55 protein-coding genes (2 of these 55 cut by a window edge) are annotated in these 56,285 nt (G+C 67.6%); 16 read left to right on the plus strand and 39 right to left on the minus strand.

The window, feature by feature from the left end; genetic code table 11:
• The 10 genes from LSI54_RS06075 to LSI54_RS06125 all read right to left on the minus strand — a co-directional run.
• Positions 1-217: the 5' end (the start) of an alpha-hydroxy acid oxidase gene (locus LSI54_RS06075; RefSeq protein ID WP_241477955.1), read on the minus strand. The gene continues 1,019 nt to the left of window position 1, outside the view; the window shows 217 of its 1,236 coding nt (coding positions 1-217); it begins with the start codon at positions 215-217; its stop codon lies beyond the left edge, outside the window.
• A 542-nt stretch (positions 218-759) separates the two neighbouring features.
• Positions 760-1,263 (minus strand): DUF421 domain-containing protein, encoded by a 504-nt coding sequence (locus LSI54_RS06080; RefSeq protein ID WP_241477956.1) that lies wholly within the window; start codon positions 1,261-1,263, stop codon positions 760-762.
• A gap of 64 nt (positions 1,264-1,327) precedes the next feature.
• Complete coding sequence (locus tag LSI54_RS13160; protein WP_342357801.1) at positions 1,328-3,553, minus strand: SMP-30/gluconolactonase/LRE family protein; 2,226 nt, start codon at positions 3,551-3,553, stop codon at positions 1,328-1,330.
• A gap of 249 nt (positions 3,554-3,802) precedes the next feature.
• Entirely contained in the window at positions 3,803-4,984 is a 1,182-nt protein-coding gene (gene mmsB, locus LSI54_RS06095; RefSeq protein WP_241470774.1) for a multiple monosaccharide ABC transporter permease, read from the minus strand.
• A gap of 3 nt (positions 4,985-4,987) precedes the next feature.
• Complete coding sequence (mmsA, locus tag LSI54_RS06100) at positions 4,988-6,529, minus strand: multiple monosaccharide ABC transporter ATP-binding protein (protein WP_241465722.1); 1,542 nt, start codon at positions 6,527-6,529, stop codon at positions 4,988-4,990.
• Between the two features lie 120 nt (positions 6,530-6,649).
• A complete protein-coding gene (chvE, locus tag LSI54_RS06105; RefSeq protein WP_241465721.1) occupies positions 6,650-7,810 on the minus strand; it encodes a multiple monosaccharide ABC transporter substrate-binding protein in 1,161 nt (386 codons plus the stop codon).
• Positions 7,811-7,888: 78 nt separating this feature from the next.
• On the minus strand, positions 7,889-9,415 hold the full coding sequence (gene araA, locus LSI54_RS06110) for an L-arabinose isomerase (RefSeq protein ID WP_241477957.1): 1,527 nt from the start codon (positions 9,413-9,415) through the stop codon (positions 7,889-7,891).
• A complete protein-coding gene (locus LSI54_RS06115; RefSeq protein WP_241465719.1) occupies positions 9,412-10,185 on the minus strand; it encodes an L-ribulose-5-phosphate 4-epimerase in 774 nt (257 codons plus the stop codon). The genes araA and LSI54_RS06115 overlap by 4 nt, the downstream gene beginning before the upstream one ends.
• Positions 10,182-11,861 (minus strand): ribulokinase, encoded by a 1,680-nt coding sequence (araB, locus tag LSI54_RS06120; RefSeq protein ID WP_241477958.1) that lies wholly within the window; start codon positions 11,859-11,861, stop codon positions 10,182-10,184. The genes LSI54_RS06115 and araB overlap by 4 nt, the downstream gene beginning before the upstream one ends.
• Positions 11,862-12,012: 151 nt before the next feature.
• Positions 12,013-13,041 carry a LacI family DNA-binding transcriptional regulator gene (locus LSI54_RS06125; protein ID WP_241465717.1) on the minus strand — a complete coding sequence of 343 codons (1,029 nt, stop codon included), beginning with the start codon at positions 13,039-13,041 and terminating at the stop codon, positions 12,013-12,015.
• 151 nt (positions 13,042-13,192) lie between these two features.
• Here LSI54_RS06125 and LSI54_RS06130 point away from each other — a divergent pair, with 151 nt between their 5' ends.
• Both LSI54_RS06130 and LSI54_RS06135 read left to right on the plus strand, forming a co-directional pair.
• Positions 13,193-13,621: a universal stress protein gene (locus tag LSI54_RS06130; protein ID WP_241465716.1), complete on the plus strand. Its 429-nt coding sequence runs from the start codon at positions 13,193-13,195 to the stop codon at positions 13,619-13,621.
• Between the two features lie 30 nt (positions 13,622-13,651).
• On the plus strand, positions 13,652-14,821 hold the full coding sequence (locus LSI54_RS06135) for a glycerate kinase (protein WP_241477959.1): 1,170 nt from the start codon (positions 13,652-13,654) through the stop codon (positions 14,819-14,821).
• Between the two features lie 53 nt (positions 14,822-14,874).
• Here the strand turns inward: LSI54_RS06135 and LSI54_RS06140 are convergent, their stop codons facing one another.
• The 6 genes from LSI54_RS06140 to LSI54_RS06165 form a co-directional block, all read right to left on the minus strand.
• Positions 14,875-15,681, minus strand: coding sequence for a SurA N-terminal domain-containing protein (locus LSI54_RS06140; protein WP_241470911.1), 807 nt, complete (start codon positions 15,679-15,681; stop codon positions 14,875-14,877).
• A gap of 127 nt (positions 15,682-15,808) precedes the next feature.
• Entirely contained in the window at positions 15,809-16,135 is a 327-nt protein-coding gene (locus tag LSI54_RS06145) for a DUF202 domain-containing protein (RefSeq protein ID WP_241465713.1), read from the minus strand.
• On the minus strand, positions 16,135-16,527 hold the full coding sequence (locus LSI54_RS06150; protein ID WP_241470780.1) for a YidH family protein: 393 nt from the start codon (positions 16,525-16,527) through the stop codon (positions 16,135-16,137). Before LSI54_RS06150 ends, LSI54_RS06145 begins: the two co-directional genes overlap by 1 nt.
• Positions 16,528-16,585: 58 nt before the next feature.
• Positions 16,586-16,801 carry a hypothetical protein gene (locus LSI54_RS06155; RefSeq protein ID WP_241477960.1) on the minus strand — a complete coding sequence of 72 codons (216 nt, stop codon included), beginning with the start codon at positions 16,799-16,801 and terminating at the stop codon, positions 16,586-16,588.
• A gap of 214 nt (positions 16,802-17,015) precedes the next feature.
• Positions 17,016-18,266: a pirin family protein gene (locus LSI54_RS06160; RefSeq protein ID WP_241477961.1), complete on the minus strand. Its 1,251-nt coding sequence runs from the start codon at positions 18,264-18,266 to the stop codon at positions 17,016-17,018.
• A 91-nt stretch (positions 18,267-18,357) separates the two neighbouring features.
• Positions 18,358-18,492: a hypothetical protein gene (locus LSI54_RS06165; protein ID WP_304653871.1), complete on the minus strand. Its 135-nt coding sequence runs from the start codon at positions 18,490-18,492 to the stop codon at positions 18,358-18,360.
• Positions 18,493-18,530: 38 nt separating this feature from the next.
• On the opposite strand from LSI54_RS06165, the gene LSI54_RS06170 reads away from it, so the two are divergent.
• The 3 genes from LSI54_RS06170 to LSI54_RS06180 all read left to right on the plus strand — a co-directional run bounded on the left by LSI54_RS06170 (position 18,531) and on the right by LSI54_RS06180 (position 20,905).
• Positions 18,531-19,877: a galactokinase gene (locus LSI54_RS06170; protein WP_241476401.1), complete on the plus strand. Its 1,347-nt coding sequence runs from the start codon at positions 18,531-18,533 to the stop codon at positions 19,875-19,877.
• 61 nt (positions 19,878-19,938) lie between these two features.
• Positions 19,939-20,598 (plus strand): pyroglutamyl-peptidase I family protein, encoded by a 660-nt coding sequence (locus tag LSI54_RS06175; protein WP_241477962.1) that lies wholly within the window; start codon positions 19,939-19,941, stop codon positions 20,596-20,598.
• Between the two features lie 124 nt (positions 20,599-20,722).
• The gene (locus LSI54_RS06180) at positions 20,723-20,905 is read left to right on the plus strand and encodes a hypothetical protein (RefSeq protein WP_241465708.1); all 183 of its coding nucleotides are present in this window, start codon (positions 20,723-20,725) and stop codon (positions 20,903-20,905) included.
• A gap of 75 nt (positions 20,906-20,980) precedes the next feature.
• Here LSI54_RS06180 and LSI54_RS06185 read toward each other — a convergent pair whose 3' ends face one another.
• Entirely contained in the window at positions 20,981-21,400 is a 420-nt protein-coding gene (locus LSI54_RS06185) for a hypothetical protein (protein ID WP_241477963.1), read from the minus strand.
• On the opposite strand from LSI54_RS06185, the gene LSI54_RS06190 reads away from it, so the two are divergent.
• Positions 21,393-21,650 carry a hypothetical protein gene (locus LSI54_RS06190; protein WP_241476399.1) on the plus strand — a complete coding sequence of 86 codons (258 nt, stop codon included), beginning with the start codon at positions 21,393-21,395 and terminating at the stop codon, positions 21,648-21,650. The two genes, LSI54_RS06185 and LSI54_RS06190, sit on opposite strands and share 8 nt — an antisense overlap.
• Positions 21,651-21,743: 93 nt before the next feature.
• Positions 21,744-22,718, plus strand: coding sequence for an SDR family oxidoreductase (locus tag LSI54_RS06195; protein WP_241465705.1), 975 nt, complete (start codon positions 21,744-21,746; stop codon positions 22,716-22,718).
• Here the strand turns inward: LSI54_RS06195 and dnaB are convergent.
• Together dnaB and LSI54_RS06205 are read right to left on the minus strand one after the other, a co-directional pair.
• Positions 22,715-24,076 carry a replicative DNA helicase gene (gene dnaB / locus LSI54_RS06200; protein ID WP_342357750.1) on the minus strand — a complete coding sequence of 454 codons (1,362 nt, stop codon included), beginning with the start codon at positions 24,074-24,076 and terminating at the stop codon, positions 22,715-22,717. The genes LSI54_RS06195 and dnaB overlap by 4 nt on opposite strands.
• Positions 24,073-25,638 carry a peptide synthetase gene (locus tag LSI54_RS06205; RefSeq protein WP_241477964.1) on the minus strand — a complete coding sequence of 522 codons (1,566 nt, stop codon included), beginning with the start codon at positions 25,636-25,638 and terminating at the stop codon, positions 24,073-24,075. The genes dnaB and LSI54_RS06205 overlap by 4 nt, the downstream gene beginning before the upstream one ends.
• Before the next feature lie 84 nt (positions 25,639-25,722).
• Here LSI54_RS06205 and LSI54_RS06210 point away from each other — a divergent pair, with 84 nt between their 5' ends.
• Together LSI54_RS06210 and glsA are read left to right on the plus strand one after the other, a co-directional pair.
• The gene (locus tag LSI54_RS06210) at positions 25,723-26,505 is read left to right on the plus strand and encodes an alpha/beta fold hydrolase (RefSeq protein ID WP_241476398.1); all 783 of its coding nucleotides are present in this window, start codon (positions 25,723-25,725) and stop codon (positions 26,503-26,505) included.
• 679 nt (positions 26,506-27,184) lie between these two features.
• Positions 27,185-28,195, plus strand: coding sequence for a glutaminase A (glsA, locus tag LSI54_RS06215; RefSeq protein ID WP_241465702.1), 1,011 nt, complete (start codon positions 27,185-27,187; stop codon positions 28,193-28,195).
• Between the two features lie 59 nt (positions 28,196-28,254).
• On the opposite strand, the gene LSI54_RS06220 is transcribed toward glsA, so the two are convergent.
• From LSI54_RS06220 to LSI54_RS06270, 11 genes are all read right to left on the minus strand, one after another.
• Positions 28,255-29,376, minus strand: a complete 1,122-nt coding sequence (locus LSI54_RS06220; protein ID WP_241477965.1) for an LLM class flavin-dependent oxidoreductase — start codon at positions 29,374-29,376, stop codon at positions 28,255-28,257.
• A gap of 222 nt (positions 29,377-29,598) precedes the next feature.
• Positions 29,599-30,051, minus strand: a complete 453-nt coding sequence (gene rplI / locus LSI54_RS06225) for a 50S ribosomal protein L9 (protein ID WP_241465700.1) — start codon at positions 30,049-30,051, stop codon at positions 29,599-29,601.
• Positions 30,052-30,084: 33 nt separating this feature from the next.
• A complete protein-coding gene (gene rpsR / locus LSI54_RS06230) occupies positions 30,085-30,324 on the minus strand; it encodes a 30S ribosomal protein S18 (protein ID WP_036475751.1) in 240 nt (79 codons plus the stop codon).
• A 114-nt stretch (positions 30,325-30,438) separates the two neighbouring features.
• Positions 30,439-31,035, minus strand: coding sequence for a single-stranded DNA-binding protein (locus LSI54_RS06235; RefSeq protein WP_241465699.1), 597 nt, complete (start codon positions 31,033-31,035; stop codon positions 30,439-30,441).
• Positions 31,036-31,091: 56 nt separating this feature from the next.
• Positions 31,092-31,391: a 30S ribosomal protein S6 gene (gene rpsF / locus LSI54_RS06240; protein ID WP_241465698.1), complete on the minus strand. Its 300-nt coding sequence runs from the start codon at positions 31,389-31,391 to the stop codon at positions 31,092-31,094.
• Between the two features lie 212 nt (positions 31,392-31,603).
• Positions 31,604-32,923 (minus strand): M18 family aminopeptidase, encoded by a 1,320-nt coding sequence (locus LSI54_RS06245; protein ID WP_241465697.1) that lies wholly within the window; start codon positions 32,921-32,923, stop codon positions 31,604-31,606.
• A gap of 48 nt (positions 32,924-32,971) precedes the next feature.
• The gene (locus LSI54_RS06250) at positions 32,972-33,778 is read right to left on the minus strand and encodes a response regulator transcription factor (RefSeq protein ID WP_241478042.1); all 807 of its coding nucleotides are present in this window, start codon (positions 33,776-33,778) and stop codon (positions 32,972-32,974) included.
• 121 nt (positions 33,779-33,899) lie between these two features.
• Positions 33,900-35,321: a sensor histidine kinase gene (locus tag LSI54_RS06255; protein ID WP_241465696.1), complete on the minus strand. Its 1,422-nt coding sequence runs from the start codon at positions 35,319-35,321 to the stop codon at positions 33,900-33,902.
• Positions 35,314-36,216, minus strand: coding sequence for an ABC transporter permease (locus LSI54_RS06260; RefSeq protein WP_241477966.1), 903 nt, complete (start codon positions 36,214-36,216; stop codon positions 35,314-35,316). The genes LSI54_RS06255 and LSI54_RS06260 overlap by 8 nt, the downstream gene beginning before the upstream one ends.
• Positions 36,213-37,124: an ABC transporter ATP-binding protein gene (locus tag LSI54_RS06265; protein WP_241477967.1), complete on the minus strand. Its 912-nt coding sequence runs from the start codon at positions 37,122-37,124 to the stop codon at positions 36,213-36,215. The genes LSI54_RS06260 and LSI54_RS06265 overlap by 4 nt, the downstream gene beginning before the upstream one ends.
• A gap of 34 nt (positions 37,125-37,158) precedes the next feature.
• Positions 37,159-38,451 carry a DUF418 domain-containing protein gene (locus LSI54_RS06270; RefSeq protein ID WP_241477968.1) on the minus strand — a complete coding sequence of 431 codons (1,293 nt, stop codon included), beginning with the start codon at positions 38,449-38,451 and terminating at the stop codon, positions 37,159-37,161.
• Between the two features lie 137 nt (positions 38,452-38,588).
• On the opposite strand from LSI54_RS06270, the gene LSI54_RS06275 reads away from it, so the two are divergent.
• Positions 38,589-39,455 (plus strand): potassium channel family protein, encoded by an 867-nt coding sequence (locus LSI54_RS06275; RefSeq protein WP_241470792.1) that lies wholly within the window; start codon positions 38,589-38,591, stop codon positions 39,453-39,455.
• 40 nt (positions 39,456-39,495) lie between these two features.
• Here the strand turns inward: LSI54_RS06275 and LSI54_RS06280 are convergent, their stop codons facing one another.
• Complete coding sequence (locus LSI54_RS06280) at positions 39,496-40,581, minus strand: inositol-3-phosphate synthase (RefSeq protein WP_241465691.1); 1,086 nt, start codon at positions 40,579-40,581, stop codon at positions 39,496-39,498.
• Between the two features lie 132 nt (positions 40,582-40,713).
• Between LSI54_RS06280 and LSI54_RS06285 the strand changes: the two genes are divergently transcribed.
• Positions 40,714-42,156, plus strand: a complete 1,443-nt coding sequence (locus LSI54_RS06285; RefSeq protein ID WP_241477969.1) for a glycosyltransferase family 87 protein — start codon at positions 40,714-40,716, stop codon at positions 42,154-42,156.
• Here LSI54_RS06285 and LSI54_RS06290 read toward each other — a convergent pair.
• Complete coding sequence (locus LSI54_RS06290) at positions 42,142-43,566, minus strand: CCA tRNA nucleotidyltransferase (protein ID WP_241477970.1); 1,425 nt, start codon at positions 43,564-43,566, stop codon at positions 42,142-42,144. The two genes, LSI54_RS06285 and LSI54_RS06290, sit on opposite strands and share 15 nt — an antisense overlap.
• 123 nt (positions 43,567-43,689) lie before the next feature.
• Between LSI54_RS06290 and LSI54_RS06295 the strand changes: the two genes are divergently transcribed.
• The 5 genes from LSI54_RS06295 (at position 43,690) to trxA (ending at position 49,462) form a co-directional block, all read left to right on the plus strand.
• Positions 43,690-44,244 carry an NUDIX hydrolase gene (locus LSI54_RS06295; RefSeq protein ID WP_370642739.1) on the plus strand — a complete coding sequence of 185 codons (555 nt, stop codon included), beginning with the start codon at positions 43,690-43,692 and terminating at the stop codon, positions 44,242-44,244.
• A gap of 21 nt (positions 44,245-44,265) precedes the next feature.
• Entirely contained in the window at positions 44,266-46,035 is a 1,770-nt protein-coding gene (gene murJ, locus LSI54_RS06300) for a murein biosynthesis integral membrane protein MurJ (RefSeq protein WP_241465688.1), read from the plus strand.
• Between the two features lie 69 nt (positions 46,036-46,104).
• On the plus strand, positions 46,105-47,994 hold the full coding sequence (locus tag LSI54_RS06305) for a hypothetical protein (protein ID WP_241477971.1): 1,890 nt from the start codon (positions 46,105-46,107) through the stop codon (positions 47,992-47,994).
• Positions 47,995-48,110: 116 nt separating this feature from the next.
• Positions 48,111-49,121, plus strand: a complete 1,011-nt coding sequence (gene trxB, locus LSI54_RS06310; protein WP_370642740.1) for a thioredoxin-disulfide reductase — start codon at positions 48,111-48,113, stop codon at positions 49,119-49,121.
• 14 nt (positions 49,122-49,135) lie between these two features.
• Complete coding sequence (gene trxA, locus LSI54_RS06315; RefSeq protein ID WP_241465685.1) at positions 49,136-49,462, plus strand: thioredoxin; 327 nt, start codon at positions 49,136-49,138, stop codon at positions 49,460-49,462.
• Between the two features lie 108 nt (positions 49,463-49,570).
• Here the strand turns inward: trxA and LSI54_RS06320 are convergent, their stop codons facing one another.
• From LSI54_RS06320 to rnpA, 7 genes are all read right to left on the minus strand, one after another.
• Positions 49,571-50,959, minus strand: coding sequence for a ParB/RepB/Spo0J family partition protein (locus LSI54_RS06320; RefSeq protein ID WP_241477972.1), 1,389 nt, complete (start codon positions 50,957-50,959; stop codon positions 49,571-49,573).
• A gap of 1,090 nt (positions 50,960-52,049) precedes the next feature.
• Positions 52,050-52,937, minus strand: coding sequence for a ParA family protein (locus LSI54_RS06325; RefSeq protein WP_274616131.1), 888 nt, complete (start codon positions 52,935-52,937; stop codon positions 52,050-52,052).
• 250 nt (positions 52,938-53,187) lie between these two features.
• The gene (rsmG, locus tag LSI54_RS06330; RefSeq protein ID WP_241470797.1) at positions 53,188-53,937 is read right to left on the minus strand and encodes a 16S rRNA (guanine(527)-N(7))-methyltransferase RsmG; all 750 of its coding nucleotides are present in this window, start codon (positions 53,935-53,937) and stop codon (positions 53,188-53,190) included.
• A gap of 81 nt (positions 53,938-54,018) precedes the next feature.
• On the minus strand, positions 54,019-54,684 hold the full coding sequence (locus LSI54_RS06335; RefSeq protein ID WP_241477973.1) for a Jag family protein: 666 nt from the start codon (positions 54,682-54,684) through the stop codon (positions 54,019-54,021).
• A gap of 5 nt (positions 54,685-54,689) precedes the next feature.
• Entirely contained in the window at positions 54,690-55,652 is a 963-nt protein-coding gene (yidC, locus tag LSI54_RS06340) for a membrane protein insertase YidC (protein WP_241465680.1), read from the minus strand.
• A 68-nt stretch (positions 55,653-55,720) separates the two neighbouring features.
• Positions 55,721-56,239, minus strand: coding sequence for a membrane protein insertion efficiency factor YidD (gene yidD, locus LSI54_RS13165; protein ID WP_342357802.1), 519 nt, complete (start codon positions 56,237-56,239; stop codon positions 55,721-55,723).
• Positions 56,236-56,285, minus strand: partial view of a ribonuclease P protein component gene (gene rnpA / locus LSI54_RS06350; protein WP_241477974.1) — the 3' portion only. It continues 346 nt past the right edge of the window; 50 of the gene's 396 nt are visible here — the last part of the coding sequence; the start codon falls outside the window, past its right edge; its stop codon occupies positions 56,236-56,238. Before rnpA ends, yidD begins: the two co-directional genes overlap by 4 nt.

The following is a 56,285-nucleotide window of genomic DNA, read 5'->3' on the forward strand; positions in this document are numbered from 1 at the left end:
GGAACGCCTCCCGCGCCCGGGTCAGCGAGAACTCGCCTTCGGCGGCGCCGTCGGTGTAGTCGAATGCGGCCTTCGGGGTGCGCCGCTTGGCGATCTTGTGCAGATCCTCGATGGTCAGCGCTGCGGCGAGCCGTCGGCGGGAGGCGTTGAAGTCGAACTTCTTGAACTTCATCAGCGGCGCGATGTCGCGCGGCTTGGGCAGTTGACGCTGAACCATTGAATGCTCCTAGACCGGTCTCAGGACTGTGGGCGGTACGTGATGACGCGCATCTGATGTCGTACTTGGCTCTCACGATGCCACCGAACCGGCCAGAAGCCCACCACCTGGTCATCTACAGGTGGCCCCACTCAATACGACACCCGCTCGTCGAGGATCCAGCGGGACCGCACTCGGGCGATCCGCCCGGGAGGCCATGCTCACCGATGCTTCGGTCTCGGCGACGGCGAGCACCCCGGCCATCACTTCGAGCACATGCAGACCCAGGGCGCGGCCGAGCGTGGGACCGCGATCGAGCCTTCGGTGCCGTGGACCTCGATCGGGGCGGCCGGCAGGCCGCAAGCTGGGCTGGTGAACTTCGGTCGAATCGGTCAACCGGGCTCCTCGGCGGCACCTGCATGTGATCCCTCCGTCTTCAGGCGCGCGCTGCGTCACCGCGCAACGAATGCCATTTGAACCTTCCGGGGGCCCGGCTCGGCCCGGGTGCTTCGACCCGGAGGTGCCGCGCGGGTGCTCAGTCAAGGTCGCTCAAGCGAGGGTGCTCAGTCGAGGTCGCTCAGGGCTGAGCTGTCACCGATGTTCTGCGTCGAGATCACACTGAGCGTGCCGTTGGTCTCGAGCACGACGGCGGCGATGCTGCTCAGGTCTCCCGAGCCGCTGCTGCGAATGGCCTGGTGCACCTCCGAGGCCGAGAGCCGGTTCCGGCGCAGCTGTTCCTGCTGCATCTGCCCCTCGTGGAACACCACGGCGGGACGGGCCGTGATGAGCGTCCGGAACTTCGGGGCTCGGGCAGAGATCCAGGCAAGGACGAACTGCAGACTCGCGAGCAGAACCAGCGCCAGCGCACCTTCGGACCAGGAGACGTCGCTGCTGAGCAGGATGGTCGCCAGCACGGAGCCGAGAGCCACCGTGACGATGAAGTCGAAGGCATTGAGCTGGCTCAGCGTCCGCTTCCCCGACAGGCGGATCACCAGGACCAGCACCGCGTAGGCGGCCATGCCGATCAGCAGCACCCGGCCCAGGTCTGACCACGTATCGAACCACATGTGCGTCTCACTCTCCGGCGTCGGCGACGCCCTGGTTGGCTGGTGCCCTGCGGTCGGGGATGTCCTAGCTGCGCGGCTCCGAGCCGAAGAACAGCTCGTTCAGGAACGCATTGCGGAACGTGCCCTGCGGGTCGAGCCTCTCAGCCAGGCGCGTGAAGTCCCCGACCCGCGGGTAGAAGCTGGCGATGTCGGTGGTGGCGAAGCGTTTGCCCCAGTGCGGCCGGGCTCCGAGCGGCAGCAGCTGCTCCTCCAGGCGTGGCAGCAGCGCGGCCACCTCCGCTTCACGCTGCAGCCAGGTGAAGTGGAACCCGACGGTCTCCCGGCCTGAGGCGCCGCTCATCCACTGCTCATCGGCTGCCATCGTGCGGATCTCGCTGATCAGCAGCAGCGGCTCGATCTCCGCGGCGAGGGCGCGCATCCTGCGCAGCCCCTCCACGGCGTGCTCGCGTGGAAGCAGGTACTCGCTCTGCAGCTCATCGCCGTTGCTGGGGGTGAAGTCCAGCCGGAAGTGCGGCAGGCGCTGGTCCCAGCTGCCCCACCGCCCACCCTGCTCGGTGGCGAACTCCGGGGGCCCTCCGGCCAGCCCGATGTCCTCGCGCCGGGCGGCGACGCCGAGCACCTCCGCCGGAGGCTCTTCGGTGGACTTCATCCAGACCAGTCCGAAGTCCTCTCCGGCCCAGCGGGTGAACAGGCTCACGCTGTAGGCCGCCTTGGTGAGCTCCTCGAAGTTCTCCAGCACGCCCTCCCAGCTGACCCCGTCATAGATGTCCTGGCGCACCTCAAAGCTGGGGACGACGTCGAGGGTCAGCGTGGTGACCACGCCCAGGGCACCGAGGCTGACCACCGCGCCGTCGAAGTCTGCGTCGCCGCGGCTGAAGGCGTGCACGCTGCCGTCGGCGAGGACCAGGTCCAGGCTGCGCACCGAGGAGGCCAGCGGCGGGTTGCGGTCACCGGAACCGTGCGTGCCGGTGGCCACCGAGCCGGCCACGGTGATGTGCGGCAGCGAGGCCATGTTCGGCAGTGCCCATCCCTCGGCCTGCAGCGCGGCGGCGAGGTCTCCGTAGCGGGTGGCCGCGTCGAAGGTGACGGTGCGCGCCTGCGCGTCCAGGGTGAAGATCCGCGGCATGGCAGTGAGCTCGATCAGGGTGCCGGTGGTGTCTGCCACGGAGCTGAAGCTGTGCCGGCTGCCCAAGGCCTTGACCTGTGCGGACTCAGCGACCAGACGGGCAAGCTCCTCCAGGGAGCGTGGACGTTCCAACCGGGCCGCGGAGTACGTCAGGTTCCCGGCCCAGTTGACCTGGGGCTCCTGCGCGGAGCTGCGCAGATGGCTGACTGCGGGGCGGCCTGCCACGCTGACCTCGGCGGTGATCACTCGGCCGTCGTGGTCGGCGGGTTCTTCCAGGCCTTCGGTGGCGGAGGTGACCATCACCCGGTACGGCGGTGCCGCGCTGAGCGCGATGCTGGTGGGCTGCCGCACCGGGACCGGGATCCGTTCGAGCAGCTTCCCCTCCGCAGAGTAGCGGTGCAGGGCGGAAGCTCCCCAGACGGCGGACCAGAGGCAGTCCTCGGCGTCGACGGTCATCCCGTCGGGGCCGCCCTCGCTGATGTGGATGAAGTCCTCGCCGGCGTCGAGCTCACCGGTGGAGATGTCCACCCGGTAGCGGCGGATCCACCCGGTGGGGGTGTCGGAGAGGTACATGGTCTTGCCGTCGGCGCTGAAGGCCGGTCCGTTGGGGATGGCCAGGTCCTCGAGCACGATGTGGATGGACCCATCGGGGTCCAGGCGCAGCAGGAAGCCCTGCCCGGCCTCGCCGTCATAGGCCATGGCGCCGGCCCAGAAGCGGCCGTGCGGGTCGGCGACGGCGTCGTTCATCCGCAGCGGCACCGAGGACCGGTCCGCGGCAGGTTCACCCAGCGTTTCGACGACCTCCAGCTCACCGGTGGCTGAGCGATCCAGCAGGGCCAGGCCCTTGCCGAGCGCGGCGACCCAGCGGCCGTCGGGGGCGCAGCTGTGCTGACGCACCGGGGCCACCGCGCCGAGCGGCTCCTGGACACGCCCCTGCAGGGTCAGTCCGGCGCCGGGTTCGGCCGAGGTGGAGTACAGGCAGCCGTCCATGATGTCGACAAGCACGAAGGGGTGCTGGGCGGTGCCCGGCTGCTCCTGCTGCGGGACCGGGCTGATGCCGGTCTCCAGGAAGCGCGCGCCCTCGCCGAGGAAGAGTCGCCGCTCGTCCACCGGGGCCCAACCGCTGACTACTACCGATGTGTGCCGTGCGGAATCGATGTTCATTCCCTCATACTTCCAGAAGCAGGCGGCGTCACAGTGAGGCACCTCGCCCAGTCGCCGTCGAGTGTGCGATCTGGGCAGGAACCGGCCAGACACGCCGGAAGAACAGCCCCACAAGCCCAAAAGAATGGCACACCCGCCGCCCCCGGGCGCTGTGGTGTGTGGGTTGGGGCCCGCACCCGGCCTGACCGGCCGGAAGACCTGCCCAGATCGCACACTCGATGGCCTCACCGGGTCTACCTCCGAGCGGCGTCAGCTGCTCACAGATGACCGCTTCTTGCTCCAGACGTCGAAGGCCACGGCCAGCACCAGCACCACGCCGCGGACGACGTTCTGGGTGGACTGGTCGATCCCCAGGATCTGCATGCCGTTGGACATCACGGCCATGATCAGGCCGCCGATGATGGCGCCCTGGACCTTGCCGACGCCGCCGGTGACCGCCGCGCCGCCGATGAACGCCGCAGCGATCGCGTCGAGCTCGAACATGTTGCCAGCCGCCGGCTGCGCCGAGTTGGACCGCGCCGAGTAGACGATGCCGGCGATGGCCGCCAGCACGCCCATGTTGACGAAGAGCATGAAGTTCACCCGCTTGGTCTTCACGCCGGAGAGCTTGGCGGCCTCGAGGTTGCCGCCCATGGCGTAGATGTGGCGCCCGAAGACGGTGCGCTGGGTGACGAATCCGTAGATCAGCACCAGTGCGGCGAGCAGGATCAGCACGATCGGCATGCCGCGCGCATTGGCCAGCTGCCAGCCGAAGGCCATGATCACAGCAGTCACCAGGAGCACCTTCACGGCGAAGAGCCACAGCGCCTCCACAGGCTGCTTGTACTCGAGCTTGCGCATCCGCACCCGCCACTGCTGGACACCGAAGCCGACTGCTGCCAGCGCGAAGATCAGCAGGGTGAACACGTCATAGCCGGGACCACCGAGCAGGCCGTTGAGGAAGCCGCCGGAGATCTGCCGGTACTCGTTGGGGAACGGGGAGAGCGAGACGTTGTCCAGCACCTGCATGGCGAGCCCGCGGAAGATCAGCATGCCGGCCAGGGTCACGATGAACGCCGGGATCCCCACGATCGCCACCCAGAAGCCCTGCCAGATGCCCACCAGGACACCGGTGATGAGTGCGGCGATGATGCCGACCCACCAGGGCATTCCCTCACGGATCACGACGACGGCGGCCACCGCCCCGGTGAGCGCCACCACCGAACCTACGGAGAGGTCGATGTGACCGGCGACGATGATCATCACCATGCCGATCGCCAGGATCAGGATGTACGAGTACTGCAGCACAAGGTTCGTGATGTTCCCAGGGCTCAGCAGCGTGCCACCGGTGAGCACCGTGAAGAGCAGGACGATGAACACGAAGGCGATGTAGATGCCGCTCTGACGCAGATTCCGCGTCATGAGCTCGATGAGATTAGATGTACCGGTCATGCCTCAGTCCCTCTCCATAGTCATGAGCTCCATGAGGCGCTCCTGGGTGGCGTCTTCCACGGGAAGCTGCCCGGTGATGCGGCCTGCGGACAGCGTGTAGACGCGGTCACACATGCCCAGCACCTCGGGCAGCTCTGAGGAGATGACGATGATCGCCTTCCCCGAGGCAGCCAGTTTGTTGATGATCGAATAGATCTCGTACTTCGCGCCGACGTCGATGCCTCGGGTCGGCTCGTCCAGGATCAGCAGCTCGGGCTCGGTGTAGAGCCACTTGCTCAGCACCACCTTCTGCTGGTTGCCTCCGGAGAGCTTGCCGATGACCGACATGACCGTCGGTGCCTTGATGTTCATCGAGGTGCGGTAGCGCTCGGCGACCGCGATCTCCTCGTTGTCGTTGATCCACCCTCGCGGGGCGACCCGCTTCAGTGCCGCCGCGGTGATATTGCGGCGAATGTCATCGATCAGGTTGAGCCCGTAGCGCTTGCGATCCTCGCTGACGTAGGCGATGCCCGCCTTGATCGCGTCCGCGACGCTGTCCACCTTGACCGGCTTCTTGTGCATATAGACGGTGCCGCTGATGTCGCGCCCGTAGGACTTCCCGAAGACGCTCATCGCCAGCTCGGTGCGGCCGGCGCCCATGAGGCCGGCGATGCCGACGACCTCCCCGGCGCGGACGTTCAGCGAGGCACCGTCGACGACCTTGCGTTCCCGCTGCGTCGGGTGGCTGACGTGCCAGTCCTCCACTCGAAAGACCTCCTCGCCCAGCGTCACATCGCGCCCCGGGTACATGTTCTCCATGTCCCGGCCGACCATGCCGCGGATGATCCGGCGAGTGAGATCCTCACCGTTGCGAGTGGCTTCGGCCATGTCGATGGTCTCCACGGTGCTGCCATCACGGATCACGGTGGTGGAGTCGGCCACCGCCGCGATCTCGCCGAGCTTGTGCGAGATGATGATGCAGGTGACACCTTCCTCCCGCAGATCTCGGATGAGACCGAGCAGGTGGGCGGAGTCATCGTCGTTCAATGCCGCCGTGGGCTCGTCGAGGATCAGCAGCTTGACGTTCTTGCTCAGTGCCTTGGCGATCTCCACCAGCTGCTGCTTGCCCACGCCGAGGTGGCCCACAGGGGTGACCGGGTTCTCACGCAGACCGACCTTGTCCAGCAGGGCCGCAGCCTCCAGATTGACCTCGTGCCAGTTGATGATTCCTGCGCGGCTCTTCTCGTTGCCCAGGAAGATGTTCTCCGCCACGGAGAGATGCGGCACCAGCGCGAGCTCCTGGTGGATGATGACGATGCCGAGAGCCTCGGACTCGTTGAGCGAGGAGAAGCTCACCTGTTTGGACTCGAAGTGGATCTCGCCCTCGTAGGTCCCCGCCGGGTGGACCCCGGAGAGCACCTTCATCAGGGTGGACTTTCCTGCGCCGTTCTCGCCACAGACCGCGTGGATCTCCCCCCGACGCACCTGAAGGTTCACGTCGTCCAGCGCCACCACCCCTGGGAACGTCTTGGTGATGGAGCGCATCTCGAGGATGTTCTCGTTCATGGGCCCTCCTTAGGACCTCTGCAGAAGGTCGGGCCCGGGGCTTCCACCCCGGACCCGACCGGTGAGACTGCTGAGCGGCGCTCAGCTCAGTGGTAGATCGGGCTCAGCGCCACATCAGGGTCACTGCTGGCCGGACTCGACCTGCTCCTCGGTGTAGTACTCGGAGTCCACGAGGATCTCCTCGTAGTTCTCCTGCAGGATCATCTCCACCGGCAGCAGGTAGGAGGGGATGACGGCGGAGCCGTTGTCGTAGCTCTCGGTGTCATTGGCCTCGGGCTCTTCCCCGTTGAGGAAGGTGTCCGCCGCGTTGACGGCCTGCTCGGCGAGCAGGCGGGTGTCCTTGAAGATGGTGGAGTGCTGCACGCCTTCGGCGATCAGCGAGACCGTGGCGATCTCGGCGTCCTGACCGGTCACGATCGGCAGACCGTCTTCGATGGTGTCTCCCAGCCCGTCGCTGCGCAGGGCGTTGATGATGCCGCGGGAGAGCGGATCCGCCGGGGAGAGCACGCCGTGCAGCTCCTCCTCACCGCGGTAGGTGCTCGTGAGCAGGTTCTCCATGCGCTCCTGGGCGGTCTCCTGCTCCCAGCGCTGGGTGGCCGCCTGGTCGATCGTGGTCTGACCCGAGGGAACAGCGATGGTCTCATCCTCGATATAGGGCTCGAGCACGTCCATCGCGCCGTCCCAGAAGAACCGCGCGTTGTTGTCATCGAGGGAGCCGGCGAAGAGCTCGACGTTCAGCGTCTCCTCCGGGGCGTCCTCGGCGGGCTCGAAGTCCTCATCCAGGATTCCGAGGCCGTAGAGCAGCGCATTGGCCTGCTCCTGGCCCACGGCGAAGTTGTCGAAGGTGACGTAGAAGTCGACGTTCTCGCTGTTGGTGAGCAGTCGGTCGTAGGAGATCACCGGGATCCCCGCGGCATCGGCGGCGTCGAGCTGGCTGGTCAGCGCCGAGCCGTCGATGGAGGCGATGATCAGCGCGTCCATGTCCTGGGTGATCATCTGGTCGATCTGCTGCTGCTGGGTGGGGATGTCGTCGTCGGCGTACTGCAGGTCCGCGTTGTAGCCGAGCTCTTCCAGGCCGTCCTCCACGGCCGCGCCGTCGTTGAGCCAGCGCTCGTAGGTCTGCGTCGGCATCGACACGCCGACTGTCATGTCCTCGGGTGCGGCGTCTCCGCCGCCGGTGTCGTCTCCGCCTTCACTGCCAGCGCCGCCTCCCGCACATGCGGTGAGACCCAAAACCAGGGCGGCCGAGACGCCCAGCATCTTCATTGATCGGTTCTGCATGATTTTTTCCTCCTGGGTTTCGTGCCTGCCCCTGCGGTAGACACGTGGTGCGAATGAGTGGGTCATGTGCGCGCTGGGCTAGAGTCCCTGCGCAAGTCGGTGGTAGGCGGCATTGAAGCGCAGCTCTTTCGCGAACCCGCGGGCGGTGGTGGCCGCATCGATGATCGCCAGCTCCATCCCAGCGATCTCGGCCAGATCCTCGAAGGCCTGGACTCCGGCGCCGGTGGAGAGCACCGTGTGGTGCGCCGCCCCGGCGGTGAGCCAGCAGGTCGCAGAGGTCGCGAAATCTGGACGCGGCTCCCACACCGCACGGGCCACCGGAAGATTCGGCAGCGGCTCGTCCGGGGGAACCAGGTCCACCAGGTTCGCGGTGAGCCGGAAGCGTTCGCGCAGATCAGACATGGCGACGACGACGCCCTCGCCTGGATCGGTGTCGAAGACCATCCGCACCGGGTCCTCCCGGCCCCCGATGCCCAGCGGGTGGATCTCGATCCGCGGGGTCGACGTGGTCAGCGAGGGGCAGATCTCGAGCATGTGCGCACCGAGGATCTTCTCCTTCCCCGGGGTCATCTCGTAGGTGTAGTCCTCCATCAGCGAGGCACCCCCGGGCAGACCGTGCCCCATGACCTTCGCCGCGCGGACCAGCAGGGCGGTCTTCCAGTCCCCCTCCGCGCCGAAGCCGTAGCCGGCCGACATCAGCCGCTGCACGGCCAGCCCGGGAAGCTGGCGCAGCCCGCCGAGGTCTTCGAAGTTGGTGGTGAACGCGGAGAACCCGCCCTCTTGGAGGAAGGAGCGCAGCCCGGCCTCCTGGCGGGCCGCGTAGGCCAGCGACTCCCGACGCTCACCGCCGGCCTGGAGTTCAGCGGCGACGTCGTAGTGGGCGTCATACTCGGCCAGCAGCGCCTGCACCTCTTCTTCGGACACGGCCTCGACGCGTGTCACCAGGTCGTTGACCGCCCAGGTGTTGATCGAGGTGCCCAGCCGGATCTCGGCCTCGGTCTTGTCCCCCTCGGTGACCGCGACGTTGCGCATGTTGTCCCCGAACCGGCACACCCGCATGTTCTGAAGCGCGTTCCACCCGGCGGCGGCGCGCGCCCAGGTGCCCACCTCGGTCTGGACCCGGGGGTCGGTGCTGTGTCCGACCACGGTCTTCCGACGCACCCCGGTGCGGGTCGCGATGTAGCCGAACTCGCGGTCCCCGTGGGCGGCCTGGTTCAGGTTCATGAAGTCCATGTCGATCTGCCCCCAGGGCAGCGCCATGTTCGCCTGGGTATGGAAGTGCAGCAGCGGCTTGGCCAGCGCCTCGAGCCCGGCGATCCACATCTTCGCCGGGGAGAAGGTGTGCATCCACACGATCACCCCGAGGCAGTTCTCATCGGCGTTGGCCGCCAACGCGGCGGTGCGGATCGCGTCGCGCTCGGTGAGCACCGGCTTCCACACGATCTCCACCGGGATCTGGTCCGCGCCGTCGAGGGCGGCGGTGACCTGCTGGGACTGCTCGGCGACCTGATCCAGGGTCTCGGGCCCGTAGAGGCCCTGGGAGCCGGTGAGGAACCAGATGGACCTGCCCTCGAAAGGCGAGGAAGCCGGGGTGTGGAAGCTCATGCGTGGTCCTTCTGTCCATAGACGTTCTGATACCGCGCGTAGAGCGCGTCGATCTGGTGCTGGGCGATCCGCTGCGGCTCCCCGTAGGCGCGGGCGAGGTGCACGGTGCGCGCGACCTCTTCACAGAGCACCGCCGCCTTCACCGCTTCCTTGGCATCACCGCCGATGGTGAAGGGACCGTGGCGGTCCATCAGCACCGCCTTCGACCGGGAGGCCTGGAGGGTCTCCACGATGCCGCGGCCGATGGAGTCGTCCCCGATCAGTGCGAAGGGCCCGACGGGGACGTCTCCGCCGAACTCATCGGCCATCATGGTCAGCACGCACGGGATCGCTTCGCCCCGGGCGGCCCAGGAGGTCGCATACGGGGAATGGGTGTGGACCACCCCGCCGATGTGGGGCATGTGCCGGTACACATAGGCGTGGGCGGCGGTGTCGGAGGAGGGGCTGAGCCCGATGGAGGTGTCGTCGTCGACCTTGACCCCGTCCAGAGTGCAGACCACCATGTTCCCCGGGCTCAGCTCGTCATAGCTGACCCCGGAGGGTTTGATCACGAAGAGTCCCGAGGTCTCACCTGAGACGTGCTCCGAGGCGTGGGCGGCGAGCTCTTCGGCCTCTTCAGAGAGGTCCACCCGTGCCGAGACGTTGCCCGCGGTCCAGGCCACCAGGTCATTGCGGGGCAGCTCGGCATGCAGGCCGGCCACGGTCTCCCGGGCTGAAGCGATGGCCTCCCTGGCCGAGGCCGAGAAGGCGTTCAGATGCAGGGCGTTCATGCGCTGACCTCCTGGTGGTGTGCCCGGCGCCGGATGGCCTTGAGCCGGCGCATCACGTCGTTCCCGCCGCGGCCGAAGTGGTCGTGCAGCGCGCGGTATTCGGCGTAGAGCTCGTCATATGCGGCGGCCGCCTCCGGCTGCGGGGTGTAGGCGTTCTTCCGGCGGCCGCCCATGACGGCGCCGGCGGCGGAGGCGTCCGGGTAGGCGCCCGCGGCGACCGCGGCGTGGATGGCCGAGCCCAGCGCGGGCCCCTGGGTGGAGACGATGGTCGAGATCGGAAGCCCGGTGATGTCGGCGTAGAGCTGCATCAGGAAGGAGTTGCGCAGCAGTCCCCCGGCGACGACGAGCTCGGTCACCGGGACGCCGGAAGCGTTGAATGCCTCGATGATGGTGCGGGTGCCGAAGGCGGTGGACTCCAGCAGGGCGCGGTAGCCGTCCTCAGGCTTGGTGGCCAGGGTCTGGCCGAGCACCAGCCCGGAGAGCTCGTGATCCACCAGCACCGAGCGGTTGCCCGAATGCCAGTCCAGGGCGACCAGTCCATGGGCGCCGACCGGCTGGGCCGCAGCCTTCTCGGTGAGCAGCTCGTGGACGCTCAAGCCGCGGGTCTCGGCCTCGGCGCTGACACTTCCCGGCACCTGGTTCTCCACGTACCAGGCGAAGATGTCGCCGACGCCGGACTGTCCTGCCTCATAGCCCCAGAGCCCGTCGGTGATGCCGCCGTGGACGGCGCCGCACATGCCCGGCACCTCGGCCAGGTGGTCTCCGTTCATCACGTGACAGGTGGAGGTGCCCATGATCGCGACCATCTGCCCGGGCGCCACAGCGTCGGCGGCCGGAGCAGTGACGTGGGCGTCCACATTCCCGACGGCGACGGCGATGCCCTCGGGCAGCCCGGTCCACTCCGCCGCGGTGGCGCTCAGCCCACCGGCACGCTCGCCGAGCTGGCCGATGCGGTGGTCGAGCTTCTCTGCCACGAAGCCGGAGAACTCCGGGTTCAGGGCGGCGAGGAAGCCGGCGTCCGGGTAGGTCCCGTCCTGGTAGATGCCCTTGTAGCCGGCGGTGCAGGCATTGCGCACGTATTCCCCGGTCAGCTGCCAGACGATCCAGTCGGCGGCTTCCACCCAGTGGTCCATCGCTGCGTAGATCTCGGGGTCCTCCTCGAGGACCTGCAGACCCTTGGCGAACTCCCATTCGGAGGAGATGAATCCGCCGTAGCGTCGGATCCAGGATTCCCCGCGAGAATGGGCCAGCTCATTGATCCGGTCGGCCTGGGCCTGGGCGGCGTGGTGCTTCCAGAGCTTCACGTAGGCGTGGGGCCGGTCGGCGTACTCGCGCAGCTCGCTCAGCGGGGTGCCCTCGGTCGTGGTGGGCACCATGGTGCAGGCGGTGAAGTCGGTGGCGATGCCGATGACCTTCTCGGCCGCGACCCCGGCCTGGCGCAGCGCCTCAGGCACCGCGGTCTTCAGCACGTCGACGTAGTCACCGGGCACCTGCAGCGCCCATTCCGGGGGCAGCGGCTCCCCGCGGTGCGCGGTGAGTCGGCTGTCCATGACCGCGTGGCCGTAGTCATGAACGGCGGAGCCGAGCTCTGCGCCGTCGCTGACCCGGACCACCAGGGCCCGTCCCGAGAGCGTGCCGTAGTCGACACCGATGACGACCGCGTCCGCAACAGACATGGAACACCGTTCTTCCTTGCACTGGATCTGGCTCCGGGCCGGGCATGGCCACGAGCTGCACGTGAACATGACCTGAGTCACGTGATCTACGTCTCAGCAATGTTAACGTTAACATCGCCTTGCGCGTCAAGACCTTCTCAAAATTTTTATCTCAGTCGCGGAAGGCGGTCGAACCGCGTGTGATCAGCTCCGGGGAGATAAAGTTCGGCACGTGGGTCAGCCCGTCGCTGACGTCGAGGAGCAGCTCCAGGGCCGCACGTCCGGCTTCTTCGAAGGGCTGGCGCACCGTGGTCAGCGGCGGGGAGAAGTACCCGGCGGCGTCGACGTCGTCGAACCCGACCACCGAGATGTCCCCCGGCACCGAGAGCCCGCGCTCGGCCAGCGCGCGGATCAGGCCCAGCGCGATGAAATCGTTGGAGGCGAAGATCGCGTCGGGCAGTCGAGCCTCGCTGAAGAGCTGCTGGGCGGCGTCGTAGCCGGCCTCCGCTGTCCAGCCGGCGGACCGGATCATCCGTGGTGCGCTGAGATCCGCGACGGCGAGCGCCTGCCGCCACCCGACCACGCGACCGCGGGCGTCGAACCAGTCCATGGGTCCGGCGATATGCGCGATCGACTTGTGCCCGCGATCGATCAGGTGCTGGGTGGCGCGGCGCGCGCCGAGTTCCTGGTCGATGCCGGCGACGTTCATGTTCCCGGCGGGCCAGAGCCCGGAGGTGACCAGCACCAGCGGGACCCGGGTGGAGAGCTGCTTGGCCGCCTCGGCCAGGGCCGGCACCGGGGTGATCACCACGATCCCCTCGATCCCGTGGCTGAGGAAGAAGTCCAGCGTGGAGTCCACCGTCTCGGCGCGCTGATCGCGGACCACGCTGAGCGCGGTGGCGTAGCCGCGCTGCCGTGCCGCGTTCTCGATGGCCCAGGTCATCCGGGTGGGCCCGAAGTCGGTGTCGCCCTGGCTGACCACGCCGATCAGCCCGGTGCTCTGGGTCTTCAGCGCCCGGGCCTGGCTGTTGCGCCGGTACCCCAGGGCCTGCATGGAACGTTCGATCCGCTCCCGGGTGTCCGGGTGCACCGTCTCCGGGGCGTTGAGCACGCGGGAGACGGTCTGGTGCGAAACACCGGCATGCTTGGCGACGTCGATCATCGAAGGCCGCCTGGCACCTTTGCGCTTCGCCCCGTTCACCCAGCGGCTCCTCTCCCCCTGCTCGAGATGATCCTGCCACATCCGCGCACCGGTTCGACCCGCCCCACGTCCAGTCGACGCTCCCTGCTCGGAACGAGGCTCCAGTACGCTGATCCGTGGTCACGCTCACCATTCGTAGAAGGAGAACATCATGGCAGGTCCGATCGTCGTCGGTGTGGACGGAAGTCCGACAGCCCAGCGCGCTGCCCAGAAGGCCCGCGATCTCGCGCTGAAGCTCGATGTCGCGCTGCACGTCGTGTCCGCACACACCGATGCCACCATCGAGCACGTGAACAGCGGCTCGGACCAGTGGGTGGTCTCGGGCACCGACAACGCGCTCTACATCGCCGAGCAGGTGGTCCGGGGTCTGCGCACTCCGGGGTTGAAGATCAGCGCGGGGTCAGCTCAGGGCAAGCCCGCGGAGGCGCTCATCGACTACGCAGAGAAGGCCGGCGCGCAGCTGATCGTGGTGGGCAATCAGCGCATGCGCGGCGCCCGTCGCGTTCTGGGCAGCGTGGCGAATTCGGTGTCCCACACCGCAGGCTGCGACGTCTACATCGCCAATACGTATGGCGACTGAGAACGGCGGACCAGCACAGATCAGCACGTCATGAGTTCCACCGCGCCTGCCGTGCAGCGCATCGTCTGCGTCCCCGACTCCTTCAAGGGCTCCGTCAGCGCGGCGCAGGCCGCCGCGGCGATGGCCCGCGGAGCACGCCAGGTCTTCGGTGCGGCAGAGATCCTCGAGCTGCCCTTCGCCGACGGCGGCGAGGGCACCTTGGAGGCGCTGCTCGCCGCGTGGGGGCGCGCGCCGGAGACCGTGGAGGTCCGTGACGCGCTGGGTCGACCGGCGACCGCGCAGTATGGACGCTCCGCCGACGGACGCACCGGAGTGATCGAGGCGGCCCAGGGCAACGGGCTCCCGCAGGTCTCCGACGTGGGGCTGCAGCCGCTGCGGGCCGACACCTTCGGGGTCGGGCTCATCGCTCGGGAACTGCTGGCCGATCCTGCCTGTACCGAGATCCTGCTCTGCATCGGCGGATCGGCGAGCACCGACGGCGGCACGGGGCTGCTGCGCGCTCTGGGCGCCGAATTCCTCGACGCCGCTGGAGCCCCGGTGGCTCCCGGCGGTGCGGGCCTGGGGAAGATCAGCGCCGTGGACCTCAGCGGGCTGGACCCCAGGGCGAGCCAGGTGGGCTGGCGGATCGCCGTGGACGTGGAGAACCCGCTGACCGGCGAGCGCGGGGCCGCGACGGTGTTCGGGCCCCAGAAGGGCGCGACGGCAGCGGAGGTCGGCCTCCTGGACGCCGGCCTGAGCCACCTCGCCCAGGTGCTGGGCGAGATGAGCGGCGCGGAGCCTCAGCGGCTGCGCGAGACCCCTGGCTTCGGCGCCGCCGGCGGAACGCCGGTGTGCCTGGCCGTGCTGCTCGGTGCCGAGGTCCTTCCCGGCGCGCAGATGGTGGCCGAGGCGCTGGACCTGCAGGAGACCCTCGCCCGGGCCGATCTGATCATCACCGGAGAAGGCTCCCTGGACGCACAGTCCCTCGACGGGAAGGTGGTCCAGGCGGTGCGCGGCTATGCCCCGCACGACGCGGCGGTGCTGGTGATCGCCGGCGCAGTCCAGCTCAGCGCGGAGCAGTGCCGCGCCGCGGGGCTGACGGCCGCGTTCTCGATCGCCCCGGGCGCGGCCTCGCTGCAGGATCTGCTGCGCCGAGCACCGGAGCTGATCGAAGACACGGCGGCCCAGGCCTGCGGGCTGCTGAGTCACAGCCTTTCGTGAGACCCCGTCTTCGCTGAGGCGCAGGTGCGCCTGGAGGCGGCGTCCGGCTCAGATCACAGGTGTGTCTGGACGTCTGCCTCGGCGCGGAGATCTTCGACATGGTCCAGGGCTGCCTCATTGCGGGCCTGATCGGTGGCGTCCGCCTCGAGGTCATCGCGCACCTCGTCGAAAGGTGGGATCTCGGCCGCTTCCTCACCCTCAGCACCCTCAGCGCCTTCTGCTCCTTCGGCGCCTTCCTGGGCGGCGACGGCCTCGTCATAGGTCTCGCGGAGCTCCTCCTCTGAGGGCTCCGGGACCTCCAGCTGCGCGAGCACCTGGTTGATCAGGACCTGGCTCTCGGCGTCCTCGGTCAGCTGCTCCTCGTCCATGCCCTGCTCTTCATAGGCCTCGATGAACTCTTCGGAGGAGCCCATGCCTGCGGTCTCGGCGGCGTCGGCGATGAGCGCGTCGATCTCCTCCTCGGAGGCCTCGTAGCCCTCGTCCTCGGCGTCCTGGAGCAGAAGCTCGTTGCCGATCATCGATTCCAGAGTCTGCTCCTTGAGCTGATCCTGGTCCGGCTCCTCGCCGGTCATCTGGGACTCCATCGCCATCTGCTGGAACTGGGACTCATAGAGCACGGTGAAGTCCTCGCCGGTGATCTCTTCGCCGTTGACCTCGGCCACGACCTCCGGAACGTCAGAGGTGTCAGCCTCAGGCAGCTCGGGCTGCTCGCCGTCGGCGCCCTGCTCCGGGCTCTCGGCGCCCGCTTCGGCGCTCTGCTCCTGCGCGCTCGCATCGTCGTTCTCTGCGGCGGGTGCATCACTGCATGCGGCCAGGGCCAGCACGCCGGCCAGGGCGAAACCTGTGGTGATCATCTTCATCGACAAGGCAAGGACCTCCTCATTGGTAGTCGAGCGCGAAACGTAGCACGCGCAGCCCAACGCCGGGACCAGCCTGTACTCAGCTGGAGTTCAGGCCGACGATGAAGGTCCAGGTCAGGCGTCCGGCTCAGGCCAGCACCGCGAGGAGGCCCAGGATGCCGAGCACCACAACGGCCAGCGTCGTGACCAGCACCGCCGGCACGTCCGCCTCCACCCGCTCCGCCGCGATGCCCCGGGACTGCCGCGAATACCGCCGCCGCTGGGTGAGGTAGATGGCGCCGGCGACGACGGCGCAGCTCAGCGTCAACCCCACGGTCCAGAACCCGTAGTGCGGCAGCCAGCGCAGGAAGACCGCTCCGACCAGCGCGAAGAGCATCATCGTCCGGCCCCAGGAGAGCACCGTGCGCTCGGGCTGCAGGCCCGGATCCGCGTGCATCGGCGCCGCCGGGGACATCAGTCCAGCACCACCAGCACGATGACCACAGCCATGGCGACCCCGGAGGCGAAGCTCAGCAGCGGGATGATCAGCGGCATCGGCAGCGGATGCCCCAGACGCATGCTGCGCTCCACGTTGAGCCAGCGCATCGCCGCGCCCACGCTGATCAGCAGTCCCACGCTGATCGTCAGCACCGAGACCACGGTGCGGTAGGGATCGGCGAATACATCGGCGGCGAAGGCCTCCACAGCCACGCCTCCGGCGAGGAACGCCAGGGCGGTGCGGATCCAGGCCAGGAAGGTGCGTTCGTTGGCGAGGGTGAAGCGTGGGTCTGGCTCCTGGCCGTGTGCAAGCAGGCGAGAGCTCAGTCGTCCCCGCGGTTGATCCTCGCTCAAGGGGTCTTGGCTCACTGAGCCTCCTGCTCGCTGGTCCTGGTGCTGCATCACTGCGTCGGCGAGCCCAAGTCTTTCACAGCGGCGAGAACCCCGACCGAGCTGTGTGGTTCAGGCGGCGGCCTTCACGGACCCCTCCACCACGAGGTGATTCATCTTCTTGGCGATCATCGCGATCCCCCTTCTCGGGGCGGGCCTTGAGCCCGGGCAGGAAGGCCTTGACCATGTGCAGAGTGCCCCAGAAGTTCACGTCCAAGACGCGTTCGATGACCTCGAGGTCGAGGTCCTCCACGGGACGGAGGGCTGGATGATCCCGGCCACATTGATCAGCCCGTCCACGGGCCCATGGGCCTGAGTGATGAGTCCGGGAAGCTCGTCCACAGCCTCGCGGTCGACGATGTTCACCATGTGCGTGCTGAGCCGCCTCCCGGCCTGGGCCTCTCGGGCGCGTCTGCGCCGCCAGCAGATGGCGCTCGATAGACCCTGTCGCGCCTGAGCCTGCCGGTTCAGCCGCGCGGCTTCATCCGCGTGTTGGGCAGCTCCGGGGCCGGCAGCGGCGCGGCCTGACCGGGTGGAAAGTCCCCGAACTGCGGGAACATCCGGCCGTCGTCGTAGTGGGCCTCGGCCAGCGCATCGCGGAGCCTCCCGTGCACCGGGTTCCCCAGCGCCCCGGCGGGAACCGGGATCTGGTGCTCCGAACCATCGGCGCGGGCCGCCCGTTCAGTGGTGCCGCCCTCCGTGGCGCCGCCTCTGTCGTCACCTGCGTCGCCCCCTGTGTCGTCGCCGTCGGGAGCGTGTTCAGCCGCACCCACCTGGTCGCGCAGCGGTGAACCCTCCGCCGGTGGCTCGAAGCCCATCTCGGCCTGGTAGGCGCTGCGGAAGGCCGCGATCTCCTCGTGGCTGCGCCCGACGAAGTTCCACCACATCACGATCTGCTCGCCCAGGGGTTCTCCGCCGATGAGCAGGGCCAGGACCGGCTCGTCCAGGGCCTCCACCCGCAGCGTGGTGGTCCCGACCTCGGTCACCGCCAGATGATCCTCCCCCACCAGGGCGCCGTTCAGCCGGACCGCGCCAGAGATCCGCAGCAGTCCGTGCTCGTGGGCCGCGGGGACCTCGATCTGAAGCACCGTGCCGGGCTCGAGCCGCAGCTGGGCCCCGGTCAGCGGGATATAGGTCCTCACCGGCGAGCGCCGGCCCAGCAGCTCACCGAGGAACACCTGAGCCTCCCAGCCCGGCCCTTGGACCGGCTCCGGGCGATGGGTCTCCAGCGACGGCTCCACGAATCGATGCGCATCGGGGAAGGCGTACCAGAGCTGGGCGCCGTGCAGGACTGCGGTGTCCGCAGAGGAGTACTCCGAATGGCTGATCCCGCTGCCGGCGTTCATCAGCGCCACTTCGCCGGGGCGCACGGTGGCCCAGTTTCCGGCGGAGTCCATGTGGTCGATCCGGCCTTCGAAGAGCCAGGAGACGGTGGCCAGCCCGGTGTGCGGATGCCGCGGCACCCGCATGGGCGTGGCCTCGGTGAGATCGTCGGGGCCGTAGAAGTCAAGGAAGCACCATGCCCCGACGAGTGAGCGGGCTCGCTGCGGCAGGGTGCGGCGCACGGTCATCGCCCGCGGACCGCCCAGCGGGACCGTGCGCGGCTCGAGCAGCTCGACTCCGTCCTGGGCGCGGGTCACACCGTCACGCAGACCCTCGAAGGTGTAGGGCCCGTTGATGCAGACCTGTTCCTGGGGCTCGCGCTCGGTGGTGCTCATCGCCGTCTCCTCATCCTGATGACCGGGTTCGAAGTCGAGTATTTCAATATTGAATCAATAAGCCCAGAGTTTCCGCTCCAGGCGCAGGGCGTCAGTCGTCGGTGACGGTGACCTCGACCTTGGTGTTGCCGCGGGCGGCCTTGGAACAGGGGCAGAAGGCGTGGGCCTTCTCCGCGATCGCCTCCGGCTGCCGCGGCGAATCCGCGGCACCGCCGGTCATCCCCATGGAACACCAAGCCACTGTTACTGGCACAATGGAACACCGTGCGAACTACCGATGCCGTCTGGCTTGCCCCTGGCGAGCCACAAGAGATCCAATCTGACCTGGTCAGCCGCTTCCAGCAGGAGTATGGCCGGGCAGCTTCTGGTACCTGGTTCGCCCCGGGCCGAGCCAATCTCAACGGCGAGCACATCGATTTCCACGCCGGCCGCTGCCTGCCGATGGCCCTGGCCCACGGCACCTACGTCGCCGCGGCTCCGCGCACCGACGGCCAGCTTCGGCTGCGCACGCTGGACGCATCACTCGACGACGGGATCACCACGGTGACCCCGGACCAGATCGGACCCGCCGCGGCCGCCTCCGGACAGGATGCTTCGGGGCATTGGAGCCACTACGTCTCCGGGGTGCTCTGGGCGCTGCGCGAACTGGGCAGGTCCCAGCCGGCATTTGCGGTCGATGCGGACTTCGGCGCCGATCTGCTGGTGGTGTCCACGCTGCCCATCGGCGGAGGGCTCTCCTCCTCGGCTGCCCTTGAATGTGCCTCGATCCTCGCGTTCCTCGCTCTGGGCACTCCGTTCGGCCAGGACAATCCTCTGCAGGATCTCAACGCCGCGCTGACCCGGGAGAACCGCAAGGACCTGGCCGCCGCCTGCGTGCGGGCCGAGGTGGAGGTCGTCGGCGCCGGCACCGGAGGCCTCGATCAGACCGCTGCGATGCGCGCCCGCCCGGGCAAGGTGCTCTCGCTGGACTGCCGGGACTTCAGCGTCACCCCGCTGGACATCGGCTGCATCCTGCGCGGCTACCGACTGATCGCGGTGGACACCGGAGAGGCGCATCGGCTTGCCGACGGCCAGTTCGGGGATCGTCGGGCAGACGCCGAGGCCGCGACGCGCCTGCTGGGTCTCGACCGGCTCCGTGATGCGCTGCCCGAGCAGCCGCGCAAGGCCGATGTCTCCCACGTGCTCGAGGAGTTCGATCGGCTCGCGGAACAGCTGGAGACCCTCGACGGTCGCAGCGTCGAGGCCTGCCGGCGTCGGCTTCACCATGCCCTGACCGAGATGGTGCGATCCGAGAAGCTGCATCACCTGCTCTCGGGGGAGGCCTACGGCGTGCGTCACATCGCCTCCACGGTCGGAGACATCCTCACTGCCGGACATATGAGCATGCGCGACGACGCGGAGGTCTCCTTCGACATCGCCGACCTCGTGGTGGAGACCGCGCTGGCCCAGGGCGCCGAAGGCGCCCGGCTGATCGGCGGTGGCTTCGGCGGCTCGGTGCTGGTGCTGATCACCCCCGCGGCGATCCCCAAGCTCACCGCGGCGCTGGAGCGCATCAGCCGCCGCATCCGGCTGCTCGACGTCGCACCCTCCGCCGCCGCCCAGGCGCTGTGACCTCGCCCCAGACCGCCCGCAGCACCGGAATCGCCGGTCGCGCCGCTGATCCGTGCGCCCGATGAACTCCCCGCGCACGGTGCTGCTGACCGGTTTCGAGCCCTTCGCCGGGATGGACCACAACCCCTCCTGGGACGTGGTCGCCGAGCTCTCCGAGGCCGCTGGGCGAGGCGCTCTGCGGGCCCAGGAGGTCCACGGCGACGTCACGGTGCGCACGGCGCTGCTGCCGGTGGAGTTCCACGTCAGCGCCGAGCTCCTGCTCGAACAGATGGCCGTCGCCGCACCGGACCTGGTGATCTCCGTGGGCCTGGCAGCCGGCACGGAGGCGGTGCGGCTGGAGCGGGTCGGCCTGAATCTGCGCGACGCCCGGATACCGGATAACGCCGGGCATCAGCCCACCGAGGAGCCCGTCGTGCCGGGCGGGCCTCCGGCCTTGTTCGCCACCCTGCGGCTCAAGGCCGCCCACGCCGCGATCAGCGGCGCAGGAATCCCCGTGGCGCTCTCGCTCAGCGCGGGCAGCTTCGTGTGCAACAGCCTGCTCTATACGCTGCTGCACGCGGCCCCGGCATCCGTGCCCGCCGGCTTCCTCCATGTCCCGGATCTGTCCCGCGCGGGATCTCCGGTGAGCCGCGCGCAGGCCGCGCGAGCCGTGGACCTGCTCATCACCGAGTCGCTGCACCAGGGACCCGATCTCCAGGTGCCCGCCGGCCTGCTGCACTGAGCTCCGGCGCTGCCCGGCCAGGGTTTACCTCCTGCCCAGCTCATTTTCAGAGATACTTCCTAGACTCCAGGTCAGGACGCATTTCCCATCCACCCGGTACGGCTCTGCCAAGCGAGGTGCACGAATGTCATCTCATCCCGCACGTCCCACTCACCGGGAGCTGGATCACCCGGCCCCCGAACCCGCATCCGCGCGCGCCCCTGAACTCGGACGGTCCAATTCCGACGCCACCGTAGCGATCACCTTGGGCGTCGGCATCGGGGTGATCGTCTTTCTCCTGGTCCTGCCCTACCTCGGCGGCATCTGACCCAGCGCCGGGCAGCCGCTGTGAATCCCCGAGGATCCCGGTGGATTCACCTCGCCGCTTCGGAGAGTCCCCTGGTCACGCCTGACTGCCGGTACGCTGACAGGCTGTGAGCACCAGCAAGAAGTCCGCGGCCAAGAAGCCTGTCGGCAGATCCTCGGTTCCGACCAGGAAGAAGAGCGCGACGACGGCGCGACGACCCTCCTCTGCCGCTCCCCGGGCCGGCAAAGGATCACGGGCCGGCACAGCCTCGCGAAACGGTGTGAGCTCGCGCAGTGCGGGCTCGCGCGGCGGGTCATCCCGTGCTCCGTCTCGGCCCTCGGGGAAGTCCGGCTCCCGCAGCCCCCGACCCAACGGCAGCCCGAGGCCCAACCGCGGCGCCCGATCAACCGGCAGGACCCGGTCCGCGTCCGCACAGCGGAAGCAGCCCAGCGCCCTGCGGCGCATCGCCGGGGACTGGGGCCGGTATCTCTGGGCAGCGGTCGTCACCGTGGTCATCGCCGCGCTGCTCTTCGAGTTCACCATGATCTGGACCATCGGGGTGGGCTTCTACATGCTGGCCCTGGGTGAGTTCACCGGCCTCTGGATGTTGGTGGGCGGCTACGCGATGGCCTGCACCCCGGCCGCCTTCGGACTGCTCATCGCCACCGGCCAGTTCTGGAAGTCCCTGACCCATTCACTGTGGATCGGACTGCTCTACGGCACGCTGGGATTCACCTTCATCGACGTCATCCTCGGCTCCTTCTGAATCCTCGTCCGAGTCAGCAGAACCCTCGGCGGAGAATCTCGGGAATCCCTGAGACCCTGACAGTCACCAGATCACTTCTCCGGGAGGCCCGTCATGTCCGCACGATCCACATCGGCTGCTGCATCCCCACGGTTCGACCTCTCCGGGCGGGTCGCGCTGGTCACCGGGGCCACTCGTGGCGCCGGACGCGCAATCGCTCGTGAGCTCGCCGGCGCCGGGGCCGTTCTCTACTGCACCGGCCGCTCGTCCCCAGAGGCGCCGTCTGACTACGGCCGTTCCGAGACCGTGGAGGAGACTGCGCGGCTGATCTCCGACGCCGGCGGGACGGCGCATCCGGTGATCGTGGATCACCTCGAGATCGAGGCGGTCCGCGCCCTGATCGCGCGGATCGACGAGAATCACGGGCGTCTGGACATCCTGGTCAATGACATCGGCGGGGAAGCCTATGTGGAGTTCGGCAAGGCGCTGTGGGACTACGACCTCGCGGCGGGGAAGAAGCTCTTCGACACCGGATTCACCACTCATCTGAACACCAGCCACAGCGCCCTGCCGCTGCTCATCCGCAATCCCGGCGGCCTGGTGGTGGAGGTCACCGACGGGACCCGCCGCTACAACGCCTCCCACTTCCGGGAGAACGCCTTCCTCGACCTGACCAAGACCGCAGTGGATCGACTGGCTTTCGCCCAGGGCCATGAGCTGGCGCCCCATGGCGGGACGGCCGTCTCGGTCTCCCCCGGCTGGCTGCGTTCAGAGATGATGCTCGACGGTTTCGGGGTGACCGAGCAGACCTGGCGCGCCGCCGCAGAGGCCAACCGCGGGAAGACCGAGGTGGTGCCGCCGTATGAGTTCGTCATCTCTGAGACCCCGGCGATGCTCGCCCGCGGCATCACGGCCCTGGCCGCAGACCCGGCGCGGGCCGGGTGGAACACCAGGTCGACCAGTTCCTTCGAGCTGGCTCAGCACTATGAGCTGACCGACGTCGATGGGTCCCGGCCAGACGCCTGGAGCTTCATCACGGAGATGGAGACCACCGACGCCGCACAGCTCGAGGCCTCGCAGTACCGCTAGAAGTCGCGGGCCATGTCCTGGAAGCGGGCATAGTGGCCCTGGAACGCCACCGTGATGTCCCGGGTGGGACCGTTACGGTTCTTCGCCACGATGATGTCGGCCTCGCCGGCGCGCTCGGTCTCCTTGTCATAGACCTCAGGGCGGTGCAGCAGCATGACCATGTCCGCATCCTGCTCGATCGAACCGGATTCACGCAGATCGGAGACCTGCGGCTTCTTGTCCGGACGGGACTCGGACCCGCGGTTCAGCTGGGAGAGGGCGATGATCGGGACATCAAGCTCCTTGGCGAGCAGCTTCAAGGTACGGGAGAACTCGCTGACCTCCTGCTGGCGCGACTCGACACGTTTGCCCGAGGAGAGCAGCTGCAGATAGTCCAGCACCACGAGCTTGAGGTTGTGACGCTGCTTGAGCCGGCGGCACTTGGCCCGGATCTCCATCAGCGACATGTTCGGGGAGTCATCGATGAACAGCGGCACGTCATTGAGCCGGTCCACCGCCTCGGACATCTTCTCCCAGTCCTCATCACGGATATTGCCCTTGCGCAGGTCGGAGAACAGGATCCGGGACTCTGCGGAGAGCAGACGCATCGCGATCTCGTTGCGCCCCATCTCCAGGGAGAAGAAGGCTGCGGTCATCTTGTTGTTCACCGCGGCGGCGCGGGCGAAGTCCAGCGCCAGGGTGGACTTACCCATGGCCGGACGAGCGGCGATGATGATCATCTGTCCGCCGTGGAAGCCATGGGTCAGGTCATCGAGTTCGCGGAACCCGGTGGGGATGCCGGTGAGTCCCCCGTCGTGGGCGGAGTTGGTCTCGATCTCGTCGATCGTGGGGCCCAGGATCTCGGAGAGTGAGACATAGTCCTCGCTCTGCCGGTTCTCCGCCACGTTGTAGATCTCAGACTGCGCCTGGTTGACGATGCCCTCGACCTCACCGTCGGCGGTGTGTCCGAGCTGGACGATCTTGGTGCCGGCGTCGACGAGTCGGCGCAGGATGGCGCGCTCGCGCACGATCTCCGCGTAGAAGCCGGCGTTCGCCGCGGTGGGCACCGACTGGGCCAGGTTGTGCAGGTACGCCGGGCCGCCGATGCGCTGAAGTTCGCCGCGCTTGGTCAGGTGATCCGAGATGGTGACCACGTCGGCGGGCTCGCCGCGGCCGTAGAGATCGATGATCGCGTCGTAGATCAGCTCATGCGCGGGTCGGTAGAAGTCCGAGCCGCGCAGGACCTCCACGACGTCGGCGATGGCGTCCTTGGAGAGCATCATGCCGCCGAGCACTGACTGCTCCGCCACCATGTCCTGCGGGGGCGTGCGGGAGTCCACCCCTGCGGGGGATCCGGTGTTGTAGAGCTCGGTAGTCACCCCTCCACGATACTCGGTGCACGCAGTCCTTCGACCACCGCATCCAGCCAGGTGCGCATCGTCTCGCGAGCCTGTGGAGTATCGGGATAGCGGCAGCGCAGATGCAGTCCGGTCTCGTTGACCACGAACCAGATCATCACCCCGTCGGTCTGGACCACCGCGGAGACGTGCTGAGCATTGAGCGCCTCGTCCACATTGATCGGCAGTCGGCGATGATCCAGCCAGCTCATCGCGAACATCCCCGGCTCGGCGGGCATCCCGCCGTAGGGCCGCATGATCGGTGCCATCGGATGCGAGCCCAGCCGGATCGCCTCCTTGACCGCCTGATAGCTGCCGCGCAGGCTGTCGTCTTCGTTCTCCAGGACCGCATTGGTGATGAACCAGCCCACCGAGTCGAACCAGCGCGGCTCATCGCGGCTGTGCACCGGGAAGACCGTGCGCAGCGGCTGGTCGCCCAGCTCGCGGAAGATCCGGGTCATCACCGAGACCGCGACGGCGATCAGCCTGACCCCCTCTTCCCTGGCATGGGCCTCGAGCTTGTTGAGCTCCGCGGAGTCCAGCACGTCGCGGACCTCGACCTTCTCACTCACCGGCAGCGAGATATCCCCCAGCGGCAGCGGGAAGGTCGGCATCACTCCACCTCCGGCCTCCAGGATTTCTCGCCACCGGGTGACGATCTCCTCTGGGGGAAACGGCTTGGCCTCCATCGCGGTGGTGTGCGCCGCGAAGGACTCCGGCACCGGGAGCTCATGTGCCGCGGGACGGCCGGCCCGCAGGTTGTTCAGAACGGCGTTGAAGTCCCGCACCAGCACCAGCAGGGACCAGGCGTCGACGTGGGCGTGATCGGAGCCGATGACGATCTGTGGTGACCCGGCGGTGTCCCGCACAGCCGCGGATTCACCGTCGTCGATCACGCAGAGCCGGTGCGACGGCGTGCCGAATGGATCGCAGACGGCGTCGAAATGAGCGCGCAGGGCGGCCTTGACCTCCGCCGCGTTGAGCTGGTTGCTCGGCGCGGCCAGGTGCGCGGTCTTCAGCGCCGCACCGCGATCCACGCTGAAGCTGATCGGGCGGCGCGGCCGCTCGGGAGCAGAGAGCTGCTCCCAGGTGCCGGGCAGCATCGCGACCTCGCGCAGCAGCAGATCACTGACCGGTCCGCCGGAATCTCCGCCAGGCCCGGTGTTGGAGTGATGCGTGTCACTGCGGCGCGGGGAATGCTCGGGCCGCCAGTCGAAGACCGTGCGCAGCGTCCCGTGGCGCTGGATCACCACCTGCCAGGCGGCGGCGATCTCGTCCAGGGAAGCGGGACCGTCGAGCTGGAAGGACACCGCCATCCAGGATCCGGGTCGGGACCCGAAGCTGACATGGCGGTTCTGGTCGAACGACACCGGGAGCCCGCCGGGGGGATCGGGGGCCTGCGCCCCGGCTCCCGGGAGTCCCGCCCCGAAGCCGACGTCGGAGGTCCGCCCCGCCGCATCGTCGACGGCGAGCTGGGCCACCACCGAGTAGCTGGACAGACGTCCGGGCCTGGCGTGCATCTGTGCCACATTGGTCAAGCGCATACGGCGTAGTGTAGATGGCGTTCAGTTCGCCTGGATGTTTCCAGCGCAACTTGTTGTTCACCTGAGACTCAGGAGTCGAAGACCGTGGGGCTTTTCCAGACAGCCGGGGCGAAGCTCGCCTATGAGATCTCCGGCGACGGTCCGATCTTCGTCCAGCTGCACGGGCTGACCTCTTGTGCCTCGCGCGAGCAGCGCGCCGGTCTGGACATGACGCTCAGCCTCGAAGACTGCCGAGTCCTTCGCTACGACGCGCGGGGACACGGCTCCTCCACCGGGCGCGCCGTGCCTGAGGACTATGTCTGGCCGCGGCTCGCCGATGACCTGCTCGAGCTGCTCGATGAGCTCGCCCCCGGACAGAAGGTGCACGCCGCGGGACCCTCGATGGGCGCCGCGACGCTGCTCTATGCCGCGCTGCGCGATCCCGACCGTTTTGCCACGCTGACCCTGATGGTGCCCCCCACCGCGTGGGCCACCCGTGCCGGGCAGGCGGCGACCTACCAGAAGTCGGCCGAACTGGTGGAGGATCACGGGATCGGGGCCTTCGTGCGGGTGGGCCGACAGGTGCTTCCGCCGCCCGCCCTGGCGGACCGGCCGAAGGAGCGCGTCCCGGCAGTCAGCCAGGAGCTGCTGCCCTCGATCTTTCGCGGGGCCGGGGTCAGCGATCTTCCCGGTGCTGAGCAGATCGGCGAGCTCTCGGTTCCCACGCTGCTCCTGGCCTGGGTGGATGACTACGCACACCCGGTCTCCACCGCTGAGAAGCTGCACCAGCTGATCCCGAACTCGCAGCTGCAGATCGCCGAGACCCCGGAGGAGCTGGGTACCTGGCCGCGCCGGGTGTCACGGTTCATCGCCGCACACCCCGTGTGAGGCCCAGGCCTGTGGCGGAGATCGGATCGCCGGGGGACGCAGCAGGATCACGAGCCATGAGCGCGTGATCCCCTTCCCTTGGCCGGTCTCCCGGCGACCCGATGTGCCTTCAGATCCTGCCGCTCGGCCTCCTGCAGCGGAGCGCAGAGGTGCGGGGACCAGGATCTCCTCGGATTCTCCGAGGCCTCGGACACGACGACCACGGGACGGCCGGCGAAACGCTTCCCGGCCCCGTGTCTCCGCTCCCGCCGCTGACTGCGGCGCCGCGTGAATGCGCGCTGGGCGGGGCCCAGCCAATATTCACGTCCGAGGGACTTTCCACACTTTAGGTCCCGAGCCCGGCAGGGGCAATAGAGCGAAATGCTGCAGCCTGTGGAGTAAATGTGGACTATGCGGCGTGTCTTGTGCACAACATGTGCAGGAAGCTGTGGATAACAGTTGGATAACCCGTAGATATCTCCACTGAGGTGCAGTTTTGTAGCAACTCACCTGTGCACGCAGGAATAGAGATACCAGTTTTTCCACCATTCCGTCGCCTTGCCGTAACCCCGCCGTTAGGTGTATGGCCCCTCCGTCGCCCTGTTTTCCACAAGTTGTCCACACCCTGGTGAGAACCCGTCCAGCAGATCCCCAGCTCCCAGCGGGTAGCGTGGGGAGACCAACCCCGAGGAGCCGCCCGGTGCAAGAATCGATCAACACGTACCTCCGCGAGGTCCTCAAGGAGTCCAGTGCGGATGTCAGCGGCAAGCTTGCCGCCTATATCCCCCGGCTGCGCGACGCCGATGAGAACCTGCAGGCGCTGGCCCTGGCGACCGCAGACGGCCAGGAATGCTCCGCCGGCGACGACGAGCACCTGTTCACCATCCAGTCGATCTCCAAACCCTTCGTCTATGCCCTCGCGCTGGATGACATCGGCCTGGACCGGGTACGCGAGATGGTCGGCATGGAGCCCTCCGGGGAGGCCTTCAACGAGCTCTCCCTCGAAGGCGGCACCGGGCGCCCGCTGAATCCGATGATCAACGCCGGGGCCATCGCGACGCACCACCTGGTGGACCACACCAGCCATGAGGAGCATCCCGGTGGCCGGGACAGCGCGTCGCGCACCTCAGAGGTGCGCAGCCGGACCACCCGGATCCTCGACGGCATGTCGGCCTTCGCCGGACGCGCACTCGAGATCGACTGGGACGCGGCGGAGGAGGAGTACTCCACGGCATACCGCAACATGGCGATCGCCCACATGCTGAAGTCCCACGGCTCGCTGGACACCGAGCCCGATGAAGCCGTCCGCGGATACATCGACCAGTGCTCGATCCTGGTCAACGTCAAAGACATCGCCCGGATGGCCGCCACGCTGGCGAACAACGGAATCAACCCGGAGAACGGTCAGCGCGTGGTCTCGGCCGAATCTGCCCGCACCACCTTGGGGATCATGGCGACCTGCGGCATGTACGACGCTTCGGGACGCTGGCTGACCCAGATCGGCATTCCGGCGAAGTCAGGGATCTCCGGCGGCATCATCGGGGTGCTCCCCGGCCAGGTCGGGATCGCCTCCTTCGCGCCGCGGCTCAATGACGAGGGCAGCAGCGTCCAGGGCGTGGCGATGTTCCAGCACCTCTCCAACGAGCTCTCGCTGCATCTGATGAGCAATGAGCGGATCAACGTCATCGAGGAACTGGAACGCCGCAGCTGAGCTGAACCTTCAGGCTCAGCCGCCGCAGGCCACCCCGAGTTCTCGGGCTCGGCCCAGGGTCAGGCGGCGGCCCCTCTGCCGCCTCCTGGGACGGGGTCTCGGCCTTCAGCGCGCCGTCGGACCAGCACCGCGTGCGTAGGCGCCTCAGGGGTGCTCTGCGGGGCGCGGGCGGCCACCTCTCGCCGCAGGACCGGGACGACCTCCTCCCCCAGCAGGTCGATCTGCTCCAGCACGGTCTTCAGCGGCAGACCGGCGTGGTCGATGAGGAAGAGCTGACGCTGATAGTCCCCGGCGTAGTCGCGGAAGCTCAGCGTGCGCTCGATGACCTGGTCGGGGGTGCCCACGGTCAGCGGGGTCTGCGCGCTGAAGTCCTCCAGCGAGGAACCGCCGCCGTAGACCGGCGCCCGGTCGAAGTAGGGCCGGAACTCGCGGATCGCATCCTGGGAGTTCCGGCGCATGAAGACCTGACCGCCGAGTCCCACGATGGCCTGCTCGGCGGGCCCGTGGCCGTAGTGCGCGTAGCGGGAGCGGTAGAGGTCGATCATCCGCCCGGTGTGCTCCTTGTTCCAGAAGATGTTGTTGTGGAAGAAGCCGTCCCCGTAGTACGCCGCCTGCTCCGCGATCTCCGGGGATCGGATGGACCCGTGCCAGACGAAGGGCGGGATGTCGTCGAGGGGACGCGGCGTGGAGGTGAATCCCTGCAGCGGAGTGCGGAAGCGCCCGGAGAAGTCGACCTCGGTCTCACGCCAGAGCCGGTGCAGCAGCGCGTAGTTCTCCACCGCCAGCGGGATCCCTGCGCGGATGTCCTTGCCGAACCAGGGGTAGACCGGGCCGGTGTTCCCACGTCCCAGGGTCAGGTCGACCCGCCCCTGGGCAAGATGCTGGGCAAAGGCGTAGTCCTCGGCGATGCGCACCGGATCGGTGGTGGTGATCAGCGTGGTCGCCGTGGAGAGCTGGATCCGGTGCGTCTGCGCCGCCAGGTAGGCCATGAGGATCGGCGGGTTGGCCGGTGCCACGAAGGGCGGGTTGTGGTGCTGGCCGACCGCGAAGACGTCGAGTCCGACCTCTTCGGCGCGTCTGGCGATGGCCACCAGCGAGTTGATGCGCTCGTGCTCGGTGGGGACCCGACCGGTGGTCGGATCCGGTGTCATGTCGCCGATGCTGAATACGCCGAACTGCATGGCTGCTCCCTGCGCCGTCCTGGGTGACCCTGCCGTGCCGGCCACTGATTGAAATTTGTACGACATCAACCATAACCGGCACCCGCCATTCGGCATTCCCCGCTCCGGAGGCCCGCCAACCTTCGGAGAATGCGCCCGCGGCGCGAGAAAGCCCCGGCCTCCTGAAGGAGTCCGAGGCTTTCTCAGGTCTCAGCCGCGAACGGCTGGGATGCTGCGTGCTGCTTACTTCGAGCCGACGACCTGAAGGTCGAGGGTCGCTGAGACATCAGCGTGCAGGCGGACAGTCGCCTTGTAGTTGCCGACTGCCTTGATGCGTGCGGGGATCTCGACGGTGCGCTTGTCGATGGAGCCCAGGCCGGAGGCCTCGACTGCATCGGCGATCTGTGCGGAACCGACGGTTCCGAACAGGCGACCGGAGTCGCCGGTCTTCACGGTGATCTTCACGGGGGCAGACTGCAGCTTGGTGGCCACTGCCTGTGCTTCCTCGACCGTTGCGATCTCGCGAGCCTTGCGAGCGGAGCGCAGGCGCTCCACATCCTTTTCGCCGCCCTTGGTCCAGGCCATTGCGAAGCCACGCGGCAACAGATAGTTGCGTGCGTAGCCGCTTTTGACGTCGACCACATCTCCGGAGGCGCCGAGACCGGTCACTTCCTGAGTCAGGATGAGCTTTGCCATGGGTTGTTCCTTTCCTTCCCAGTCAGTCCTGGATCAGCCGCGGCCTGCGCCGGCGTACGGCAGCAGTGCGACTTCGCGAGCGTTCTTGATCGCCTGGGCGATCTTTCGCTGCTCCTGGACAGTCACGCCGGTCACCCGGCGTGCGCGGATCTTGCCTCGGTCGGAAATGAACTTCCGCAGCAGAGCGGTGTCCTTGTAGTCGATGACCGTGATGTCAGCAGCCTTCAGCGGGTTCGCCTTGGGCTTTGGCTTCTTGAGTTCAGCCTTTGCCATCGTGGTGCTCCTTTTCATTCTCGGAGCCCGCACCTGTGGGATGCGGGATGGTGAATAGTGTGTGAGTTCAAGCCGCTGTTCGCGGGCTTGAGGAGCGCGTGGCGCTTCTCAGGCTCAGAACGGTGGCTCGTTGTTGTCAGGGGTGCCCCAGCTTCCGCCGCCGGAGGGCTGGCCGCCCCACGGATCCTGCGGAGCGGAGTCGTTGCTCCACCCGCCGGAGCCGCCGGATGACGCGCCGCCGCCGGAGCCTCCTCCACCGAAGCCGCCGCCGGAGGCCGCGCCGGCGTTGCCGCCGGTGTTGCCTCCGCCGAAGCCGCCTCCGCCGCTCGGACGGCCGCCTTGGCCGCCGCTCGAACGCTGGACGCTGGCAGTCGCAAAGCGCAGCGAGGGACCGATCTCATCGACGTCGAGCTCCCAGGAGGTGCGGTTCTCCCCCTCCTTGGTCTGGAACGACCGAGCCTTCAGGCGGCCCTGCGCGATCACGCGGGTGCCCTTGGTGAGTGACTCAGCGGCGTTCTCTGCGGCTTCACGCCACAGGGAACAGCGGACGAAGAGAGTCTCTCCGTCCTTCCACTCGTTTGCTTGACGGTCGAAGAACCGCGGCGTAGACGCGATGGCAAAGTTGGAGACCGCGGCACCCGAAGGGGTGAAGCGGAGCTCTGGATCTGCCGTCAGGTTGCCTACAACGGTGATGATGGTCTCGCCGGCCATGGAAGTGCTCCTTGGTTGCTGGTTCGCCCTGACAGGTGGATGGACCACCTGGAGGATTATTCGATCTTCTGTTCCTCGGGTCGGGTGATCTTGGTGCGCATGATCGTCTCGTTCAGGCGCAGCAGTCGGTCGAGCTCGGCGGCGGCGTCGGGAGTCGAGTGGAAGTTGACGACGGCGTAGACCGCTTCCGTCTTCTTCTGAATCTCATAAGCCAGGCGGCGACGGCCCCAGACATCGACGTTGTCCACGGTGCCGCCGTCCTTCTTGACGACCTCCATGTACTTGCCGAGAGTCGGTTCCACGGTGCGCTCGTCAACCTCGGGGTCGACGAGCACCATCAGTTCATAGTGACGCATTGTGTTAACCCACCTCCTTTGGCCTTGCGGTCACGGGATTTCCGTAACAGGAGGGTCTATCTGCATCTGCATCTGAGCCCGTCCGTCCGACCCTCGGCATGAGGGCAGGATGAAACCAGGTCAGACAACCTGCATCATGATACCGGCTTTGCGCCAGCGTGACGAACGGGCCTGTTCAGCTGTGGAGATCGCGTGTGGGGTCGAGGGCGAGCTCAGCTGTTCAGCTCGGTGGTGAAGAAGCTCGCCACCGCGTCCCGCAGATGCTCGACGTCCTCGACCCCACACATCTCCCGGGCCGAGTGCATCGAGAGCAGCGCGATCCCGACGTCGACGGTGCGGATCCCCAGCCGGGTGGCGGTGATCGGGCCGATGGTGGAGCCGCAGGGGAGGTCGTTGTTGGAGACGAACTCCTGGGTGGGGACGCCCGCGGCGCGGCAGACCTGGGCCCACATCGCCGCCCCCGGGGCATCGGTGGTGTAGCGCTGGTTGGCGTTGATCTTCAGCAGCGGACCGCCGTTGGGCAGCGGGCGGTTCGCCGGGTCATGGCGTTCGGAGTAGTTCGGGTGCACCGCGTGTCCGGCGTCGCTGGAGAGATGCCAGGAGGCGCTCAGCGCCTGCGCCCGCTGGGTGGCGGTGGCGCCGGGCTGGCCCGCCGCACGGCCGAGCCCCTCATAGATCCGGCCCAGCACCTCTTCCAGGAACGGCCCGGCCGCACCGGAGCGCGACGCCGAGCCCAGCTCCTCGTGGTCGAAGGCGGCGAGCATCGGAATGACCGCACCGGTCTCGGCCTCCTCGGCGGTCCCGATCAGGGCGCTGAGCCCGGCGTGGACCGAGGAGAGGTTGTCGAGTCGGCTCGAGGCGAGGAACTCCTGTGCCGCACCGAAGGTCGCCGGCGCCTGGGCGTCGGCGAGCACCACGTCGTAGCCGTCCACCTGGGCGGGGTCCACCCCGGCGGACTCCGCCAGCAGGGCCAGCACGTCGGCGGCCGCGGCCTGCTCGGTGGAGCCGGCGAGCCCCAGGATCGGGCTCGTGTGCGCCTGCTTGCCCAGCTTCAGTCCCTCGTTGACCTGACGGTCCAGGTGGATGGCCAGCTGCGGGATCCGGGCGACCGGGCCGGTGGCCGCCAGGTGAGTGGCCCCGTCACGGGTGACCAGGCGCCCGGCCAGGCAAAGCTCACGGTCCAGCCAGGAGTTCAGCAGCGGTCCGCCGTAGACCTCGACGCCGGCCTGCAGCCAGCCATTGCTGATCAGCGTGGACTTGGGCTTGAGCTTGAACCCGGGGGAATCGGTGTGGGCACCGAGGATCCGCAGCGGGGTGGTGGGTGCGGCGCCGGTGGGCACCACCCAGGCCAGCACGGCGCCGTCACGGACCACCACATGGCGACCCGGCTCGGTGGGCCAGTCCTGATGCTCGCCCAGCTGCGTGAATCCGGCGCTGACCAGGCGCTGCGCCGCCACGGCCGCCGCGTGATACGACGAGGGCGAGGCGCTCACGTAGGCGGCCAGATCTTCGATGAGCTCTTGTGCTGTCATGCCCGCCATCCTAATCAGCGGCCCCGACTCCGCGGAGCCGGAGCGGCACTAGAGCGGCCCGAGGAGTCCGGTCTGGAACACATAGACCACTGCCTGCACCCGGTCTCGGAGCTGCAGCTTGGTCAGGATCCGGCGCACGTGGGTCTTGACCGTGGCCTCGGAGAGGAAGAACTTCGCCGCGATCTCAGCGTTGGAGAGGCCCTCCGCGACGGCGAAGAGCATCTCGGTCTCACGCTGGGTCAGCGGCTCGCGCGGGATTCCGTCATCCATCGCCTCAGCGATCGCTCGCCCATCGGGCAGGGGTCTGACGGCATCGCCGGCAGCCCCGACAGTCCCGGAAGTCCGGGCAGTCCGGGCAGTCCGGGCACCGCCGCGCGCTCCGCGAGCCGCCCCGGCGCCGGGGCGCTCCGGTGCTGCAGGTTCGGTCGGGGCCCCGCCGCGCAGATAGACCTCCAGCAGCCGCTGGGTGATCCGCGGGGCCACCACCGCGTCGCCCTCTGCCACCACCCGTACGGCGTGGACCAGGTCCTCCGGGGTGACGTCCTTGAGCAGGAAGGCGCTGGCGCCGGCCTGAAGCCCGGAGAAGGCGTACTCGTCCAGGTCGAAGGTGGTCAGGATGATCACCCGGGTCTGCGGGAACTGCGCGACCACCTTCGTCGTGGCCTCGATGCCGTCCATCCGGGGCATCCGCACGTCCATGAGCACCACGTCTGGACGTTGCGCCGGGGTGAGCGCCTGCAGCACCTGCAGCGCCTCGAGCCCGTCCGCGGCCTCGGCCACGACCTCCAGATCCTCCTCGCCCTCGAGGATCAGCCGGAAGCCCATCCTCAGCAGGTGCTGGTCATCGACCAGCATCACCTTCAGCGGACCCGTCCTGGGCTCCGCCTCGGGCGGTGCGGCCTCGGTGCGCGGTGGGCGTGCGGCGTCGGTGCGCGGTGGGCGTGCGGCGTCGTCGTCGTCGATGTTTCTCACCTGGTCATCCCTTCTGCGGCGGTTCCAGCACCGCGCGCACCATCCAGCCCCGGCGCGCTGCCGGGCCTGCGTAGACCGAGCCGTTGTAGAAGCCGGCGCGCTCCTCCATGCCGTGGATTCCCTGCCCGCTGCCCACCGATTCGCGGCGCTCCCCATGGGTGGGGTGCACTCCGTCATCGGTGATCGTGAGCACCACCTGCCCGGCGGCGGGCATCCCCAGCGCGGCCTGGTCCGCGGCGCTGAGTCCCTCGCCGCGCAGCCGCCGGGCCTCTTCCGGATCCGGGCCGGGGCGGTGCTCGATCTGCACCGACACCTCGGTGACCTGGCGGCCATAGCGCAGCACATTGGTCAGCGATTCCTGGATGATCCGGTGCACGGTGAGGCCGAAGCCGGCGTCCTCGGGCAGGGAGGGTCCGGTGAGGCTCACGGTCAGCGGAAGGCCCGCCTGGCGGAAGTTCTCGTAGAGGTCCTCCAGCGATTCTCCGATCGGGCGCCGGGCGGCCCCGACGTCCTGACCCTCGCGCAGCACCCCGATCACCCGACGCATGTCCCCCAGCGCGGTGCGGCCGGTCCCGGAGAGCTCCTCCAGGACCTCTCCGGCGCGGTGCGGATCCTTGCGCGCCACGATCCGGGCACCGTCGGCCAGCGAGATCATCACCGAGAGGGAATGGGCGATCACGTCATGCATCTCCCGGGCGATCCGATTGCGCTCGGCCACCTGGGCCAGCTGCTGGCTGCGTCGGGCCCACTCCAGGACCTCCTGCTCATGGCTGCGGCCGCGGCGCACGGCCGCGCCGATGCCGGCGGAGCTTCCGACGCTGAAGAACATCGTGACCGCCAAGATGCTCAGCGACTCGAACTCGCTGAGTCCCATCGGATGGTAGTAGTTCTCCATCCACCAGCTGGGCCCGTGGCTGGAGGTCCAGATGTCGATGCGCAGAAACGACAGATAGCCCAGCACGGTGGCGGGAAGCCCGGTGATCAACCCCACCAGCAGCCCGCGCTGGAGCGCCACGGCGTAGGCGGCGAAGCACAGTCCCAACATCTGCACGCCCTGCCAGGGGTAGAAGAGCAGCAGCGCCGCCTCGGCCCCGGCGACGACCGCGAGCACGGTGAGCGGGCGGGAGCGGCGGAAGCACAGGGCCGCCGCGATGACGACGTAGCCGCTCAGCAGCCACAGCGCGCCGCTGCCCAGATCGTAGAACGCGTAGGGGTAGACCCACAGGGTCAGCAACACATAGACACCGACGACCACCGCGTTCATCCACTTCGGATGCCGCCGGAACCATCCGCGCAGGCCGCGCCGGCGGACGATGGCGAGCTCCTCGAAGCCAGGCGGCATCGACTGCCCTGCGGGGGATTCAGACAGCGCCGGGGTGATCACGGCATCGACTCTACCGAGCCGGGCGACCCCGGGCTCAGGCATCACGTCGGGTGAACAGCAGCCATCCCGGGATCAGGACCACGCCGGCCCAGACCAGCAGCAGCGTGCCGGCCAGGGGCACCGACAGGCCTGTGGCCATCGAGGCGCTGCCGGCGATGAACTGACGCTGCAGCGCGAAGATCTCGAAGCGCATCAGCTCCTCGACCCAGCGGGCACCGTCCGTGAGCGCCAGCAGAAGACCCAGCATGATCGGTCCGCTGAACAGCAGCAGGCAGTAGCCGACCACCGCCCCGGCGGTGCTGCGCAGCAGCGCGCCGAGACCGAACCCGATCGAGGCGATGATGATCACCACCGCCCAGTGGCTGAGCACCATCCACCAGAGCTCGGGCTCCAGCAGCGCGGGCATCACGTCATGGAAGCCGGCGAGCGGCAGCAGGACCAGGAGGCACAGCGCCATCAGCGCGGCGGTGATCGCGGCGATGAAGCCGCAGACCGCGAGCAGCTTGGCGGTGAAGAACATGGTGCGGTTCGGCACTGCGGCCAGCGAGGACCGGATCGAGCCCGAGGCGTGCTCGGTGGTGATCGCGACTGCCGCGAGCGCACCCATCAGCAGGGTGACCAGGGTGAAGCTGGAGAAGGCGTTCTCGAAGAGGCCGAGTCCGGTCAGCTGGGCACCGGCGCCCTGGAGCGAGGGGTCGGAGAGCAGGTAGCGGGTGCTGATCACGGTGGCGATCAGCGTGATGGTCATCAGCCCGAAGGCGGCCAGGCAGAGCCACCAGTTCAGCCGCAGGCTGGTCAGCTTCAGCCATTCCGCGCGCAGCGCCCGGGAGAAGCTCACCTCGGCTGAGCCGAGCGCCGCGGCTGCGGCGTCTGCAGCCGGAAGGTCCTCGGTGGCGGGGTCGGTGCTTCCCGGGGCGCGGGAGGTGTTGGGGTTCATCTGAGTCCTCCGGAACGGTGTTCGACGTAGTCCCCGGTCAGCTTGAGATAGGACTCTTCCAGGGAGGAGTGCAGCGGGGTCAGCTCGTGGAGCACCACGCCCAGCTCCAGCGCCCGACGGCCGATGCTTCGGGCATCCATGCCGCGCACCTCGAAGGTCTCGGCATCCTGGGAGACCAGGGTGATGCCGGCTCCGGCCAGGGCGGCCATGAGCGCCTGGGAGTCCTCGGTGCGCACCAGCACCCGGGTCTCCCCGGTGCCGTCGATGAAGTCCCCCAGCGGCTGATCGGCGATGATCCGCCCCTGCCCGAGCACGATGAGGTGATCAGCGGTCAGTGCCATCTCTGACATCAGGTGCGAGGAGATGAACACGGTCCGGCCCTGGGCGGCGAGCCGGCGGACCAGCTGGCGGACCCAGCGCACACCTTCGGGGTCCAGACCGTTGATGGGCTCGTCGAAGATCAGCACCCCGGGGTCTCCCAGCATCGCCGCGGCGATGCCGAGCCGCTGACTCATCCCCAGGGAGTAGCTCTTGATCCGCCGGGAGGCCACGGAGCTGAGCCCGGTCATCTCGATGACCTCCTGGACCCGGGTCTTCGGGATGGCGTGGGTGGCGGCCAGGATGCGCAGCTGCTGCTCCCCGGTCCACCCCGGATGGCTCGCTCGGGCGTCGAGCACCGCCCCGACCTCGCGCAGCGGTGAGCGGTGTTCGGCGAAGGGTCTGCCGTTGATCGTGATCTGCCCGGCGCTGGGGCGGTCCAGCCCCATGGCCAGCCGCATGGTGGTGGACTTCCCGGCCCCGTTGGGACCCAGGAAGCCGGTGACCCGGCCCGGCTCCAGCGCGAAGCTGATCCCGTCCACCGCGGTTCGCTCACCGTAGGTCTTGCTCAGTCCGCTGGCTGTGATCATGCCTCCACGCTAGGTCCGCGCGGTGCGGGGCGCATCAGGCTGAAGGATGACTCTGCGCCGGTTTCACGGGAAACGGTGTGACGGCGTAGGTCCAGGCGCGCAGCGGAGCTTCCACGGGTCCGCGGTCGAAGAATCGCAGCCACAGGTGCGAGAGCCCGAGCTGTCCCAGCCAGAGCACGACGACGACGGCGCCCACCTGGCTCGCGCTCAGCTCTCCGGCCAGTCCCAGGCCCAACGGCGAGCCCAGCGCGGAGAAGAGCAGCGCCAGCACCAGGGACTGGCCCAGGTAGTTGCTCAGCGACATTCGCCCGGCCGGGGCCAGCACGCGCACCAGCCAGCCGAATGCCCGGTGGCGCAGGATCAGCAGCGCCGCGAGCACATAGCCGGTGGCCTGTATCGGTCCGGCGAGGAAGATCAGCCCGGCGCTGAGGGTGTCGGTGCCCAGTCCGCCGGCGCTCGCGTCCCCGCCCCAGACCATCCAGGCGGCGGTCACGCTGAGCGCACCTCCCACCACGAGAGCGGGCAGCATGATCGAGACGAGCCGCGTCGTCGTGATCTCTCCGGCGATGATGCGTTCGAGCACCCGGGCCCGTCCGATCACCAGTCCGAGCAGGAACGCGGCGAAGGCGCTCGGTCCCTGCACCAGGAGCATCGAGGGCGCCACCAGCGCGTAGGCGCTGAGCTGGAAGGCCAGGTAGCTGCCCAGCCCGCCGGCATAGGCCCCGCGGGCCTCCTCGCCGGCCAGGATCAGTCCGGAGCTCTCCATCGCCTCGGGGCTCATCGCGGCGGCGTCCATCATCGGGGAAGACTCCAGCCACCAGGTCAGCGCGCCCAGGCCGAGGATCGCCAGCGCCACCACGGCCCAGAGCGCGGCGGCGAGCAGCACCGCCGCGCGGGTGCTGATCCTGCGCATGCCCAGCAGCGCGAAGCCGAGCACGGCATAGGCCAGCAGGATGTCGCCGACGAAGAGGAAGATCCCGTGCAGCACCCCGAGGATCGCCAGTGCGGTGAAGCGACGCTGCGAGCGGGAGACCTCGCTGACTCCGGCGCGATGCGCGGAGCTCCACTGCAGCACGAAGGAGAGTCCGAAGAGGAGGGAGAAGATCACATAGGACTTGCCCTCGAAGATCGCCGTGGCGGCGAAGGCCACCCACTGGTCAGCACCGGCGAGCGCCCCTGCGTCCGCTCCGGTGGCGCCCTCGGTCAGCCCGGCGGAACGCCCGCCGCCGGTGAGGTTCTCCGGAAAGGCGAAGTACCAGATGTTGACGGACAGGATCCCCAGCAGGGCCAGGGCGCGCAGCGCGTCGACGGCGTGAAGTCTCTCCATCCCCCCAAAATACCGGGACCTGCGCGTATCGCCCCACCTGAATCCGCTGGACACGATCCTTCTGGTGGAGCACGCAGGCCCGGAGGAGGAGGTGGGGCTATAGGGTCACCAGACACCATCAAGTCTCAGGAGTTTCTTTGGGCACCATACTGACCATCACCGGAATCGTCGTGATCCTGGTGGGCCTCTGGGACATGTTTCACCAGCTTCTGCACCCCCGCGGGTCAGGTCCGCTGAGCAGCCTGGTCTTCTCCGCAACATGGAAGATCGACCGGGCGACCAGACGCCGACTGAGCTGCGCGCTCGGTCCGGGCACGATGGTCGCCGTGATCATGCTGTGGGTGCTGATCCAAGGGGTGGGCTGGGCGCTGATCTACTACCCGCATGTCCCTGCCGGGCTCCTCTATGCCGATGGCGTGAACCCCGGCGACTACTCGACCTTCGCCGAGGCGCTCTACATCTCGCTGGTCTCGCTGGCGACGCTCGGATTCGGCGATGTGGTCGCCGTGGAGCCGTGGCTGCGGCTGGTGGCTCCGATCCAGGGACTCACCGGATTCGCTCTGCTCACCGGAGCGCTCACCTGGTTCATGCAGATCTATCCGCCGCTGCTCCGTCGGCGGACGGCAGCACTGATGCTCAACGCGCTGGAAGAATCCGGATTTCTGGAGAAGCTCTCCGCGCTGGCCCCCTCTGCGGTCCAGACCGAGCTCGACAGGTTGTCGGAGCAGATCGCGCAGATCTGTGTGGACCTCACCCAGCACAGCGAGACCTACTACTTCCGGGTCGACTCGGCCGCCGTGTCGATCTCACAGCACCTGCCCTATGCCCTCGCGCTGAGTCGAGCCGCGGCAGACAGCGGCTCGCTCGAGGTGCGGATCAGCGCAGCCCGGCTCGACTCACTGCTGGACCAGCTGGGCTCCACGCTGAGTCCCAGCTTCGTCCCCGGCAGGGACCTGGATGAGATCTTCGCGGCCTATGCCGCAGACCACTCCAGCGGCCGCTGATCGCCGTCGGAGGCCTGCCGGGACACGAGCTGACAGGTTCCTAGCGGTCGATCTCGCCGCGGATGAAGGCTTCGACCTTCTCGTGGGCGACGTCGTCATGGAACTGCTCCGGCGGGGACTTCATGAAGTAGCTCGAGGCGGAGAGCAGCGGTCCGCCGATCCCGCGGTCCAGCCCGATCCTCGCCGCCCGGATCGCGTCGATGATCACCCCGGCGGAGTTCGGCGAGTCCCAGACCTCCAGCTTGAGCTCGATGGACACCGGGGCGTCGCCGAAGTTCCGGCCCTCCAGGCGGATGAAGGCCCATTTCCGGTCGTCGAGCCACTGGATGTAGTCGCTGGGCCCGATGTGGACATCACGGTCGGCCAGCGGCGCGGAGGTGTTGGAGGTGACCGCCTGCGTCTTGGAGATCTTCTTGGACTCCAGCCGGTCGCGTTCGAGCATGTTCTTGAAGTCCATGTTTCCGCCGACGTTGAGCTGGTAGGTGCGGTCCAGGTGGACCCCGCGGTCCTCGAACAGGTGGGCCAGCTCGCGGTGCGTGATCGTCGCACCGATCTGAGACTTGATGTCGTCACCGACGATCGGGACCCCGGCGTCGGTGAACCTCTGCGCCCATTCGGGGGTGCCGGCGATGAACACCGGCAGTGCGTTGACGAAGGCCACCCCGGCGTCGATCGCGGCCTGGGCGTAGAAGCGGGCCGCGTCCTCGGAGCCCACGGGCAGATAGCAGACCAGCACGTCGGCCTGGGCCTGCTTCAGAGCGGCCACGACGTCCACCGGCTCGGCGGCGGACTCCTCGATGGTCTCCCGGTAATACTTCCCCAGCCCGTCCAGGGTCGGACCGCGCTGCACTGTGACCCCCGTGACCGGGACCTCGGCGATGGTGATGGTGTTGTTCTGCGAGGCGGTGATCGCCTCCGCCAGGTCCAGTCCGACCTTCTTCGCGTCCACGTCGAAGGCCGCGACGAAACTGACGTCTCGCACGTGATACTCCCCGAAGCGCACATGCATCAGCCCGGGGACCCGCTGATCATCGGGGGCGTCCTTGTAGTACTCCACGCCTTGGACAAGTGATGCCGCACAGTTTCCGACGCCGACGACGGCGACTCGGATGGGTTGTTCTGCCAAAGGTTTTCTCCTTGCGGGTCTTGCAGCTCGGTGGGCGTGACCCACCGGCAGCTAGAAGGTGATCTCAGTCATGACGGTGTCTCTGATCGAGAAGCCTATAGCCAGTCTGGGTCGGAGGTTATCGTGGACCCGATGATCCAGTCCCCGAAGGACGGCCCCCCGGTCGCTGCGACCCGGGATGATCCGCTGCTGCGGCACCTCTCGGAACGCTTCGGCGGACCCGCGGGGACACGGCTGCGCCCACGGAACTCTCCGGCCCAGGTGCTGCTGGGCCTCACCGTGCTCGGGATTCTGCTCTCCGCGCTGACCAGCCAGTACTGCCGGATCAACGGCTGGGGCGGGGCGGAGGTTTACCACGCGGGCTGCTACTCAGACATCAGTGCGCTCTTCCACCAGCGTGACCTCAGCGATGCGCCATGGGCCCCCCTGCTCGGCCCGGGCTACTTCGAGTACCCGGTGCTCACCAGTCTGGTCGCCGCAGTCCTGGCGGCCTCGACGCGCTTCCTGCTCGCCCAGGACGGGACCGCGGCGCTGGGCTGGTCCGCCGACCGCGCCTCGCTGCTGTATTGGGATCTCAGCTTTGCCGCCGCCGCCGTGGTGTGGCTGGTCCTGGTGCTGGTGGTGATGAAGGCCGCCGGGGCGCGGCCCTGGGATGCCGCGATCGTGGCGCTCTCCCCGGCGATCATCTTCGGCATCGGGATCAACTGGGACATCTGGGCGGTGACCGCGCTGGCCCTGGCGATCCTTGCCTTCCACCGCGAGGCCTGGGTCAGCGCCGGGGTGATGATCGGCGTCGGGGTCTCCTTCAAGCTCTTCCCGCTCTTCATGCTGGGCGCCGTGCTGATCCTGGTGCTGCGCCGGGACACCGGGCTGGGGTTCGACGTCTTCCTGCGCGCCCTCGCCGGCGCGGCGGCCAGCTGGCTGGCGCTCAATGTTCCCGCGATGGTGCTCAGCTTCACCGCCTGGTCCCAGTTCTTCGAGCTCTCGGTCGAGCGCGGCGCAGGGTATTCCTCCCCGTGGCACATCTGGCAGCTGATCGCGGAGGGCCGCGGGGGCTCCGGGCCGAGCCCCGAGACGATCTCGGGATTCTCCCTGGGACTCTTCGCCGCCGCCTGCGCGGGCATCCTGGTGCTGGGACTCCGGGCGAAGCATCCCCCTCGCATGGTCCAGCTGCTGTTCCTGATCGTGGCGGCGTTCCTGCTGCTCAACAAGGTCTATTCGCCGCAGTTCATGGTCTGGCTGATTCCGCTGATCGCCCTGGCGGCGCCGCGGTGGCGGGACGCGCTGGTCTGGCAGGGATTCCAGCTGCTGCACTTCTGGGCGGTGTGGATGTACCTGGCGGGCATCGTGGGGGATCACGATCCGCAGCATTCCTTCGACACCGCGCTCTACATCGCTGCGGTGCTGGGCCATATGGGCGCCACGATCTACCTGATGGCCCAGGTGGTGCTCGACATCCTGCGCCCGGACCGAGACCCAGTCCGACGTGCCGCGCGGGTCCCGCTTGGCCGACGCTCCGGGAGAACCTCGCAGACCTCGGCACAGACCCGGACCCAGGCCTCAGAGTTCCGCTGAGGCCCACTCCTTCAGGATGTCGACGGCTTCCGCCTCGGCCACCGGCCCGTGCTCCATGCGGTGTTCGAGCAGGAACTTGTACGCCTTGCCCACCGCAGGGCCCGGCGGGATCTGCAGCACGGCCATGATCTGTTCCCCATCGAGGTGCGGACGGATCCGGTCCAGCTGCTCACGCTCGGCCAGCTGCGCGATCCGCTCTTCGAGATCGTCATAGGCATGATCGAGCCGGGCGGCCTTCTTCTTGTTCCTGGTGGTCACGTCCGATCGGGTGAGCCGGTGCAGCCGCTGCAGCTGGTCTCCGGCGTCGGTGACATAGCGGCGCACCGCCGAGTCGCTCCACCCCTGATCGCCGTAGCCGTAGAAGCGCATGTGCAGCTCCACCAGCAGGCTCACCGCGGCGATGCTGGCCTTGTCGAAGCGCAGCTCCTGCATCCGACGGCGGGTCTGCTTGGCGCCGACCACGTCGTGATGGCGGAAGCTGACCCCGCCACCGGGTTCGAAGCGCCGGGTCTTGGCCTTGCCGACGTCGTGCATCAGCGCCGCGAAGCGCAGCACGAAGTCCGGGCCGGGCACCGGGCCTTCAGTCCCGGTCTCCAGCGCGCAGGCCTGCTCCAGCACCTGCAGCGAGTGCTGGTAGACGTCCTTGTGCCGGTGGTGCTCATCGTCGGTGAGCTTCAGCGCGGGCACCTCGGGGAGCATGATCTCGGCCAGGCCGGAGTCCACCAGCAGGTCGATCCCGGCGCGCGGGTCCGCGCCGCAGATCAGCTTGACCAGCTCCTCGCGGATCCGCTCCGCAGAGACGATGCTCAGCCGCTGCGACATCTCGGTCATCGCCGCGCGCACCTCAGGGGCGACCTCCATGCGCAGCTGGGAGGCGAAGCGCGCCGCCCGCATCATCCGCAGCGGGTCATCTGAGAAGGACTCCTGCGGGGTGGCGGGAGTGCGCAGCAGCCTCAGATGCAGGTCTTTGACGCCGCCGTGCGGGTCCACCAGTTCGAAGCTGGGCAGCTTCAGCGCCATCGCGTTGACCGTGAAGTCGCGCCGGACGAGGTCCTCGTCCAGGTCGGTGCCGAAGTTGACCTGCGGCTTGCGCGAGCCCGGGTCGTAGGCCTCGGCCCGGTAGGTGGTGATCTCGATGGTGTCATCACCCTTGCGGATGCCGATGGTTCCGAAGTCCCGGCCGATGTCCCAGTGCGCCTCGGCCCAGCCGGAGACCGCCTCGATGATCTGATCCGGGGTGGCGGCGGTGGTGAAGTCGAGATCCGGGGAGGTCCGGCCCAGGAAGAGGTCCCGGACGGGACCGCCCACCAGGGACAGCTCGAAGTCGCGGGCGGCGAAGCGTTCGCCGAGTTCGACGACGACGTCGGGCAGCCAGGCGCCGTCAGGGAATCCAGAGGGAAGGTAAGGCATAGCGGAAACAGTGTCCCATATGCCCCGCCGACAGAAGCCCGCATCCGCGCCAGCACCGGCATGCACGCTCGGCGAAGTCCACCGCGACGGGATCTTCGCGGCACTCCGATTAGAGTGTTCGGTATGAACAGACCGGAGACCGGCGATGAACGGCGCACCCCATTGACAGTGTCAATGGGTGCCCGGCGCATGCCGGCTCGGCAGACCACGCGGCAGCAGGGGAGCCTTCCGACGGTCGAAGAGGTCAGCGCCGGCGGGGTGATCATCCGCCCGGCCTCCAACGGCTTCGAGGTCGCCATCATCGCCCGCTACAACCGCGGCGGACGCCTTGAATGGTGTCTTCCCAAGGGCCACCCCGAGGGCACCGAGACCTTCGAGGAGGCCGCGCTGCGCGAGGTGGCCGAGGAGACCGGCGTCGAGGGCGCCATCCTGACCTCCCTGGGCAGCATCGAGTACTGGTTCACCGTCCCCTCGCACCGGGTCCACAAGACCGTGCACCACTACCTGATGGAAGCCGTGGGCGGGGAGCTGAGCATCGAGAACGATCCCGATCATGAAGCCGTCGACGTCGCCTGGGTGAGCATGGACGCGCTGGATCGCACCCTGTCCTTCCCCAATGAGCGCCGGATCGTGAATCTCGCCCGAGCGGTGATCGATGAGTCTGTGCAGTCCAGCTGATCCGGCTATAGTCCACTGACGATGACTGCCGCTTCCCCCGGTCAGACCGAAACCGGTCCACCGCCGCCTCCGCCCTCGACTCCCTCGACCCCGGACCCCACGGCCGATCAAGGCCACCTTCCCGCCAAAGGCCTTGCCCGGGCCAGCGCGATCATGGCAGCCGGAACGCTGGTGTCCCGGGTGCTCGGCATCGTGCGCACCGCGCTGCTGGCGGTGGCGATCGGCTCGACCACGCTGGTGGGCGATGTCTTCGAGAAGGCCAACACGGTCCCCAACGTCGTCTACCTGCTGCTCGCCGGCGGGATGTTCAACGTGGTCCTGGTCCCGCAGCTGATCAAGGCCGCGCGGCGCTCGGATCGGGGCGCCGACTACACCTCCCGGCTGCTCACGCTGACCATCACCGTGCTGGCGGCGTTCACCGTGCTGCTCACCCTGGCGGCATATCCGATCATCCTCACGCTGACCCGCAACTGGACCGAACCGATGCTCGCGCTGGGCACGGCCTTCGCGATCTGGACGCTGCCGCAGATCTTCTTCTACGGGCTCTACGCGGTCACCGGCCAGGTGCTCAACGCCAACGCCCGCTTCGGCTGGTACATGTGGGCTCCGGTGCTGAACAACCTGATCGCCATCGGGGTGATCCTGAGCTTCATCATCACCTTCGGCCAGTACGCCGCCAGCGACGATCAGCTCACCGAGTGGACCGCGCAGCAGACCATCTGGCTCGCAGCGGGCCACACCGTGGGCATCATCGCCCAGGCGCTGCTGCTGCTGTGGCCGCTCTCCCGGCTCGGGCTGCGGCTGCGCCCGAAGTTCGGACTCAAGGGCATGGGCCTGGCCTCCACGGGCCGGATCGCCGGGTGGACCCTGGTGACGATGCTCATCGGCAACGTCGCCAACCTGCTCTACATGCGGCTGATCTCCGGTGCGACGGCCACCCGTGAGGAGATGGGAGAACTCGGCGCCTCGGTGCCCGGGGAGTATGCCGCCAACGTCGCGGAGCTGATCGCGATCCTGCCGCACTCGGTCTTCGTGCTCTCGATCGCCACGGTGCTGTTCAACCAGCTGGCCCGCGCCATGGATCTGGGCCGCTACGGCAGGGCCCGGGAGATCATCAACGAGGGGCTGCGGATCTTCGCCATCCCGGTGATGTTCTGCATGGTGGCGGTGCTGGTCCTCGCCGGCCCGCTGGGGCGGATCTTCGGCGGCGCCGCGGCCGACGCCAACCTCGCCGGCGCGGCCATCGGGCAGCTGCTGGTGCTCCTGGCTCTGGGCATGCCCTTCCGCTCAGCCAGCTTCTACCTGATGCGGGTCTTCTACTCGGCCGAAGACGCCAAGACCCCGATGTTGATCTACGCGATCATCGCGGTGGTGGGGCTGACCACCGCCTACGGCCTGGCCGGGGTCATCCCCGAAGAGCAGATCCCCTACCTGGTGATCGGGCTCTTCACCGCGCTGCACATGCTGCAGTACCTGATCTGCCACCTGTTGGTGGTCCGGCGCTGGGGCGGCTTTGACTTCGCCTCCGTGCTCAGCGCGTATCTGCGCTCCGGAGCCTGCGCGGGTGTGGCTGGACTCGCCGGCGCCGCCGTCCTCTGGCTGCTCGGCGGCTATGACTGGGGCTTCGCCTGGGACTCCATCTTCACCGCGGTGATCAGCTGCGCCGTCGTCGGTGTGGTGATGGCGGTGGTCTTCGTGCTGATGCTGCGCTGGCTGCGCGTGAATGAGTTCACCGCGGCGATCGCGCCGCTGGCCAGGCGAGTTCCCGCACTGTCCCGCCTGGCCCGGTAGGCTTGACCACGATGTGAAGCTGGTCGCCTGAGTTGGGCGCCAGGATGTTTCCCGGACCGAGGAGGACTTGTGGCGCAGCCTTTCGGCGTCGGCGATGTAGTTGGTGGGCGGTACCGCATCACCCATCACGTGGTGACGTCAGCTGATCAGGACATCGTCTTCCAGGCGAGCGACGAGGTCCTCGACCGAGACGTCAGCATCCTGCTGGCCTCACGGTCCAACGCCAAACAGGTGGCCACCTCCGCGCGCGAACTGGCGATGGGCTCCCGCGACTCCGACGTCCAGGTGCTCGATCTCGGCCTGGCCGAGGAGCGGACCTACCTGATCTCCTCGCTGGTGGATCCAAACACCCTGCTGGATCTGGTGGTGCCTGACACCGCGCCCTATGTGGAGCCCTTCTTCACCGATTCGCTGGGCTCCGAGCTCTTCGGACAGTCCCGCGTGATGGAGCCGGAGACCTACGAGGACGACGACGAGTACTACGCCGGACTGCATGTGGGCTCCACCGATGACCGGCCCGAGGATCACGCCCGACGCTTCCGCCGGCGTCGGCCCGCCTTCCTGGACAAGGTCTCTGACTCGCTGAACCGCCGGCTGAACACCGAGACCGACGCCGCCGCCCTGGCAGTCGCTGAGGGACAGGCTGAGCAGGGCCGTGCGGCCGCCGCAGCGTACCTGCGCAGCGACATGGAGGTCACCAGCGCAGACCCCGCAGCCGACACCCAGGAGGACTTCTCCGGCACCCGGGACACCGCCGCCCCCGCCGCCTCGGGTGCTTCTGCCGCATCTTCCCCCGCCCCAGGCTCCGAGTCCACGGTCTCGGACGACTCCAGCGCCGCCGCGGGTGCGCCCACCGAGGACGAGGCCGCCTGGGTCGCCGAGCACGGCGACTCAGCCGCTGCCGCCGAGCCCGCTGAGATGCAGGCCTCGGAGCTGCCCGACGGTGACGAGGTCGTGGACAACCCGCCGGACTCACTCGTCGATGACTACGACCTGCCACCCGCCCCGGCCCGCGCCCCGCTTCCCGGGCCGCCCAGATCCCGGCGACTCAGCGATTCGGTCTCCTTCACCGGACTGATTCGACCCGTCCCCCGCGTCGAGGACGAAGCGGCCATGCAGGCCTCCGCAGCGGCCGCTCCTGCGCTGGACCTTTCCGGCGCGGCGCGCGTCGAGCGCCCCGGCTCCGAGTCCGCAGGCCCTCCTGCTGTGGCCGCCTCCGGCGCAGCCGCAGGTCCGCCGGCCGAAGAGCCCAGCGACACAGACTTCAAGGACGAGAAGCCCGGCATCGGCCGCTGGGTCACCGCAGCAGCGCTGGCGGCGCTGCTGGTGGTCGCCGCGGTGATCGTGTTCCTGAACCTGCGCGGCGGCGAGACGCCCGACACCGCCGCCGGGCAGGATCAGGTCGACGGGACCGAGGACGCCCCCGCGGAGGAGAATGGGGACGCAGAAGGTGACCAGGAAGGCTCCACCGAGGAGTCCGCCCCTGACGAAGACGCCGGAGTGGAGCCGGAGATCGCGAACATCACCCGCGTGGTGCCCGACTCTCCAGACCTCATCGCCGACCGCGACGCTCAGCTGGCCAATCTCTTCGACGGGGACACCTCCACCACCTGGGTCACCCTGTCCTTCGCGACCGCTGATTTCGGTGGATTCAGCTCCGGCGTCGGCCTGGTGGCTGAACTCGAGGAGCCCGCAGAGGTCTCCGCGGTCACGCTCACCCAGGAGGGCGGGTCCTCCGGGGGATCCTTCGAGGTCCTGGTCAATGACACGCCGAGCTTCGAGGGCGCAGAGAAGGTCGGCGACGGCACCCTGAACTGGAACGAGACGACCGTGGAGGTCGAGACCGAGGGGGAGGCCGCCTACGTGATCATCAACATCACCGAGCTGCCCAGTCAGGACGACCCCAACGCCGCTGGACTCCCCTTCAGCACCGAACTGGCCGAGATCAGCCTCGACTGACCCCGGTCCGCTCAGTGGGGTCCCGCGCATCGCTCCAGTAGGCTGGCGGGTGATGGAATAGGTTGAACATCGATGATGTTCAATATTCCAGACACCACGACCGTTGCTAAGGACATGTGATTGTGACTGAACAGACCCCTGACCAGGTTCACGACGTGGTCATCATCGGCTCCGGCCCTGCTGGCTACACCGCGGCCGTCTACATGGCTCGCGCAAACCTCAAGCCCATCATGCTCACCGGCTCTGTGACCGCCGGAGGGGAGCTGATGAACACCACCGACGTGGAGAACTTCCCCGGCTTCCCCGACGGCATCATGGGCCCGGACCTCATGATGAACATGGAACAACAGGCCCGACGCTTCGGAACCGACATTCGCCACGAGGACGCCACCGAGCTTCTCCTGGACCGGCCGATCAAACAGATCACCACGGGCGCCGGAGACGTGCTGCATTCCCGCGCGGTGGTGCTCGCCACCGGCTCGGCCTACCGTGAGCTGGGCGTGCCCGGCGAGAAGGCACTCTCCGGCCACGGAGTCAGCTGGTGCGCGACATGCGACGGGTTCTTCTTCCGGGATCAGAACATCGCCGTGGTCGGCGGCGGCGATTCCGCCATGGAAGAGGCGCTGTTCCTGACCAAGTTCGCCTCCAAGGTCACTGTCCTGCACCGCCGACAGGAGCTGCGCGCCTCACAGATCATGATCGATCGGGCCAAGGCCAACGAGAAGATCGAATTCATCTGGAACACCGAGGTCACCGAGGTCCAAGGTGAAGGCAAGGTCAGCCGCCTGATCCTTCGCGACACCACCACCGGCGCACCCTCATCCCTGGATGTGACAGGTCTCTTCGTCGCTATCGGTCATGACCCACGCACGGAGCTCTTCAAAGATCAGATCACCTTGACCGAGGACGGCACGGCATGGGTCGACGGACGCAGCTCCAGGACCTCGCTGCCCGGCGTCTTCGCCGCCGGCGACGTCCTCGATCCGACCTATCGTCAGGCGATCACGGCCGCAGGTTCTGGCTGTGTGGCTGCCCTCGACGTCGAGCACTGGCTCGCGGACACGCTGAACTCCGACGCGGCCGAAGTGCCCTCCCCCCAGACTCACACCTCACCTGTACCGCTCTAAGGAAGGAGATCTCTATGTCAGATCTCAAGAACGTCACCGATGCAAGCTTCGAGCAGGACGTCCTGAAGGCCGATAAGCCGGTCCTCGTGGACTTCTGGGCCGAATGGTGCGGCCCTTGCCGCATGTTGACCCCGATCCTCGAGGAACTGGCCGCTGAGAACCCCGAGAAGATCGAGGTCGTCAAGGTCAACGTGGATGAGAACCCAGGCACCGCCGCGAAGTTCGGGATCACGTCGATCCCCGCTGTCTACGCCTTCAAGGGCGGCGAGCATGTCCAGTCCTCCATCGGCGCCAAGCCGAAGCAGGTCCTGGAGCAGGAATTCGCCGACCTGCTGAAGTAGGCGCTCGTCGCACTTCGTGAGGCCGAACAGGTGGGGCCCGGAACGCATCAGCGTTCCGGGCCCCACCTGTTTCACGTGAAACCCGGCCGGCTCATCAAGACTCGGACTTCATGAACGAGAACCGATCATCTCCATCAAGCGGTGCAGATCGTCGATGGAGCCGAAGTCGATGGCGATCCGGCCCTTCTTCGCCCCCAGGGTGATCTTGACCTGGGTGTCCAATCGATCGGTCAGGGCGTCGGAGAACTCCTCCAGCTGGCGCACCCGCGGACTCTTCGCCCGCTCACGGCCGAGATCGCCGCTGCCCAGATCGCGCTGCGCAAGCGTCACGGCTTCTTCTGTGCCGCGCACCGAGAGTCCCTCCGCCACGATCCGTCCGGCCAGCTGATCCATCTGCTCCTGAGACTTCAGCCCCAGCAGAGCGCGCGCATGTCCCGCGGAGAGGACCCCGGCGGCGACTCGCCGCTGCACGCCGGGGGGGAGCTTCATCAGCCGAAGGGTGTTGCTGATCTGCGGGCGAGACCGGCCGATGCGCTCGGCAAGTTCGTCCTGGGTACAGTTGAAATCATCGAGAAGTTGACGATATGCAGCTGCTTCCTCCAAAGGATTGAGCTGTGATCTGTGGATATTCTCTAAAAGAGCGTCGCGGAGAAGGTCGTCGTCGGCGGTCATCCGGACAATCGCCGGGACCGTCTCGCGGTCTGCGGCCTTCGAGGCTCGCCAGCGTCTCTCGCCCATGACCAGTTCGAAGAGATCAGGACCCGCCGGACGCACCACGATGGGCTGCAGCACACCGATCTCGCGAATAGAGTGGATCAACTCATCCATGTGCTCTTCGTCGAATTCCTGGCGCGGCTGACGCGGGTTCGGCACGATGGCGTCGACCGAGATGGATCGAAACTCTGCACCGTCGACAGATCCGCCGGTTTCACGTGAAACAGAGCTGGTCCAGGCCCCCTCCGGCACAGATGCGGTCTCGACTTCCGCTGTGGGACCCGTTTCCTCGCCGACGTGCTGCTCAGCAGTCGAGCGTGGATCCGTGGCTGCAGCAGGCTTCGCGGCGGCAGGCTTGGCACCCGCTCGGGACAGCACATCTGGCATCGGTGCCCGCTGACCAGCCGTCGCGCGACGCGACGTCGTGCCTGGCTTGGAGATCGTGGCTGATTCCCGGGCAATGACCTGTCGATCGAGGTCTGCCTTCGCCGAGAAGAACACGTCGATGGGGCGAGGAGCAGCGGGACGCGACTCGCGCGTTTCACGTGAAACCTGCTGGGCAGGTTCCCAGGAGCCGTTCGGAGCGACCGATTCCACGTCTTCAGTCGCCTCCGTCTCCCGAACCGGTTCGACGACCTCAGCCGGCTCAGCCGGCTCAGCCGGCTCAGCCGGCTCAGCCGGCTGGGCTGCCTGGGCTGCCTGGGCTGCTTCCGCTTCCTGAGCGTCACTATTGATCAGTGCGCCCAAGCCTCGACCAAGACCGCGCCGCTTTCGTTCTGCCATTCGGCAGCCTCCTAGGAGATAGAACTGGAACCGCTCAGTGTGAATGGCGGCGACATCTATTCTACGGAGCAAACAGGTGCGGATGGGCCAAGCGAGGGCCAATGGGTGGGAGTTTCACGTGAAACGCCGCGCATCGGCGGAACGCGGCGTTCGAGTCGAGAAGGTCAGTTGTATAACCCCTGTTCAGACCCAGTTGATGGCCTTCTTTGCGCTCAGCAGTCCATCCGTCGGCCTGACAAGACCCTGGCGTCCATCAGCCGGTCGGCGTGTTCCACGTGAAACACCCCATTGTCGCTGCGGTCAAGGGAAACGGGTGCGCTGCGGGGCTGGTTTCACGTGAAACGCCGCCGAATACCGGATCGCAGCGTTACAGTCAGAGATCCGGGTGGCGGAACCTTTCTCGACGCCACCGATGGAACCTTCTGGACGCCAGCGCGTCGACCCTCAGACGAATGAGGCTCAGCCGTCCGAAGATTCTTCGGCGTGTTCCACGTGAAACGTATCCGCGGCGGGGCGGTCGAGAGAGTAGAACACTTCCACGGGCTGGTTGCACGTGAAACGCGCGCAGACGCCCCTGGCGCGGCACGATCGTCAGCGTCTTCTGCTGTTCTGCCCGGGCGGGTCGCTGGTCGCGAGGCCAACCGGTGGTCACGGCAGCGAGGGTCCCAGCCGAACAGTGACGCCGGTTCAATTTGCCGTCTGTGTGTTCCACATGGAACCACATAGCCCGTCGACTGCCTGAGTCAGGGCAGCCTGGCTCAGACATGCATGGGTTTCACGTGAAACGAACGCAGATCGCATCGCCATGGGCACAAGAGCCGCTGATTCTCGGCCTCCAAGACGCGCGAGCTGATCAGTGTCGGTTGATGATCCGCCAGACCGCCCGGCTGACTCCTTGGAGACACACCGACGGTCGTCGGGGTCCCGGGGATCCACGGTGCACCGCAGTGACCAGCGCAGGAACTAGAGCATGCGCGTGAGGGTCAAAGGGCGTTTCACGTGAAACAGGGTAGTCGAATCGTCGCGCCACGAGCGCGAGATTCGGTCACGCACCACAGTAAGGCTGCTCAGAAACAACAATCGTTCCAGGTCAGGAGCGCTGCACGAGCTCAGCAGCGGCCTCAAGGTAGGCCAGGGCGCCGGTGGAGGAGCGGTCGTAGGTGATCACCGTCTGCTGGTACGAAGGAGCCTCGGAGATGCGCACGCTGCGCGGAATGACGGATTTCAACACCGACTCGGGGAAATGCTCGCGCACTTCTCCCGCGACCTGGGATGCCAGGTTTGTGCGACCGTCATACATCGTCAGAAGAATCGTGGAGACCTTCAGAGGCGGATTCAGGTGCTTCTGGATCATGCCGATGTTGTTCAACAGCTGACTCAGTCCCTCCAGCGCGTAGTACTCACACTGGATCGGAATCAGGACTTCCTGGGCGGCGACGAAGGCGTTCACAGTCAACAGTCCGAGGCTGGGGGGACAGTCGATGAAGACGAAGTCCAGTCGCTCGAGGCCGTTCTCCTCGCGATACCGGTAGTACTCGGCGAGCGCGCGGGCAAGCCGCTGTTCCCGAGCAACCAGGGAGACCAGCTCGATCTCGGCACCGGCCAGGTGGATCGTGGCCGGCACCACCTGGAGTCGAGGCACGTCCGGGCAGTCAGCGACGACATCGGCGAGGGCGAAATCCTCGATCAGCACGTCGTAGACGGAATCGGTGTCCGCCGAGTGATCCACGCCCAGGGCTGTGGAGGCGTTTCCCTGCGGGTCGATGTCGATCACCAGCACGTTGAATCCCTGATCGGCCAGTGCGGCGGACAGGTTCACGGTGCTTGTGGTCTTGCCGACCCCGCCCTTCTGATTGGAGACGGTGATGGCCCGGGTGTGGCTGGGGCGGTTCAACTCAGTGGTCGTGAGTTTCTTGCGTCGGCGATTCTCGTCCGCGAGTTCAGCAGCCAGGGGAGAGGACGCGGCGAGGGACTCCAGGATCGAAGAGCCCTCTGCAGTGCTCGCGGCTGCTTCGGCGGCCTTGGCGGCACCACTGGTTTCACGTGAAACGCGCTTCTCCTGCACGGGCCATCCTTTCCTTGTCATGACTGGAGCACCTGGCGGTGCCCATCACCCCGGAGAGACCGCGGCGTGGGCACAGATACGAGTCTAGGCCACTGCCGTCACCTGGCACCCCCCGCGCCTTTGGAGCGGCATGGGGTCGAGCAGGACCCTGGATGAGCCGAAGCTAGCGCGGTCCGGCGGACCGACGGCGGCAACGCACCACCGTGCTGGGCTCCTCAAGGAGGCCCTCGCCGAGAAGCTCGACGGTGGGGTTTGCCAGCTTGTGCTTGCTGAAGGACTTTCCGGCCGCGGCGATCTCCCCACGGGCGCTGCGTCCCTTGATGAGCATCAGCTCGCCGTCGTCATCGAGCAGCGGAACCGTCATGGGCAAAAGCTTTTTTAGTGCTGTCACGGCGCGAGCGGTGACCACATCGGCCATGACCTCGTCAGTGACTTCCTCAGCGCGTGCCCGGATGAGCTGGACGTTGTCGAGCTCGAGATCCTGGACCACGGTGCTGAGCCACTCGACTCGGCGTTCCATGGGTTCGATCAGAATGAACTCGACGTCGGGGCGCGCGATGGCCAGGGCGAGGCCTGGAAGGCCCGCCCCTGTGCCGACGTCGGCGACCGTGGTCCCTGCCGACAGCTCAGGGCCCAGCACAGCGCAGTTGAGCACATGCCGCGACCACATGATGGGAACCTCCCGCGGACCGAGCAGGCCATGCTCGATGCCGGTGGAGCACAGGTGTCCCACGTACCGCTTCGCCAGGTCCAGGCGCTCACCGAAGAGCGTCTCTGCAGCGCGCTGCTCCTGCTCGGTGAGCTCGGGAGCCTCGAGCGACGGTCCCTGTCCGGGGACCTCCGGCTCACCGAGCTGGGCGTCGTTGATCTGCTCGGCGATGGCTGCTTCGCGGTCGTCCTGGGGCTCACTCATGACTTGCTCCTTGGGGGAAGAACCGGATCCTCGGCTGTTCTGAGCTGCGGCGTATCGGACGCCAGCGGCAGATGGACGCGCTCAGGCCGGTGAGATGACCACGTGGCGGCGCTTGCCTTCACCCTCGGACTCGCTGATGAGTCCAGAGTCGGCGACGAAGTCATGGACGATCTTGCGCTCATAGGCACTCATCGGTTCCAGGTGCTCGTCCTCACCGCGGTCCCTGACCTTGGCGATCGCGCTCTCGGCCTGCTCCTTGAGCTCCTCCTGGCGCTGGTCGCGGTGTCCCGCGATGTCCAGGATCAGCCGAGTCCGCTCGCCGGTGGCGGTGAGCACGGCGAGCCGAGTCAGCTCCTGCAGCGCATCGAGGACCTCGCCGCGGTGTCCGACGAGGTCATCGAGGTCTTCGCCGCCGTCTTCGGTCACGATGGAGACGTACGTGCGTCCCCCGCGGACCTCGATGTCGATGTCACCGTCCAGATCAACGATGTCCAGCAGCTCTTCGAGATAGTCAGCGGCGATGTCACCCTCGTCGGTGGCACCTCCAGCGGCGGGCTTGTCGCCCTCAGCATCATCCCTGGGGGCCTCTGCATCGTCGCTGGGGGCCTCGGCGGCCTCGTCGCTCACCGGAGCGGCTTGACCCGCTGCGGCGGCGCTGTGCTGCTGTTCAGACGGCGCATCCTGCTCGGGGGTCGAGTCCTGCTCGGGGGCGTCCGTCTCGCTCAGCTGGGTCTCGTTCTCGCTCATGGCTGCTACTTCTTCCTCTTCTTCTTCTTTGCAGGCTGGGAAGTCTGCCCCAGGTGCTTTCCAGTCGGCTTGGGCTGCTCGGCAGCGGGCTTGGGCGCCTCATTAAAGGGCGGCAGTCCGCGCGCGGCGCGGCGCAGGTTGAGTTCCTTCTCCGCCAGCGACCCGGGCGTCGGGTTGTTGCGGATGACCCACCACTGCTGACCCATGGTCCAGAAGTTGGTGGCCGTCCAGTAGACGAGCACGCCGACGGGGAAGTTCACGCCGCCGACCACGAAGACCAGGGGCAGCACGTAGAGCATCATCTTCTGGGTCTGTGCGAACTGTCCGGTCAGGGCCGCTTCGGACATGTTCTTGCTCATCAGCTGCTTCTGCGTGAAGAACTGCGTGGCGACCATGGCCACGATCATGACCGAGGTCAGCGCGATGACGTCCCAGCGTGTGGGGTCCACGTTGAAGGCCGGGAGGAAGATGTCCGACATCCCGACGCCGAAGATCTCCGAACCGTCGAAGCTCTGGACCTCTGCCGCGCTGAGCGCGCCGTAGCCCTCGGCCTGGTTCTGCTCCTCTCGCATCCGGTTGAGCATCCAGAACAGTGCGAAGAAGATCGGCATCTGCGCGAGCAGCGGCAGGCACGTCATGAACGGGTTCACGTTGTGCTGTTTGAACAGCGCCTGCTGCTCCTGCGCCATCTGCTGGCGCGAGACCGGGTCCTTCTTGCCCTTGTACTTGGCCTGGAGCTTCTGCACCTCGGGCTGGATGATCTGCATGCCGCGCTGCGACTTGATCTGCTTGACGAACAGCGGGATCAGGATGATGCGGATCACGAGCACCAGCAGGACGATGGACAGCACCCAGTTCCATCCTGAGTCGAACGGCAGTCCCACCGCGGTCAGAAGACCGTGGAAGGTGCTCAGGATGAAGGAGACGGCCCAGGTGAAGGGCCACATGATTGTGTCGAAAAAGCCCATGGATCTCTCAGATGTCGTGGCCAGGCGTCATGCGAAAGCAGCCTGCCGGCTCGAGGGCGACGATGGCATCAGTCATCGTCGCCGCGGGGTATAGGGGGGTGGTTTGTCTCTATGATCGTCGGTACTCCACCCTGCGGCCAAATCCTTGCCGTGGGTGGAACCGGGTCGACTCCACCACCGGTGAAGGGATTGCAGCGCAGAATCCGCCAGAGGGTCAGTGGAATGCCGCGGGTGACCCCGTGAGCGGTCACCGCTTCCAACCCGTAGGCGGAGCAGCTCGGATAGAAGCTGCACACCTGACCGTACAGGGGAGAGATGACTTTGCGGTATCCCCGCAGCAGCCAGGCCAGCACGATGGAGGGCGCCGCGCGGATCCACCCCCAGCATCCGCGGCGCAGCTCGGCCTCGGTGACTGCCGATGCGGGAAGACCGGGAGACTCCCCCTTGTCCACGTAGAAGTCTCGGTGTCGGACCCAGCCCGCGCTGCCTGCGCGGTGACCCTGGGGGCCCTCGTGGTCCGAAGCCTCCTCCGGGTCCGAAGCCTCGTCCGGGTGCGAGGTCTCATTCACATCTGGAGCATCGTTCACGTCCGGGCCGCCCTGCGCAGCGACTTCCGCTGGGCGCGCTGGGCTG

The organism is Nesterenkonia sp. AY15 (genome assembly GCF_022565855.1).
Taxonomy (GTDB): Bacteria; Actinomycetota; Actinomycetes; order Actinomycetales; family Micrococcaceae; genus Nesterenkonia.

What these genes read in the sequence shown, in the direction of transcription:
- LSI54_RS06080 (WP_241477956.1), bottom strand. Translation starts at nt 1,263, where the DNA reads ATGTGGTTCGATACGTGGTCAGACCTGGGCCGGGTGCTGCTGATCGGC.
- LSI54_RS13160 (WP_342357801.1), bottom strand. Translation starts at nt 3,553, where the DNA reads ATGAACATCGATTCCGCACGGCACACATCGGTAGTAGTCAGCGGTTGG.
- mmsB (WP_241470774.1), bottom strand. Translation starts at nt 4,984, where the DNA reads ATGACCGGTACATCTAATCTCATCGAGCTCATGACGCGGAATCTGCGT.
- mmsA (WP_241465722.1), bottom strand. Translation starts at nt 6,529, where the DNA reads ATGAACGAGAACATCCTCGAGATGCGCTCCATCACCAAGACGTTCCCA.
- chvE (WP_241465721.1), bottom strand. Translation starts at nt 7,810, where the DNA reads ATGCAGAACCGATCAATGAAGATGCTGGGCGTCTCGGCCGCCCTGGTT.
- araA (WP_241477957.1), bottom strand. Translation starts at nt 9,415, where the DNA reads ATGAGCTTCCACACCCCGGCTTCCTCGCCTTTCGAGGGCAGGTCCATC.
- LSI54_RS06115 (WP_241465719.1), bottom strand. Translation starts at nt 10,185, where the DNA reads ATGAACGCCCTGCATCTGAACGCCTTCTCGGCCTCGGCCAGGGAGGCC.
- araB (WP_241477958.1), bottom strand. Translation starts at nt 11,861, where the DNA reads ATGTCTGTTGCGGACGCGGTCGTCATCGGTGTCGACTACGGCACGCTC.
- LSI54_RS06130 (WP_241465716.1), top strand. Translation starts at nt 13,193, where the DNA reads ATGGCAGGTCCGATCGTCGTCGGTGTGGACGGAAGTCCGACAGCCCAG.
- LSI54_RS06135 (WP_241477959.1), top strand. Translation starts at nt 13,652, where the DNA reads ATGAGTTCCACCGCGCCTGCCGTGCAGCGCATCGTCTGCGTCCCCGAC.
- LSI54_RS06140 (WP_241470911.1), bottom strand. Translation starts at nt 15,681, where the DNA reads ATGAAGATGATCACCACAGGTTTCGCCCTGGCCGGCGTGCTGGCCCTG.
- LSI54_RS06145 (WP_241465713.1), bottom strand. Translation starts at nt 16,135, where the DNA reads ATGTCCCCGGCGGCGCCGATGCACGCGGATCCGGGCCTGCAGCCCGAG.
- LSI54_RS06160 (WP_241477961.1), bottom strand. Translation starts at nt 18,266, where the DNA reads ATGAGCACCACCGAGCGCGAGCCCCAGGAACAGGTCTGCATCAACGGG.
- LSI54_RS06165 (WP_304653871.1), bottom strand. Translation starts at nt 18,492, where the DNA reads ATGGGGATGACCGGCGGTGCCGCGGATTCGCCGCGGCAGCCGGAGGCG.
- LSI54_RS06175 (WP_241477962.1), top strand. Translation starts at nt 19,939, where the DNA reads ATGAACTCCCCGCGCACGGTGCTGCTGACCGGTTTCGAGCCCTTCGCC.
- LSI54_RS06180 (WP_241465708.1), top strand. Translation starts at nt 20,723, where the DNA reads ATGTCATCTCATCCCGCACGTCCCACTCACCGGGAGCTGGATCACCCG.
- LSI54_RS06185 (WP_241477963.1), bottom strand. Translation starts at nt 21,400, where the DNA reads ATGACCACGGTGACGACCGCTGCCCAGAGATACCGGCCCCAGTCCCCG.
- LSI54_RS06195 (WP_241465705.1), top strand. Translation starts at nt 21,744, where the DNA reads ATGTCCGCACGATCCACATCGGCTGCTGCATCCCCACGGTTCGACCTC.
- LSI54_RS06205 (WP_241477964.1), bottom strand. Translation starts at nt 25,638, where the DNA reads ATGCGCTTGACCAATGTGGCACAGATGCACGCCAGGCCCGGACGTCTG.
- LSI54_RS06220 (WP_241477965.1), bottom strand. Translation starts at nt 29,376, where the DNA reads ATGCAGTTCGGCGTATTCAGCATCGGCGACATGACACCGGATCCGACC.
- rplI (WP_241465700.1), bottom strand. Translation starts at nt 30,051, where the DNA reads ATGGCAAAGCTCATCCTGACTCAGGAAGTGACCGGTCTCGGCGCCTCC.
- rpsR (WP_036475751.1), bottom strand. Translation starts at nt 30,324, where the DNA reads ATGGCAAAGGCTGAACTCAAGAAGCCAAAGCCCAAGGCGAACCCGCTG.
- LSI54_RS06235 (WP_241465699.1), bottom strand. Translation starts at nt 31,035, where the DNA reads ATGGCCGGCGAGACCATCATCACCGTTGTAGGCAACCTGACGGCAGAT.
- rpsF (WP_241465698.1), bottom strand. Translation starts at nt 31,391, where the DNA reads ATGCGTCACTATGAACTGATGGTGCTCGTCGACCCCGAGGTTGACGAG.
- LSI54_RS06245 (WP_241465697.1), bottom strand. Translation starts at nt 32,923, where the DNA reads ATGACAGCACAAGAGCTCATCGAAGATCTGGCCGCCTACGTGAGCGCC.
- LSI54_RS06250 (WP_241478042.1), bottom strand. Translation starts at nt 33,778, where the DNA reads ATGCTGGTCGATGACCAGCACCTGCTGAGGATGGGCTTCCGGCTGATC.
- LSI54_RS06255 (WP_241465696.1), bottom strand. Translation starts at nt 35,321, where the DNA reads ATGCCTGAGCCCGGGGTCGCCCGGCTCGGTAGAGTCGATGCCGTGATC.
- LSI54_RS06260 (WP_241477966.1), bottom strand. Translation starts at nt 36,216, where the DNA reads ATGAACCCCAACACCTCCCGCGCCCCGGGAAGCACCGACCCCGCCACC.
- LSI54_RS06265 (WP_241477967.1), bottom strand. Translation starts at nt 37,124, where the DNA reads ATGATCACAGCCAGCGGACTGAGCAAGACCTACGGTGAGCGAACCGCG.
- LSI54_RS06270 (WP_241477968.1), bottom strand. Translation starts at nt 38,451, where the DNA reads ATGGAGAGACTTCACGCCGTCGACGCGCTGCGCGCCCTGGCCCTGCTG.
- LSI54_RS06285 (WP_241477969.1), top strand. Translation starts at nt 40,714, where the DNA reads ATGATCCAGTCCCCGAAGGACGGCCCCCCGGTCGCTGCGACCCGGGAT.
- LSI54_RS06290 (WP_241477970.1), bottom strand. Translation starts at nt 43,566, where the DNA reads ATGCCTTACCTTCCCTCTGGATTCCCTGACGGCGCCTGGCTGCCCGAC.
- LSI54_RS06295 (WP_370642739.1), top strand. Translation starts at nt 43,690, where the DNA reads ATGAACAGACCGGAGACCGGCGATGAACGGCGCACCCCATTGACAGTG.
- murJ (WP_241465688.1), top strand. Translation starts at nt 44,266, where the DNA reads ATGACTGCCGCTTCCCCCGGTCAGACCGAAACCGGTCCACCGCCGCCT.
- trxA (WP_241465685.1), top strand. Translation starts at nt 49,136, where the DNA reads ATGTCAGATCTCAAGAACGTCACCGATGCAAGCTTCGAGCAGGACGTC.
- LSI54_RS06320 (WP_241477972.1), bottom strand. Translation starts at nt 50,959, where the DNA reads ATGGCAGAACGAAAGCGGCGCGGTCTTGGTCGAGGCTTGGGCGCACTG.
- rsmG (WP_241470797.1), bottom strand. Translation starts at nt 53,937, where the DNA reads ATGAGTGAGCCCCAGGACGACCGCGAAGCAGCCATCGCCGAGCAGATC.
- LSI54_RS06335 (WP_241477973.1), bottom strand. Translation starts at nt 54,684, where the DNA reads ATGAGCGAGAACGAGACCCAGCTGAGCGAGACGGACGCCCCCGAGCAG.
- yidC (WP_241465680.1), bottom strand. Translation starts at nt 55,652, where the DNA reads ATGGGCTTTTTCGACACAATCATGTGGCCCTTCACCTGGGCCGTCTCC.